The following is a 56597-nucleotide window of genomic DNA, read 5'->3' on the forward strand; positions in this document are numbered from 1 at the left end:
CGGCGGCGCCACCGTGTGCACGGACAGGCCGCTCAAGGACGAGAACTCCGGACTCGACATCGGCGCCGGCCGCCACCTCGCCGACGGGAACGGAGCACTGCGCTACGTCCGGGCCCGGCACGTCAACCTCCGGCCCGGCGACCTCGGCCGGGTCCGCCGCCAGCAGCGCGTGGTCGACGACCTGCTGGCCCGGCTCACCGCGGAGGGCGCCCTGGCCGGCCCCATCAGCACGGCGCGGACCGTACGCACCCTGCTGAAGACCGTACGCACCGGCGAAGGGACGGGCCTGGACGACCTGGTGCGCATCGGCTGGGCGCTCGGTCACCTCCGGTCGGACCGGACGGAGTTCGCGACCGTTCCCATCCGCCTCTTCGACCACCGCGTACCCGGAGTGGGTTCCACCCTGGTGTGGGACGAGGCCCGCTCCGCCGCTCTGTGGGAGGCGCTCGGCGCGGACCGCCCGATCACGGGCGACACCCGGATCCAGCCCGTCGCCGAGAATCCGGCCCCGACCGACCCGGCCCGGATCGCCGTACGCGTGGACGACGCCGAGGTCGCCGCCGCCCTGCGCGGCAACGGGTTCCTCGTCACCGACACCTCGGCGACCGCACCGGCGGTACGCCCGTCCGGGCCCCCGGTCATCCGGTACGCCACCGGCCAGGAGGACGACGCGGCGACCCTCGCCGCCGCCCTGCCCGGCTCACACCGGCAGGCGGACCCGGATCTCGACGCGGTCGTCGAGGTCACCGTCGGCGCACGGCCCGTCCAGGTCAGGAGCGTGACCTACGACCGCAACGTGGCCGAGGGCGCCCCCGTGACCGCCGACCGCCTCCGCTGCGCCGAAGCCCCGGCGCAGGCCGGGGCCGCGCAGCCGGGGAGCGCCGTGGAGCCATCCGGGCGACGATGAGAGATGTGGACCACGCACAGTCGCAGGGTGCACCAGGTGAGTGGCCGCAGGAGCGGACCGTGGCGCGGCCGCGGCGCCGGGCCGGCGGTGGCGCACGCCGCCCCGGTGGGGCCGCCGCAGCGCGAGGCCGGGGCCGCCCCGGAGGAGCGGGTGCAGGATGCATGAGGAGATGCCGCTCGACGACCTGATCAGCAGCGCCGCCCAGGATGCCGGAGGATGGCTGGGTGCCCTGCCGGTCGCGCTCGTGGCCACCAGCAGCGACGGGATGATCGTGCGCTGGAACCACGGCGCGCAGCAGCTCCTCGGCTACGCCCCGCCCGAGGTGCTGGGGCGGCACATCTCCGATCTCCTGCATCCGGGGGCCGATCGCAGTCTGGGCCGGTCCTTGTGGGAGACGGCCGCCACCGGGCGCGGGGTCATGGGTACGGTCACCGCCTGGCACAGCAAGGGTCACCCGCTGGAGCTGGAGATCTGGGCCTGTCCGGTCCCGGACCGCCACCACGGTGCCTCGGCCGTGCTGGTCTTCGCGGCGGACGCCCACGCGGCCCGCCGGATCCGCGGGTCCTCGGCCGTCTGGGACGGGCTGTTCGCCCGCTCGCCGGTCGGGATCGGGGTCCTCGACACGGAGCTGCGGTTCCTCCAGGTCAACCCGGCCCTGGAAGCGATGAACGGCCTCGCGGAGTCCGCCCATGTGGGGCGGCGGCTGGCCGAGTTGCTGCCCGAGGTGAACGCCGACCAAATGGAGGAGGCGATGCGCGAGGTCCTGGCCACGGGTGAGCCGGTCCTCGACCGGCGCCGTACCGGCCGGACCCCGGCCGACCCGGACCACGACCATGTGTGGTCGTGCTCGTACGTGCGCGTCGAGGATCCCGGCGGCCGGCCGATCGGCGTGATCGCCTCGCTCCTCGACATCACCCTGCAGCAGCGTGACCACAGCGAGGTCGAGGCGGGCCGCCGCCGCCTTGCCCTGCTCAGCGAGGCGAGCTCCCGTATCGGCGCCAGCCTCGACCTGGAGCGGACGGCGCAGGAGCTCGCCGACCTCGCCGTCCCGCATCTCGCGAGCGCCGTCACGGTCGATGTCCTGGATTCCCTCGCCCGCGGTATCGAGCCCGGCACGGGACTGGCCGGGGGCGTCGCCCTGCGCCGGCTGGGCAAGGCGCCGCTGACCGGTTCGCCCGTCACGCAGACGCTGGCGCCCCTGGGCCGGACCCTCATCTTCCCCGCGACCGCCCCCTACACCCAGGCCCTCGCGGCCCGTCAGTCGTTCCTGATCGCCCAGCTCGACGACCGGACCGTCGCCACCGCGGCCCGGCACTCCCCCAAGCCGGCCCAACTCCTGGAGCTGGGCGTGCACTCGTTCATGATGACGCCGCTCATCGCCCGCGACATGGTCCTCGGCGTCGCCACCTTCTACCGCACCGGGCACACCGGCCCCTTCGGGTCCGACGACGTCACCCTTGCCGGTGAACTGGCGGCCCGTGCCGCCATCAGCATCGACAACGCGCGCCTCTACCACCACGAGCACGAGACCGCGGTCGTCCTCCAGCGCAGCATGCTCCCCCAGCACATCACCCCGCCGGCCGGTATCGAGATCGCCCACCGCTATCTGCCGGCCAGCGACGTCAACGAGGTCGGCGGTGACTGGTACGACGTCCTGCCCCTCAGCGGGGGCCGGGCCGCGCTCCTCATCGGCGACGTCATGGGCCACGGCATCGCGGCCGCCGCCGTGATGGGGCGGCTCTCCGCGACCGTCCGCGCCCTCGGCCGCCTCGACATGCCTCCCACAGCCCTGCTGCACCAGCTCGAAGCCACCCTCGCCGACCTGTCCGACCCGATGCTCGCGACCTTCCTCTACGTGGTCTGCGACCCCGCCACCGGCCAGTGCACGGTCACGCGCGCCGGACATCCGCCCCCGGCCGTGGTCCAGCCCGACGGCGCCGTCTACCTCGTCAAGACCCCGCCGGGCGTCCCGCTGGGCGTCGGCGGCATCTCCTTCACCACCACCGACATCGCCCTTCCGCCCGGCAGCACTCTGGTCCTGTACACGGACGGCCTGATCGAGGCGCGCAGCCGTGACATCGACGAACGGCTGGACGAGCTCACCGGTCTGCTCGCCGCGCCCGAGCAGTCGCTCGACCACCTCTGCGACTCCCTCATCGCCCACCTGGTGCCCGCCTCCGCCGACGACGACATCGCACTCCTCGCGGCCCGTATCGGCGTGCCCGCCCACCGACCACCCGTGTGAATCGGGCCATCGGCCCTCCGGCGCTGTCACCGCACACGTCTGTCCCCGTACAGTCCGTGATGCCGACGTACCCTCGGGCACCGTCCCGACAGCCGGACAGGAGAAGAGCCGTGGCCATCGACGCCGGGAGCGGGCCGCCCGCCGCGCAGCGGTCCGGGACGGGGCGACCGCTCCCCGAAGCAGACGCCGACTGTGTGGAACGGTGGCGCACCCACCAGGGTGAACTGGTCGACCTGTTGGCACAGGTGCGGGACCGGCTCGGCGGTGTCGCCTCGTTCCGTCTGGGGCCGCAGCCCACCGTCCTGGTCACCGCGCCCGAGGCGGTGCAGCACGTGCTCGCCCTGCACCCCGACCGGTACGTCAAGCGCTCCCACCGTGCCCGCCTGCTCATCGGCGACGGGGTGCTCGCCGCGACCGGCGAGGCCTGGAAGCGCCAACGGAAGCTGTTGCAGTCGCAGTTCACCGGGAAGGGGATGCGCCGCTACGAGGAGCGGATCGCCGGGGCGGCCCGGACCGCGGCCGGACGGTGGGCCGGCCACGCGCGCACCGGGGTGACCTTCGACCTCGGCGAGGAGATGCGCCGCTTCGCCCTCGACACCATCTGGCGGGCGCTCACCGGGCACCCGCTCGACGACATCACGGCGCACGAACTGACCGCCGTGGCCACCGTGGTGGCCGCGCTGCCGAGCCTGCCCGCCGACCAGGTGGACGCCCGGGACGCCGTCGCAGGCGACCTGGCCAGGATCGACGAGGTCGCCCGGCGTGCGGTGGCCGCGGCCCGGGACGGTGCCCCGGGACCCGACGGGCCGGGGCTGCTCCAGGTGCTGGTCGACGCCTCGGCCGAGCGCCCCGAGTACACCGACCGGCTGGTGCGGGACGAGCTCGTGACCCTGCTGGTGGCCGGCCACGAGACCACCGCGACCACGCTGACCTGGCTGTACCTGCTCCTCGACCGCCACCCGGCGGCCCGCGGGCAGGCTCTCGCGGCCGGCCCCGAGGGCTCGGCGGAGCGGCGCGAGGCCATCCAGGCGCTGGTCGGCGAGACGCTCCGGCTCTACCCGTCCGCGTGGATCCTGCCCCGGCACGCCGCCGAGGACGACGTCCTGGCGGGCTACCGCGTCGAGGCGGGCACGGATCTGCTGGTCTGTCCCTACCTCACCCACCGGGATCCCGAACTGTGGCCGGATCCCAAGCACTTCGACCCCCGGCGCTTCACGGTTCCCGGCGGCCGTCCCACCCGGCCCGGCGCCTACCTGCCGTTCGGCATCGGCCCCCGTGCCTGCCTGGGCCAGCAGTTCGCCCTGCGGGAGTCGGTCGCCCTGCTCGAACTCCTGCTGCCCGCCCACGTCCCGGACTTCCAGGCCGTCCCCACCGGGGCGGCGTACAGCATCACCGTCCGCCCCGACGGCCCGACGCCCGTCACCGTCACCGTCACCGGCGGCGGCGGCGGCGGGACCGAACGGCGTGTCATCCAAGATCCGCACGGATAAGGGTGAGGGCGGCTCCTGCCCTGGCCGGCAGGGCGGTTGGACGTACTGCTGCTACAGCGGCCTGGCGGGGGCGATGCTGCGGGACGGCTACCTGGCCACCATGGCCGACCTCGGTATGGGCCCGGGCCTCACCGGCAAGGAGCTCCTGGACGCCATGGCCCGCCGGCACCGGAGCGATCCCGGGGCGGTGGCCGTGCTCGGCGCGATCGAGGCGACCGCCGAGGGTGGCCTGGTCCTGCTCGGCGAGCGGCCGTGGCCGGTCCCGCAGCGCCCGACCTGGCGGCCCGACATCCGGGCCGCCGTCGCCGCGAAGGCCCGGGTCAACATGCACCGCAAGATGCTCACGTCGGCGCAGCGGACCGGGCTGTTCCCGCTGGCGGTCTTCGGCGACTGCGTCGTGTACGCCTCGGACGGCCCGTCGCCGCTGGACCTCCTCCCCGGCACGCCTGAGGGCGAACCGCTCCTCGGGGGCTTCCGGCTGGGCGTCTCGCCGGGGATGGTCACGTACGCGGGTGCACGCGCCACGAGGTGGTTCGAGGACATGCGCACGGAGCACGGCCCGGACTTCAACGTCGCACAGGACATCGCGACCGGCGGCGGCGAGCAGCCTTGACGTGTCCTCATGTGCCGTCGGATGCGCGGCGGATCGCGTCCAGGGTGCGTGCGACGTCCTCGTCGGTCGTCGACCAGTTGCTCACCGAAATGCGCATGACGCGGCGGCCGTGCCAGGTGGAACCGCTGATCCATGCCTCGCCCTCGTCGAGGAGGCGGGCCAGTACCCGGTCGGTGCGTTCGTCGTCGCCGAACTCGGCGCAGACCTGGGTGAAGACCACGTCGTTGAGGACGGTCGCGCCGTCGATGGCGCCGATGCCGGTGGCGAAGGCGCGGGCGTGCCGGCACAGCCGGTCGACGAGGTCGGTCACGCCCTGGCGGCCGAGGGACCTGAGGGCGGCCCACACGGTGAAGGCGCGTCCGCGGCGGGAGAGTTCGGGGACCTTGTCGACGGGGTCGCCGTGTTCGTGCTGGATGAGGTAGTCGCCCCGCTGACCCATCGCCGACCTGAGGGCGGAGGGGTCGCGGACGATGGCGAGGCCGCAGTCGTAGGGGACGTTCAGGGTCTTGTGGGCGTCCGTGGCCCAGGAGTCCGCCTGGGCGCAGCCGTCGGTGAGGTGTGCGTGGGCCGGGGAGGCGGCCGCCCACAGGCCGAAGGCGCCGTCCACGTGCACCCACGCATCGGCCTCGCGGGCGGCACGGACCGCCTCCTCGAAGGGGTCGAAGGCGCCGGAGTGGATGTCGCCGGCCTGGAGGATCACGAGGGTGGGGCCGGGACCGCGGGCCGCCAGGGTGCGGCGCAGGGCCTCGGGGTCGATCCGTCCTTGCTCGTCCGCGTCGACGAGCTCGGGCCGGCCGAGCCCGAGGTAGCGCAGGGCCAGGTCGATGGCCATGTGGCGGTCCCGGCCCGCGACCACGCGTACGGGCGGCCCGCCGGCGAGTCCGTCGTGGGCCACGTTCCAGCCGGTGCGCCGCAGCACCGCGTCGCGCCCCGCGGCGAGGCAGGTGAAGTTCGCCATGGTGGCGCCCGTGGTGAAACCGACGGCGCTGTCGGGCGGGAGGCCGAGCAGGTCGAGCAGCCAGTCGCCGGCGATCTCCTCCGCCGCCGAGTAGGCGGGCGAGACCGCGCGCATCACGCAGTTCTGGTCCCAGGCGCTGACCAGCCAGTCCGCCGCGAGTGCGGCCGGCTCGGTGCCGCCGACCACGAAGCCGTAGAAGCGGCCGCTGGGGAAGGCGGTGAGCCCCGGTTCACAGGCCGTGGCCAGCAGGTCGACGACGTCGGCGGGCGTGCTCGGCGCGTCGGGCAGCTCGGCGCCGAGCGCGCGCACGATCTCGTCGACCGAGGCGCGTGCGGGAACCGGGCGGTCGGACAGGCCTGCCAGCCAGCGGACGGCATGGCCGTGCGCCTGTCGGAGCGCCGCCTCGCGCTCGTCCATACCTCGGACTATGGGGCAGGCCCCGCCCGCCCGCAAGCGGCGGGCCGGGGGGCAGGAAGGCAGGAGGGCGCGGGGTCAGTGGATGACGCTGAAGCTGCGCCAGGGCAGGCTCACGGGGGCCGTGACGTTCGAGAGGGTGGTGGCCACGTAGATCCCGTCGGCCTTGTCGGTCTTCTGGCAGTCCGGCGTCCGGTACAGGACGATGTCGACGAGGGTGTTGTTCTCGACGTGCGTGGCCCCTCTCGGGATGCCGATCTTGTGGCAGCCGACGACCAGCGTGTTGGAGTAGCTCAGCTCGACCGGCGAGTCGTGTCCGCGGAAGGTCAGCATGCCGACGGTGCTCCGGCCCAGGCCCGAGCAGGCGCTGGCCGTCAGCAGCAGTGCTGCGACGCCCACGATGGTGCTGATACGTCGGCTGTGGGACATGGGCTCGGTCCTCGTCTGTGCGGTGGTGACGGTCCTTGTCCACAGCCTGACCCGGCGGGGCGCCACCGGCCTGCGCTGCTCGGCCGACCGGATGAACGCGGACGTGCCGGGACCGTCACCCCGGACCCGGGGGGGTCTACAGACTCAGCGCGTCCTCCGCGTTGTTCATCCAGGCGGTCACGGAGTTCTTGTCGGGCGAGACGTACAGGCCGGGGGTCGACGCCTTCAGCGGTGTCTGCTTCAGGTCGGACTCGGTGTTCATGGTCAGCGCGATCGAGTTGACGGTCTTGCCCTTGCCGTCGTTGGCGCCGCCCATGAGTCCGGCGTAGGCCGACTGGCCCGGTTCCAGCCGGAGCGCGTCCTCGATGCCTGGGGCCGCACCCCGCTCCGTGGCCTGGCCGTCCAGGTCGCCGAAGGTGACGATCGGGTGCCCGAGCGCCCTGCACGCCTTGGTGCCCTTGTTGGTGATCTTCAGCAGGTAGCTGCTGGTCGTGGGCTCGGCCAGGGTCGCGGTGAACGTCACGTCGAACGTGCTGCACGGGAACACGTCGAAGTCGGGGTCGGCCCCGCCCGGCTTCGACGGCTTCGACGGGGTCGCGGTCTTCTTCGGCGCCGCGGACTTCGACGGAGTCGCGCTCGGGCCGGCGGTCGCGCTCCCGCCGGGGCTCGCGGTCGGGCTCGCGGTCGGCGTCCCGGACCCGCCCGCCGCGCCGTCCTCGGTGGGTCCACAGGCCGTCAGGGCCATTGCGGATACGGCGGCGAGGGCGATGGCGGCCTTGCGTACGGTGCTCATGATGGTGGTCCCCCCTGGGGAATGCGCGGAACGCGCCGGGCTGGGCCGTGCTGGGAGCACCAGCGTCCCGTAGAAGCTTCACAGCTTGGTGACGGTGTGTCGTCGGATCGACCACGGTTGCCGTCCCCTCGAAGACGGCGGGGCCGGTCCGCGCAGCGCTTAGCATCTGGCTCCATGGGGATATCGGAGGAGAACGGCCGGGCCGGGGCGTGGCGGGTCACGGTGCGGGCGCGGGGGCGCAAGGCCGGTCTGCCGCCGGGCGGTCCGTCGCGTCCCGCGGGCCGGCCGCTCGCCCGGCGGCAGGATCTGCGGATCCACGGCACCGCCGGGAAGATCAGCTGCGTGGACGACTCGGGCCGCACCCGCTGGACCGCGCTCTGTTCCGGCATCCCCAACGCCGCCCACATCTCCGGCGGCCGGGTCCTGGTCACGACGGACTCCCTCGCGTACACGCCGTGGGGCAACCTCGGCCCGGCCGTGCTGCTGGACCTGGCGGACGGCAGCCGGATCGCCGAACTGCGCGGCGCACGCGGCGCGGCCCTGGGCGGCGGACGGTTCGTACTCGGCCTGGAGGGCTACGACGCCTTCGACACCTGGGCGTACGACCGTGACGGCACCCTGTACGACTCCTGGCGCAGCTACGGCCACTACGTCGTCGGGACCGGTATCCGCGTCGTCGAGACCGACCGGAACATCCCCACCGGCAGCCGGGTGGTCCGGCTGCTGCCCGGTGGCACCGTCGAACGCGGACCGTCGCTCACCGACCCGCAGGCCCCGGAGCCGCTCGTCCTCGCGGACGGCACCCTCCTGGTGCTCGACGCCGGAGTGCTGCGCGCCGTCGGCCGCCGGCTGGAGGACACGGTCCTCGCCGAGCTGCAGGCCATCGACCCCGGGGAAGAATGGCGTCACCACGGCGCGCTCCACCGCACCGGCGACGAGATCACCGTGACCATCACCGAACAACACCCCGACCGGCCCGGCAAGCACAGCCACCGGACCTGGACGCTCACCCTCCACCAGGGCGGATGAGCGTGCGCGGACCCGGGTGCCGCGGGGCCGGGCAGGCCGGGCAGGCAGGGCAGGCCGTCAGTTCGCCACGACGGTCAGGACGGCCGAGACGACCGTGACCGCGGAGGCGGCCACCATCCAGTTCCGGGCCCGGCCCGACAGCACTGGGATCCCGTCGGCGTCGGCGTCGGCGTCGGCCTCGTCGTCGCCGTCGGCCTCGTCGTCGCCGTCGGCCTCCTCCGATTCCTCTCCCGGCCCCCGCAGCCGCGGACACGACCGGCAGGCCGGATCGTGGACCAGTGTGTCGAGCCAGACGACACCGTCGAGCGGCGCCCGAGCGAACAGCATCCCGTCAGTTTCCATAACCGGACAACGCCATGATCCGCATCAGGCCACTGCCGGCGGCCGGACCGAGGCCCAACCGTTGCCGACCAGCCGATCACACAATGAGGTCAACGCACCGGACGGCCGCGGTGCGTGCCCGGGTCAGCGGCCGCGGCGGTTGTCGTAGATGGTGAGGCAGAGCGCCTTCATCGCGGTCTCCGCGCGCCCCGGGTCCGCGCCGTGGTCGATGGCTTCGAGGGCGGCGGCCGCCGAGGTCCGTACCGGGTACGGCAGGCCCTCGTAGGCGGAGATGCGATAGGCCATCGTGCGGCGGGCCTCGCGCTCGGCCTCGCTCACCCCGTCGGGGGTGAGCGGGAAGACGGCGGCCTGATAGGTCGCGATGCAGACGAGCGCGGCATCGGCGAGGCCCTCGGCGTAGCCGTCCGCCGGGACGGCCTCGTGGTCGGGCTCGAAGAGGGCGAGGACCGGCGGGAGAAGAACGAGCCCAGCCCGGCGCCGAGTCCGGCCACGGCCGCGAAGACCACGGCCATCAGCCGGCCGGACAGGAGCAGGCCGAGGCAGCCTCCGGCGACCGCACCACAGGTCACCAGGACGAAGGTGATCATCAGGTGGATGCGCGCGCCGGGCGGGGACTTCATGGCAGCAGTATGCACAGTGCCGTTGGCGCCGGGGGAATCCGGCGGGCCGCCCCCGCGCCGGTGGTGTCAGGCACGGCGGTCGGCGGCGTCGAAGCGCGCCAGGGTCAGGGCTCCGGCGTGCAGGCATTCCTCCAGTGCGCGGTACGTCGTCCCGTCCAGGCCGCCCAGCGCCTGCGCCACCTCCTCGGTGGCGTCCCGGGCGATCTCGGTGGCCAGGTCCGCCGGCGGGGTGCGGGGTCCCAGCTTGCTCACGGCCGACGCGGCCCGGGCCGGGGTGGGGTGCACCGGACGATGGTAGCGAGGGCGTCGTTGAAGGTCCCGGATTTGTTTTCCGCCTGCCCGGCATGATCGGCAAGACATCCCCTAAGGTGGCCATGAAGATCCACATCCTGATGCGGGAGGAATCCGGTCGTGTTCGCCGTGATCTACCGGTGGCGGCTCCGGCCGGGCATGGAGCAGCAGTTCACCGACGGCTGGCACCGGGTGACGGCCGCCATCCACACGCAGTGCGGCAGCTACGGGTCCCGCCTGCACCGGGCGGACGACGGTACGTGGGTGGCGTATGCCCGCTGGCCCGACGAGGAGGCGCGGGAACGCTGTGCGGGGGCCGACCCGCAGGGGGTCGCGATGATGGTGGAGGCGATCGCGGAGCGGCTGCCGGAGACTCGGATGCAGATCGTCGACGACATGCTCGCGGAACCCGCCGGCGGCCCCGTCCCGGCGCCCGGACCGCGCGCCGACTGAGGCGAAACCCTTTGGCCGCCGGGGTGTTGGCGCTCTAGGATGACGCCTCATGCCTATGAACGAAGAGATCGTCGAACGTGCTCTGGACCGGATCGGTGCGGGCTACGTCTTCCCCGACAAGGCCGTTGTCATCGAGGCCGCGATACGGGTCCGTCTCGCGGCGGGTGCGTACGAGGGCCTGGACGGCCCGGCGCTCTGCGAGGCGGTGACGGCAGACCTCCAGGAGGCCTGCCCGGACAAGCACCTGCGCCTGCTGTGGACGGACGAGCCGCAGTCGCTGGACCCGGTGGACGAGGACGGCGGGGAGGCCGCGTTCCTGGCGCTGCTCCGGGCGGAGAACCAGGGGATCCAGCGCGTCGAGCGGCTGGAGGGGAACATCGGGCTCATCGAGATCCGGTGGATCGCGAGCGCCGTCGAGGGCGCGAGCGCGATCGGCGCGGCCATGCAGCTGGTCGCGCACAGCTCCGCCCTCGTGCTGGACCTTCGCGGCTGTCGCGGTGGGGCTCCGGAGGGTGCGGCGATGTGGTGCAGCTACTTCTTCCCCGACGACCAGGTGCACCTGAACGACATCTACGACCGGACCTCGGACACGACCCGCCAGTACTGGACGGTCGGGCATCTTCCGGCTCCGCGCTATCTGGACCGGCCGGTCCACGTCCTCACGAGCGAGTTCACCTTCTCCGGCGGCGAGGACGTGGCGTACACCCTGCAGGCGCATGAGCGGGCCGTTCTGGTCGGTGCCACGACCCGGGGCGGCGCCCATCCGACGGCCCGGCACGCGGTCGCCGAGCATGTGCTCGTGACGGTGCCGACGGCGCGCACGATCAACACCGTCACGGGCGGCAACTGGGAGGGCGTGGGAGTCGTTCCCGACGTCCGGGTCCCGGCGGAGCAGGCGCTCGAGACGGCACTGAAGGCCCTTCGGCCGGCCGTCTGACCCCGGCCGTCCCCAGCGGGGCCCGTCAGATCGGGTCCGCGTCCAGGAAGGCCGCGAGGGCGGCCTCCGTGGCGCCCGCGGCGCCGGGCAGGGCCAGCTCCGCCCAGATGACCTTGCCCTCGGGCGTGTACCGGGTGCCCCAGTGCTCGCTGAGCTGCGCGACCAGGAACAGGCCGCGTCCGCCCTCGTCCGTGGTGGCGGCGTAGCGCAGGTGCGGGGCGGTGCTGCTGCCGTCCCACACCTCGCAGGTCAGGTTGTGGTCGTGCAGCAGGCGCACCCGTACGGGCCCGCTGCCGTGCCGCAGGGCGTTGGTGATCAGCTCGCTCAGGATGAGTTCCGTGGCGAAGCCGAGGTCCGTCAGGCCCCACTCGTCGAGCTTCTTCGCCGCGGCGTTGCGCATGGCGCCCACCGCGCTCGGCTGGAACGGTACGTCCCACTGGGCGACCCGGTCCGGGCCGAGCGTCCGGGTCCGGGCGATGAGCAGGGCCACGTCGTCGGTGGGCCGGGGCGGCAGCAGCATGTCGAGCACGGCCCGGCAGCTCTCGTGCGGGTCCCGGTCGGGGTGGCTGAGGGCCGCGCGCAGCAGTTCCAGCCCCTCGCTGATGTCCCGGGTCCGCTCCTCGATCAGCCCGTCCGTGTAGAGGACGAGCTGGCTGCCTTCCGCGAGGTCCAGCTCCGCCGTCTCGAAGGGCATGCCGCCCAGCCCCAGCGGGGGTCCGGCCGGCAGCTCCACGATCTCGGTCGTGCCGTCGGGGGCGACCACCAGGGGTGGCAGGTGACCGGCCCGCGCCATCGTGCAGCGCTGGGACACGGGGTCGTAGACGGCGTACAGGCAGGTCGCGCCCAGTACGCCGCCGTTCACGTCGTCGCCTTCCCCGTCGTGGTCGATGCGCTGTACGAGATCGTCCAGGCGGGCCAGGATCTCGTCGGGCGGCAGGTCGAGGGAGGAGAAGTTGTGCACGGCCGTACGCAGGCGCCCCATGGTGGCGGCGGCGTGCAGACCGTGCCCGACGACGTCTCCGACGACCAGCGCGACGCGGCAGCCCGCCAGCGGGATCACGTCGAACCAGTCCCCGCCGACCCCGGACTGCGCGGGCAGGTAGAAGTGCGCCACGTCCATGGCGCTCTGCTCGGGCAGGGCGCGCGGCAGCAGGCTGCGCTGGAGGGTCACGGCGAGGGCGTGTTCACGGGTGTAGCGGCGGGCGTTGTCCATGCTGACCGCCGCGCGGGCGACGAGTTCCTCGGCCAGGGACAGCTCGTCCTCGTCGAAGGGCTCCTGCTTCTCCGACCGCCAGAAGTTGACCACGCCGAGTACGACGCCCCGGGCCATGAGCGGGGCCGCGATGAGCGAGTGGATGCCGTAGTCCACGATGGCCTCGGCGCGCGGCGGGTCCTGGGCCTTCCAGCCCGGCGCGTCGGCCAGGCTGGGCACCAGCTCGGCCCGGCCGGTGCCGTAGCCGCGCGCCTGGGGGGTGGAGGGCAGGAAGTCGATCAGCCGGCCGACGGGATAGAGCGGATGGTCGGAGCGGATGCCGCTGACCGCGGTGCGCCGCATGTCGGAGCCCGCGCGGGGCTCCTCGCCGTCGATGACCTGGTCCGCCAGGTCGACGGTGACGAAGTCCGCGAAGCGGGGGACGGCCACGGCGGCGAGCTCCTCGGCCGTCCGCACCACGTCGAGGCTGGTACCGATGTCGCCGCCCGCGTCGTACAGCAGTTTGAGCCGTCTGCGGGCCGTCTCGGCCCGGCTGGTCAGGACCTGCATCTCGGTGGAGTCGCGGATGGTGATGGCGGCGCCTTCCGGCCGGCCGCGGGGGTGGGTGGGCCGCTGGTTGACCACCAGCAGCCGGTCCCCGCTCTCCAGGACCTCGTCGGTGGCCTCGCGGCCGGAGAGCAGCAGGTCCGCCATCCGGCGGTCCAGGCCCGGCACGTCGGCGATGTGGCGTCCGTCGGCGTCCTCCGGCAGCCCGAGCAGGCGTTTGGCCTCGTCGTTCGCCAGCAGGAGCCGGCCTTCGCCGTCGGTGATCAGCACCCCTTCGCGGACGGCGTGGAGCACCGCGTCGTGGTGCTCGTACATGCGGGTCATCTCCTGCGTGCCGAGCCCGTGGGTCTGGCGGCGCAGGCGTCTGCTGATGAGCGCGGTCCCCACGGTGGCCAGGGCGAGGCCGGTGGCGATGGCCAGGAGGATGACCGGGAGCTGGCGGTCGACGACGCCGGTGACGTTCTTGACGGTGAGGCCTGCCGAGACCAGCGCGTTGACCTTGCCGTCGGGCCCGGTGACCGGCACGACCGCCTGGATCTCCTTGCCGAGCGGGCCGTCCACGCTCTCGGTGTGGACCTGGCCCTTCAGTGAGGGCTCGATGTTGCCGACGAAGCGTTTTCCGATGCGGTCCGGCTGGGGGTGGCTGTACCGGATGCCGTTGGTGTCCATCACCACGATGAAGTCCACCCCGGCGGCCTTGCGCGTGGTCTCGGCGAGGGGCTGGAGCGTCTTGGACGGGTCGGACGTCTTGAGGGTGTCCTGGAGGCCCAGGGAGTGGGCGAAGGTCTGGGCCACGGACACCGACCGGTTGCGTGCCTCGCGTTCGGTGTCGTGCTTCGACTGGAGGACCAGGGCCAGCAGCGCCCCGGCTGCGAGCAACACCACGATCGCCACCTGGAGGACGAATACCTGTCCGGCGACGCTCTTGTTCCGCCTGCCTAGAGGTGACCGCACCGACGTGCCCGGCACGGGTGGCGAGGAATGGTCACGAACCCAGTTGTAGCACTTCCGGGCGTCCACGGCGCCCGACATGCACGATGAGCGTCCGGATTGTCACACCTGGTCCTCAGATGACGTCAGCCGGCGTGGCGCTGGGCCGCGGTCCGGACGACGTTCGCTGCGGTGCCGGACGGGGTCTGCGAGGGCCCTGGGGCTGCGGGGGTGGCTCCGGGCGTGGCTCCGGGGGTGGCTCCGGGGGTGGCTCCGGGGGTGGCTCCCGGAGAGGCCTCCGGCGCGCCCTCGGGGGTGCAGGTGACCTCGTCGCGCGGCGTGTAGTGGGTCTTGAAGTCCTCGTGCTTGACTTCCTTGCCGCCCTGGACGAAGGTCCGGCCGACGGTGACGTCGAAGCCTTCCAGAGGCGTCTGAACCTCACAGGTCTCGCCGCTGCCGGTGCGCTTCCCGGGCGGCGTGATGTTGGTGCGCGGCCCCTTGGTCGCACGTATCTCGTCGTACTTCTTCGTCCCGAGGAGGGAGATCGTCAGCGACGTGTCGGTGGACCGGGCCTGGATGTACAGCGGGTGGCCGGAGTCGTTGATCCAGCGCAGGTCGAGGGTGCCCCAGGCGACGGTGGCCTCCCGGCCCTCGGGGTAGCGCTCGATGTAGAAGGAGTGCGCGCCGTGCTCGACGGGCTTGACGCCCGCGAAGAACGCGGCGTTGTACATGGTGGTGGCGACCGCCGAGACACCGCCGCCCGGCGATTTCACGTACTGGCCGTCGTTGATCATGATCCCGTCGACGAAGCCGTTCTCGGGGGTGCGCTCACCGACCGTGCGGTTGAAGCTCCACTCCTGCCCCGGCATGACGACGGAGCCGTTGATGAGCTCCACGGCGCGGCCGATGTTGGTGGTGCGGTACGGGGCGGCGGGGAATTCCACGGTGAAGGAGGAGACCTTCTCCTTGATGCCGAGCCGCCGCGCCTCGTCGGCGGTGAGCTCCGGCTGGACCGCGACGGTGGCGACCTCGCCGCTGCGGGCTGCGCCCGAGCGGGTCAGCAGCGGCAGCACGGCCCGGCCGAGCGCCTCCTGGGTGACCTGTCGTCCCGCACGGCCCTGGTCGGCTATCACCACGCGGCCGTCGGCGGCGAGGCCCGGCGCGGCGCTGCGCGGCGTACGGGTGGCCGCGTCGATCGTGGGCGCGACGGCGGGGTCCGCGAGTAGGCTCTTGGAGTCGAGGGCGGGCACGAGGCGGCCCTGTCCGTCGGCCCGCATCTTCAGGTGCTCGCCGAGGACGGCGGGGGCTATGGACATGCGCCGGCCGGCGACGGTGAGCGTGACGGGTCCGGACATCGCGGGCTCGGCGAACTGCCGCATGGCCCGTCCGGTCTCCTCGGCGCCGACGCGGGGCTCGGTGCGCGTGACCGGCAGGACGACGGGGCCGGTCGCCGGCCGCAGGTAGGCGTCGCGGAGGGTGTCGAGGGCCTTGTCCTCGACGAGGGAGACACCGGGGAGCGGGGCGACGGCCTTCGCCGTGCCCTGCTCGAACGCGATCGCCCCGTCGCGGACGTGCTGCTCGGCGGTCTCACCGAGGCGGTCCACCGCGGCCCGGGCGGTCTCCTCGTTCATGCTGATCACGGGCGCCACATCGTGGCTGCCCGAGGCGAAGAGGCTACCGACGACGGCGACCGGACCGGCGCCGTTCCGGGCGGCGCGGTCGACGGTCGCGTCGGTGTCCAGGGAGAGCCCCAGCGCGGCGGGATCGGTCTTCTCCACCCGGTCGCCGATCTTCACCGCGATCGGCGCCGCGGCGGCGGGCCCGAGCTCCCGGGTCAGCGCCTGGCGCGCTTCGGCCCGGCTCATGCCGCCGAGGTCCACCCCCAGGACCCGGGTGCCCTGGTCGATGTCGCCTCCGACCGCGAGGGCGGTTCCGTAGAGGCCGCCCAGTCCGAGGACGACGGCTCCTGCCGCTGCCACCGGCAGAGCGATCCGTCGATTGACCGTCCAGCTGCGCACGCGTCCCATATCTCTCCCGTGGCGCCGACCGGTCCCTCAGGTGGCGCGGGCCGCAATGGCAGCCATATACGACAATTACGGGAAATAATGATCCCCGCTGAGCGCTGGATTTGGGGATGAATGTAATTGTTGTCACGATTCTCGCCTGGCCGGGTCTCCTGAGGAGCGGGGGCTCTCAGACCTCCGTCACGGGTGTTCCGTCCGCAGCGTCCGTACCGTCCGGCCGACCGACCGCCGAGCAGCGAAGGCGGGGTTCCCGGGGGCGAAATCAGGATCAACTCGGCGTTCAGAGGCCCGCATTGCCGTCTCGGGATCATCAGGGTTAGATTCCTGGAAACTTCTCCAATTCGAGCGGGGCTGACGTGTTAGAGCTGACGGGCAGCGGGGCCGAACCGCTGGAGGCGGGGGATCCGCGCCGGATCGGGTCGATCCCGCTGGCGGGCCGGCTCGGGGCCGGCGGCATGGGGCGCGTCTACCTCGGCATCCGCGAGGGCCGGTACGTCGCCGTCAAGCAGCTCCTGTCCTCCGTCGTCGGCGAGGACCAGGACTTCCTGCGCCGTTTCGGGCATGAGTTGGACAACCTCGCCCGGCTGCCCGCGGACGCCACCGCGCCGCTGCTCGACAGCGACCGCACCGCCACTCCTCCGTGGTTCGCCACCGCGTACATCCCCGGGCTGACCCTGAGGGAGGCCATCGCGCTGCACGGCGGCCCGCTGCCCGCGCGGGCGCTGTGGCTGCTGCTGCGGGAAGCCGCGGCGGGGCTGGCGGCGGTGCACGGGCTGGACATGGTGCACCGGGACCTCAAGCCGTCCAACGTCATGCTGACCCTCGACGGTCTCACCCTCATCGACTTCGGCGTGGCCCGGGCCGCCGAGCAGAGCCAGCTGACCCGGACCGGCATGGTCGTGGGTACGCCCGCCTACATGGCACCCGAACAGGCTTCGGGCCGACGGCGGTTGAGCGGCGCCACCGATGTGTTCGCGCTGGGCTCCGTACTCGCGTACGCGGCCTGCGGTCAGCCGCCGTTCGGCGACGAGTCGGGGCACGGGGTGCTGTACCGCATCGTCCACGAGGAGCCCGACCTGGAGCCGCTGCGGGAGCTGGAGCCTGAACTCGCCGAGCTCGTCGCGGCCTGCCTCGACAAGGACCCCGAGGGACGTCCCACCGCCGCCGAACTCCTCGAACGCGCCGCCGGGCACGGCCCGTTCACCGCCCCGCTGTGGCCGGAAGCCGTCACCGGGCGCCTGACCGAGCGGGCCGCCTTCGCCGCGAACGTGCAGGAGGCCGACGTACCGACGGTCCCGCTCACCGGCGAGCAGCCGGAACCGGAGCCGGAGCCGGGGCGTGAGCCGGAGAAGGACCCGGCCCCGGTGGCACGCGCCGCTCCCCCGGTCACGGCCCGTCCGGAACGGGCCGCGCGCCGCCGCCGCACCCGCGTCCTGCTCGCCGTCGTGCCCGTCGTCGTGGTCGCGGGCGGTACGACGCTCGCCATCCAGCACCTGCCGTACGTCTCCGCGCCGCAGGCCGGGGCCGGGAACTCCCCGTCTTCCGCCCCGGTCACGGCGCCGGCCGACCCGACGGCGTCGGCGGCCGCACCGGGTACGGCGGATCCGGCGGGCGGCACCCCGTCGGGTACGGCATCACCCGCGCAGGACCCGGGACAGGCCGCGGTCGCCGGGGGCGTGGGCGGAACCGGCCCCGGCCCCGGCACCGGCGCCCTCCCCGGCGGCGGTGCACAGCCCGGATCGGGCAGCGCCGCGAACTCCGGGAACCCCGCGAACGCGGGCGGCTCCGGCAGTACGCGCCCCTCCAACGGCGGGACGTCCACCGCGCCCACGACCCCGGTACCCCCGGCACCTCCCGCCGCGGGCACCTACCGCTTCCGCAACGGCAACAACGGCAAGTGCATCACGCAGGTCTTCGGGGCTTCGGACTACGGCGACTGCGCGGACGCGAGCGCCCGGTGGACCGTCCAGAGCGGGCCGGACGGCAGCTTCAAGCTCGTCAGCCAGCAGGGCGGCGGCTGCCTGTACGCCAACATGCTCGGCCAGGCGGTCTTCGTCGGCGACTGCTCCCAGAGCACCGCCCGGCTGTGGCGCACGGGGTCGGGCGGCAGCCTCCGCAACGACTTCAGCGGGGGCTGCCTCGACCTGGGCATGAGCAGCGGCCTGGTGACCAAGACGTGCGGCGGGGAGGCGTCGCAGCGCTGGACGAAGCAGAGCTAGTGCTGTGACCGGCAAGGTTGGCCGGTCACAGCACTAGGGGGTGGCGGACGGGGCGGTACTCGGGCAGGCTGGGGCGCATGGTTTCGGTGGTGCAGAATGTGGCGATCGACTGTTCGGACGCGTATGAACTGGCTCGGTTCTGGAGTGAAGTGACCGGTAGTCCGCTGTATGCGGATGCCGAACGCGGCGACCAGGAGATCCCGGTGATGCTTCCGGAGGGCCCGCTCCTGTACTTCAACCAGGTGCCGGAACCGAAGACGGTCAAGAACCGGATCCACCTGTGCCTGCGTCCGACGACCTCGCGCGAGGAGGAGGTCGAGCGGCTGTTGCGTCTCGGAGCCACCCTGGTCGCCGATCGCCGGCAGCCTGACGGTACGGGCTGGGCGGTCCTCGCCGATCCTGAAGGCAATGAATTCTGCGTCCTGCGCGGCGAGTACGATCACGCCGCGTCGCCTTCCTGAGGCTCGGGCGCCCAGGCCGAGGGCGTCCGCGCAGTGTCATCGTTCGTCCGTGCCCAGCCGTTCCGCGAGGGTGTCGTGCAGGCGCTCGACCTGGGCCCGGTCGAGGATCACGGTCGCCCGACCGGGCCGGCCGCCTGGATCGGTCCCGGCGGGCTGGGCGACCGACATGCGCAGGTACTCCACCGGCAGACCCTCCGCCGTCACCGGGGCGTCAGCGGGCAAGTCCTGGTTCCGGGCCCCGGGATGACAGTGATTCGGTATCGCGGCGATCTCCAGCCGGCCCGCTCGCGGGTGGCTGTCCGCAGGGTTCACATGCGATCCCTGGTAGACCAGCGGTGCGGCCGCGTCGCCGTCCTCGGCGAGCAACAGCCAGGTGGCAAAGATCGACATCGGACTTCCCTCAGCAGGTCTCGGTTCGCAACCGTCGCAGGCTATGTCAATCCCAGCCACCGGCCTCGTGGGTGCCGAGGAACCGGTCGGGTGGATGATCTAATCTGCGCGCTATGTGGTCTCCTCTCCTCCGCTTCCTCGCCGTTTCCGGCAGGGCGGCGGTCCTGCTGCGGTCCCTCGCAGCCTGTGTGCTCGCGGCCGCGGCCTGGGTGGACGTACGGGCCGGGACGTTCGCCGGACCGGCGTCGCAGGCCCGGCTCGCGGTGTCGGCCGCCGTCGTGGGCGCCGTCCTCGTCGCCCTGCCCCTGCTCAAGGAGGCCCGGTCGTACGCCTACGCCGGGGGCGCCGCCGCCACCGCCTCGCTGGTCTGCTCCGTGGCCCTGCTCCTGAGCCATCCCGCCGCCGGCGCCTCGTCCGCGTACGGGGCGTTCGAGCCGGTCGCCCTCCTGATGGTGCTGGCCTTTGTCACACGGCGCGCGCCGGCGGCCCCCACCGCGCCGATCGCCCTCCTGCTGGCGGCGGCCGTCGTCCTGCGCCCGCTGTCCATCGGCGTGCAGGAGGGAAGCCTGACCGTCGCGTTCGGCCTCACTCTGGTCACCGTCCTGGTTGCAGGGTCGAGTGTGACCGCGCGGATCGTGGAGTCGGACCGGCGGCAGCACGCACACCGCATCCGGCTGGAACAGCGGATCGAGCTGGCGAGGGACCTGCACGACCACCTCGCCCACCACGTGACCGGCATCGTCGTGCAGGCGCAGGGCGCCCGGGCGGTCGCCGCCAGGCGGCCCGACCTGGTCCTGCCGGCCCTGCAGCGCATCGAGGAGACCGGAGCCGAGGCGCTCACGTCCATGCGGCAGATGGTCGCCGGGCTCAGGGCCGGCGAGAGCGACGCACCGCCGGCCGCGCCCGCCGGCATGGACGACCTGCGGGCCCTGGTGCGGGGGTTCGCCCTGAACGGGGTACCGGCGTACCTCACCGAGGAGGGCCCGACGGACACCGTTCCGCCCGAGGTGGCCGCCACCCTGCACCGGGTGACGATGGAGTCCCTCGCCAACATCCGCAAACACGCCCGCCACTGCCGCCACGTCAGCGTCCACGTGCGCGTCCGTCCCCACGAGGCCGCCGTGCGGATAACCAACGACGGGACGGCCCTCCCGGCCTCCCGCCCGGGCTACGGGCTGAAGGGCCTGCGCGAACGCGTCACCCTGGCCGGCGGCACCTTCCGGGCCGAAGCCACCGCCGAGGGCGACTGGCAGGTGCGGGCCCGGATGCCGCTCACCACCGACCGGAATTAGGCGGAGGCCTTGCCCCGGCCGCCCTTGGGCCCGCGCCCGCCGTTCGTCGGCGGGTATCCGGGCTTCGCCGGTATCAGGGGCCGGGCCGGGGCCGGCAGTGGCGGGAGGGCCGGCTCGTGCAGCCACGCGGTGAACAGGTCGTCCAGCGGCTCGGCCGCGTAGCGGGCCACGTGGTGGGTGAGGGCAACGGTGGACACCACCCCGTGGCGGTGCACCGTGGCCCAGTCCCGCAGCATGCGGAAGAACGCGCTGTCGCCCAGCGCGCAGCGGATCGCGTGCAGGGTGAGGCCACCGCGCTGGTACAGGCGGTCGTCGAACATCAGCTTGCGGCCGGGGTCGGACAGCCGCAGGTCCCGTGGCTGCGAGGCCAGCAGCCGGTGTGCGGCGGTCGCCAGCTCGTGCGCGGTGCGGCCGCCGGAGCGTTCCGACCAGAGCCATTCGGCGTACTTCGCGAATCCCTCGTTCAGCCAGATGTGCCGCCAGTCGGCGATGGTCACGCTGTTGCCGAACCACTGGTGCGCGAGCTCGTGGGCGATGAGGCGTTCCGAGCCGCGGACGCCGTCCACGTGGTTGGCGCCGAAGGTGGACAGGCCCTGTGCCTCCACGGGGACGTCCAGTTCCTCGTCGGCGACGACCACCACGTACTCGCCGAAGGGGTAGGGCCCGAAGAGTTCCTCGAACAAGCCCATCATGGCGGGCTGCCGGGCGAAATCGCGCGAGAACCGCGGCAGCAGGTGCGCCGGCACGTGGGCGCTCTGCGGTACGCCGCCGAGTCCGGGGTCGCCGAGGAGCACCGTCTGGTACATGCCGATGGACAGGCTGACCAGGTAGCTGGAGGTCGGCGCCGACTGCTCGTAGACCCAGGTGGTCGTGCTGGCCTTCGTCGTGCGCGTGAGCAGCCGCCCGCCGGCCACGACCGTGTAGGGGGACGGCGTGTTGACCGAGATGTGGTACGAGGCCTTGTCCGCGGGCCGGTCGTTGCACGGGTACCAGGAGGGCGCACCGACGGGCTGGCTGGCCACCAGCGCGCCGTCGGTCAGTTCCTCCCAGCCGATGCCGCCCCAAGGGCTGCGCACCGGCTTGGGGTTGCCCGCCCAGTGCACCTCCACGGTGAAGGCGGATCCGGCGGGCAGGGGCTTGGCCGGTCGGATGCGGAGTTTGCCGCCGCGGTGGGTGTAGTGCGGCGCCCGGCCGTTCACCAGGACGCGGCCTATTCTGAATTCGGCCAGGTTCAGATGGAACTCGGTGAGCGGCGCCCGCCCGGCGATCGCGCTCAGCCGGGCCGTGCCGGCGAGCCGGTTGGGACCGGGACGGTACTCCAGAGCGAGTTCGTACCGGTGCACTCGGTAACGGGAGTCGCCGTTGGCCGGGAAGTACGGGTCCGATGGCTCTGTTCTCTGGCCGCTCACTGCCGCTTCCGCTCCCTGCGCTGTGCTCGTACGACGTGCTGGTGTGCCGGTGTACCGGGGTGCCGGTGCCGCCCTGCTGCCTGCCGCGGCGCGGACGGCCCGGTCAGGACCGCCACGCCTCGATCGGATTGCCCAGCCAGCGGGTGTCGGCGGGGACGGATTCCCCGGCCATCACGAGGGATGCGGGGCCCAGTGTGCTGCGGGCCCCTACCGTGCTCCCGGGCAGGACGATTCCGCCCGGGCCCAGGGTGGCGCCCTCACGGAGCACCACAGTATCCGTCCTCAAGATCCGGTCGTGGAAGAGGTGTGTCTGCAACACACAGCCGCGGTTCACGCTGACCCCGTCGCCCAGCACGACCAGGTCCGTCTCGGGCAGCCAGTAGCTCTCGCACCACACGCCCCGGCCGATCCGGCCGCCGAGCGCGCGCAGCCACAGGGCCAGTACCGGCGTGCCGGGCACCGATCCGGCCAGCCACGGCACGGCCAGTACCTCCACGAAGGTGTCGGCCAGCTCGTTGCGCCACACGAAGCCGCTCCACAGCGGGTGCTCCCCCGTCCGGTGCCGGCCCACCAGCAGCCATTTGGCGGTCACCGCGACCGCGCAGGCGGCCACTCCGGCGGTGAGCAGGACCGCTCCGGACAGGAGCGCGGCTCCCCAGATCCCCGGACCGCTCCGGGTGATCAGCGCGCAGAGCGCCGACGCGGTCAGCACGGCCAGGGCGGCCGAGCAGAACACCGGGACGAGTCGGCACAGTTCCACCAGGCCGCGCGCCCACAGCAGCCGCGCGGGCGGCTCGTACGTCCGGCTCTGGTCGGCGTCGGCGGTGGACCGGGGCAGCCGGACGGGCGGGAGGCCCAGGTAGGAGCTGCCCTTCTTGGCCTTCTTCGGGGTGGCGGACAGTACGCCGACCAGCCCGTCGTCCGGCACGCTGCGGCCCGGGGCGGTCATGCCGGAGTTCCCGAGGAAGGCGCGGCGGCCGATCTCGGAGTGTCCGATGCGCATCCAGCCGCCGCCGAGTTCGTAGGGGGCGGTCAGGGTGTCGTCGGCGAGGAAGGCGCCTTCACCGACGGTGGTGAGGCTGGGCAGCGCGAGCACGGTGGACACCTCGGCGCCCCGGCCGATCTTCATGCCGAGCAGCCGCAGCCATACCGGTGTGATCAGCCCGGCGTACAGCGGGAAGAGCGTCTCGCGGGACAGGTCCATCAGCTGGGTGACCGTCCAGGCCTGCCAGCCGACCCTGCTGTGCGTCGGGTGGGTTCCGGTCCGCAGGCCGAGGCTGAGCAGGCGTACGGAGACCAGCAGCAGGGCCGCGTAGGCGAACCCGAAGGCGAGTGCCCCGGGCACCACGGCGAGCAGCGCTCCGCGCAGTGCTTCGGTGAGCCCTGCGTCGGCGGGCACGAAGCGGCCGGCCACGAGCAGGGCGGGCAGGGCGGCGAGCACGGGCAGGGCCGTGAGGCCGAAGCCGGCCGCCCCGTAGGCGGCCCGCCAGGGGAGTCCGCGCGGCGGGCGTTCCCCCGGCCAGTTGTGCTTGGCCTTGCCGAGCTTTCCGGCGGGTGCGCCGGCCCAGCGCTGGCCGGTCGGGATCTGTCCGACGACGGCGGAGCCGGGGGCCACCTCGGCGCGCTTTCCGACCCGCGCGCCGGGGAAGAGGATGCTGCGGGTGCCGACCACGGCGCCCGCGCCGACCTTGATCGCGCCGATCTCCAGGTGGTCCCCGTCCAGCCAGTGGCCGCAGAGGTCCACCTCGGACTCCACGGCGCAGCCGCGGCCGAGTTTGAGCATGCCCGTGACCGGGGGCAGGGAGTGCAGGTCCACCTCGGGGCCGATCTTGGCGCCGAGGGCCCGGCCGTAGCGTTCCAGCCAGGAACCGGTGAGGGACGTGGCGCCGGCGCACTCGGCCAGCCGCTCGGCCGTCCACAGCCGCAGGTGCACGCTGCCGCCGCGCGGGTGGCGTCCGGCCTGTACGCCGCGCAGCAGGAGGCGGGCGCCGCCTGCCGCGATCGCGAGGCGGCCCGGCGGGCTGTACAGCAGCAGCGCGCCGGCGGCGACGAGCCACCAGGAGGCGGTCGGCGCCCACGGGAAGGTCCCCAGGCCGTGCAGGACGTTGCCCAGGGCCAGCAGGGCGACCGTCCAGCGCAGGCCCACCAGGGTGAACAGCGGGAGCAGCAGGAGCGACTGCGCCACCTGGGAGCGCAGCGGGACCGGTGCGACGGTGCGGGCCGCTCCGTCGCCCTGGGCGGACTTCTCCAGGTGCCGGGCCAGCTTGCGCAGGGTGGGCTGCTGATAGATGTCGAGGACGGCCGCGCTCGGGTAGCGGGTGCGCAGCCGGGTGGTGAGCTGGGCGGCGGCGAGGCTGCTGCCGCCGATGGCGAAGAAGTCGTCGGCGGCGCCGGTGACGGTCACGCCGAGGGTCTCGCTCCACTGTTCGGCGAGCCAGGCCTCGGTCCCGTAGAGCTGCTCGGTGGGGCCGGCGGTCTCCAGGTCGGGCAGCGGCCAGGGCAGCGCGTCGCGGTCGACCTTGCCGGAGGTGCGGGTGGGCAGCTCGGCGACGGGCGCGAGGAGCGGTACGAGGGCGGCGGGCAGCTCGGCGCGCAGCCGGGTGACGGCCGCCGCGTGGTCCCAGCCGTCCTGGGTGACGAGGTAGCCGACGAGCAGCTGGTTGCCGCTGCGGGCGGTGCGGACGGCGGCGGCCGCGCCCGCGACGCCGGGCAGGGCCTGGAGCGCGGCATCCACCTCGCCGAGCTCGATCCGGCGGCCGCCGAGCTTGATCTGTTCGTCGGCGCGGCCGAGGAACACCAGGCCTTCCGGTTCGGCGCGTACGAGGTCGCCGCTGCGGTAGGCGCGCTGCCAGCCGAGGGATTCGAGCGGGGCGTACTTCTCGGCGTCCTTGTCGGGGTCGAGGTAGCGGGCGAGGCCGACGCCGCCGATCACGAGCTGGCCGCTGCCGCCCATGGGTACGGGTTCACCGGACTCGTCGACGACGGCCAGTTCCCAGCCGTTCAGCGGGAGGCCGATACGGATCGGCTCCTCGCCGGTCAGGAGGGCGGCGCAGGCGACGACGGTGGCCTCGGTGGGGCCGTAGGTGTTCCAGACCTCGCGGCCTTCGGTGACCAGGCGCTGGGTGAGCTCGGGCGGGCAGGCCTCGCCGCCGAAGATCAGCAGCCGGACCTCGTTGAGCGCCTCGGGCTCCCACAGCGCGGCCAGTGTCGGCACGGTGGAGACCACGGTGATCTCCTGGTCCACGAGCCAGGGGCCGAGGTCGGCGCCGCTGCGCACCTGGGAGCGGGGTACGGGCACGAGGCAGGCGCCGTAGCGCCAGGCCAGCCACATCTCCTCGCAGGAGGCGTCGAAGGCGACGGACAGTCCGGCCATGACCCGGTCGCCGGGGCCGATCGGCTCCTCGGCGAGGAACAGCGCGGCCTCGGCGTCCACGAAGGCGGCGGCGCTGCGGTGGCTGACGGCGACGCCCTTGGGCTTGCCGGTGGAGCCGGAGGTGAAGATGATCCACGCGTCGTGCTCGGGGCCGGGACGGGAGGCGGCGGCGCGGGGGCCGGGCTCCGCGGGCCGGCCGGAATGGATGCGCTGTCCGCCGCCGAGCACCGCCCGGACCCCGGCCTCGCCGAAGACCAGGTCGGCGCGCTCGTCCGGGTCCTCGGCGTCGACGGGTACGTAGGCGGCGCCTGCGGCGAGGACGGCGAGGACGGCCACGTACAGCTCGTTGGTCCCGGACGGTACGCGGACGCCGACCCGGTCTCCGAGTCCCACTCCGGCGGCCGCGAGGGCCCGGCGCCGGCGCTCGACCTCGATGGCGAGCGCCCGGTAGGTCAGTCGGGTGGTTCCGTCGTCGAGGGCGAGCTCGTCGGGGTACGTCCGTACGGTGGCCTCGAAGACGTCGACGAGGGTGCGGGTGGGGGCGGCGGGCCCGGCGGTGAAGCGGGCGGACTTGCCGTACTCCTCCAGCGTCTCCCCGTCGTCGAGCAGAGTGAGTTCACCGCGCTCAGGTGTGACTGCCATCGGCCCTCGCGTCTCGTTCCCGGCATCATCCGGGTCGCGGGCGGAGCCCGGGTCTGCCCAGGTTGTTCCGGCCCAGCGCCAAACAACCCACCAGTCTAGTGCGGTATCAAGGATTTTCTTGTTGAAGCCTTGTGCGTGGCCGGTAAGAGACGGTATTGCGCCTGCGGAATGTGAGGGGCTCGTGCACGCCTAAGGGCTGTCCCGTAATCCCCGGTGGATCAGCGCACGGCGTCAGATGCGGTGCATCGCAAGACGGAGGGGCGTCCTCATACTGGGCGTATTCGGGCGTTCCGACAACGCGGCGAGGTGCCGTAGCTGACGTCGTGCGCCCGCCGGGGATTGCCGGACAGCCCTTAGGCCCTGTCGGCGCAGTCCGGGCACAGGCCGCGGTAGGTGACCTCGACCCCGGACACCGTGAAGCCGAAGCGCTCGTCCGCCGGGAGACCGGCCAGGGGGTCGTCCGTCGGGTGGACGTCGCGGATGAGGCCGCAGGCGGAGCACACCAGGTGCTGGTGCGGGTGGTGCGCGTTGGGGTCGTAGCGCTTCGCCCGGCCGTCGGTGGTGACCTCCACGATCTCGCCGAGGGCGACCAGCTCACCCAGGGCGTTGTAGACCGTCGCCCGGGAGATCTCCGGCAACCGCCGGGCCGCACGCGCGTGAACCTCGTCCGCCGTGAGGTGCACGTGGTCGCCGTCGAGGACCTCCGCGACCACGCGCCGCTGGGACGTCATCCGCCAGCCACGCCCGCGCAAACGCTCCAGCAGGTCACTCATATCGGCCCACCTATTCAGGTTCGACGGGGTGCCCCGAAGTTTATCGGCGGACATCCGGGATCCGATCGAATGTGGACCTGGTGTCCTTCTTGACTTGGATTCCGTCCATCGTAGGATCGGTTTCGTAGATGGCCAAGAGACAGGAAGACTCCAGAGCGGCAGGTGACAAAGACGTGACGGATCACCGCCGAGGAGCTCCCCGGGCCCGGTGCCGACACGTGTGCACCGGCCGCCGGCGTCCCACTGCGCGCAACCGTCCGGGACGGTGACCCCTCGGCGTCGAGGCGATCGACGAGCTCCGAGCCCATTCATCTTGGGGCCCTGCGCCCCGGCTGTTCCATCGCATTCAGTCGCATTCAGTTCCTGAACACCGTGATCCGCCTGGTACGGAAGGATTCCCATGTCTGAGAACCATGATGCAATCGTCACAGATGCCAAGCCGGAGGGTGGGGACGGCTGTCCGGTGGCCCACGGGCGAGCCCCGCACCCGACCCAGGGCGGCGGAAACCGCCAGTGGTGGCCTGAACGGCTCAATCTGAAGATCCTCGCCAAGAACCCCGCCGTGGCGAACCCCCTCGGTGAGGAGTTCGACTACGCCGCGGCCTTCAAGACCCTCGACCTTCCCGCCGTGAAGCGGGACATCGCGGATGTGCTGACCACCTCCCAGGACTGGTGGCCCGCCGACTTCGGCCACTACGGCCCGTTCATGATCCGTATGGCCTGGCACAGTGCGGGCACCTACCGGATCAGCGACGGCCGCGGCGGCGCCGGGGCCGGCCAGCAGCGTTTCGCCCCCCTCAACAGCTGGCCGGACAACGGCAACCTCGACAAGGCCCGCCGTCTGCTGTGGCCCGTCAAGCAGAAGTACGGCCAGAGCCTCTCGTGGGCCGACCTCATGATCCTCACCGGCAACGTGGCCCTGGAGTCGATGGGCTTCGAGACCTTCGGCTTCGGCGGCGGCCGCCCCGACGTCTGGGAGCCCGACGAGGACGTCTACTGGGGCCCCGAGACCACCTGGCTCGACGACGAGCGCTACACCGGCGACCGCGAGCTGGAGAACCCCCTCGGCGCGGTCCAGATGGGCCTCATCTACGTCAACCCGGAGGGCCCGAACGGCAACCCCGACCCGATCGCCGCGGCGCGTGACATCCGTGAGACCTTCCGCCGGATGGCGATGAACGACGAGGAGACGGTGGCCCTGATCGCGGGCGGCCACACCTTCGGCAAGACCCACGGCGCGGGCCCGGCGGAGAGTGTCGGCGCCGACCCCGAGGCCGCCCCGATGGAGGCGCAGGGGCTGGGCTGGAGCAATTCCTTCGGCACCGGCAAGGGTGGCGACGCGATCACCAGCGGTCTCGAGGGCATCTGGACCAACACCCCGGTCACCTGGGACAACACCTTCTTCGAGATCCTGTTCGGCTATGAGTGGGAGCTGTTCAAGAGCCCCGCCGGGGCGCACCAGTGGCGGCCGAAGGACGGCGCCGGGGCGGGCACCGTGCCCGATGCCCACGACCCGTCCAAGACCCACGCCCCGACGATGCTGACGACCGACCTGTCGCTGCGGGTCGACCCGGCCTACGAGCAGATCTCGCGGCGCTTCCTCGCGAACCCCGCCGAGTTCGCCGACGCGTTCGCGCGCGCGTGGTTCAAGCTGACCCACCGCGACATGGGCCCGGTCGTCCGCTACCTCGGCCCGGAGGTCCCGGCCGAGACCCTGCTGTGGCAGGACCCGATCCCCGCGGTGACCCACGAGCTCGTCGACGCCGCCGATGCCGCCGTGCTCAAGCGGCAGGTCCTCGCCTCGGACCTGTCGGTGTCCCAGCTCGTCTCCGTCGCGTGGGCCTCGGCCTCGTCCTTCCGCGGCAGCGACAAGCGCGGCGGCGCCAACGGCGGCCGGATCCGCCTCCAGCCGCAGAGCGGGTGGGAGGTCAACGACCCGGACCAGCTGGCCGGGGTGCTGCGTACCCTGACCGGGATCCAGGAGTCCTTCAACTCCGCCCAGAGCGGCGACAAGCGGATCTCGCTCGCGGACCTGATCGTGCTGGCCGGTGGGGCCGCCGTCGAACAGGCCGCCCAGGACGGCGGATTCGCCGTCCAGGTCCCCTTCACCCCGGGCCGCGCGGACGCCACGCAGGAGCAGACGGACGTGGAGTCGTTCGCCGCGATGGAGCCGGTCGCCGACGGGTTCCGCAACTACCTCGGGAAGGGCAACCGGCTGCCGGCCGAGTACCTGCTGCTCGACCGGGCGAACCTGCTGACCCTCAGCGCTCCCGAGATGACGGTCCTGGTCGGTGGTCTGCGCGTGCTCGGTGCGAACCACCAGCAGGCGCCGCACGGTGTCTTCACCACGACGCCCGGGTCCCTCACCAACGACTTCTTCGTCAACCTGCTCGACCTGGGCACCACGTGGTCGGCGACGTCCGAGGACGCGAACACGTTCGAGGGCCGCGACGTGGCCACGGGCCGGGTCAAGTGGACCGGCACCCGCGCCGACCTCGTCTTCGGGTCGAACTCGGAGCTGCGCGCCCTCGCGGAGGTCTACGCGAGCGACGACGCGAGGGCGAAGTTCGTGAAGGACTTCGTCGCAGCGTGGAACAAGGTGATGAACCTCGACCGGTTCGACCTCGCCTGATCCTGACGTCCGGGCCGGCCCCACCGGCCGGCCCGGACGCCCAGCACCCGGTGGCCGGTGCCGGTGGCCGGTGGCCGGTCTACCGCTCCGCGTGGACGCGGCCCACGACGAGCCGGACGGCGCTGATCGTCAGGTCGGGATCGTGCACCTGTACGTAGTGATCGCTCCCGGTGGCCAGGAAGTGCGGGGTCTGGGACCCCAGCTCCACCAGCTTCTGCTGGACCTGGGGCCAGGCCCGCTCAAGGGTGTCCAGCAGGTCCTTCGGGGCCCCGGGCGGGGCGGCGAACGGTTCCGTCTTGCTGAGGACGGCCATGGGAACCGCGGGCAGCGGGTGCGCGGCGGTGACGGAATCGATCGATCCGTCGATGTCCACCCTCTCGAATGCGGGTTGCGCGTCGAAGGGCGTCCCGGGCCGGTCGAGCAGCGTGCGGTACGCGGCCCACCGCGCGCCGAAGAGGGCGCGGATGTCCGTGCCGAAGGCGTCGACGAAGACCAGGCCTGCCGTCTTCCCGGGGTGCCGCTGGGCGTACAGCCGGGTGATCATCCCGCCGAAGGAGTGGCCGACCAGCACGTAGGGGCCCGGCAGGCGTGCGGACGTCAGCAGCTTGTCGAGATCGTCGGCCATCGCGCCGAGGGAGCGGGTGCCGTCGACCGGCGTGCTCCGGGTGGTGAGCGCCGGCGGGTCGGCGTACCGGACGGTGCCGGGCCGGTCGTAGACGCAGACCCGGGTGAACTCCGCGACGCCGGGAAACACCGCCGGGGATTTCGGTACGGGCGGCCGGGTGTCGGTGAAGGTCCACGTGTCGGAGGAGTCGTGGAGCCCGGATTCCAGCAGGACGATGGGGCTGCCGCCGCCCTTGCAGCTCAGATGGATCTTCCGGCCGCCGCCCACCTCGACCTGGCCGGAGAAGTCGCCGGTGGACGGTACGGAGGAGACCGAGGGCGGTGAGCCGCGCAGCGCCGAGGGGCTACCGCACCCCGCGACGGCGGCCAGTACCGCTACGGCCACCACGGCGGGCAGGAGCGGAATTCGGTGTCGCATCGGCTCTCCGGGTCCCTCGTCGGTGCCCCTCCCCGGTCTCTCCCCCGCCCCCGATCATCCGGCACGAGGGGCCGCGCGCCCGGCATTGCCGGACGGGGAGTCGCGGCCCCTCGCTCCCGGCCGCTACGCTCCGGCGCCGGAGGCCACCAGGGACATCTCCCGTTCCACGGCGCCGAGTTCCTCCTTCCGGTCCATGAGCACCAGCTGCTCCCGGTAGCGGTCCAGCGCCTTGATGAGCAGGAGATCCCTGGCCGGCTCCATGGCATACATGCGGCGCGCGGCGGCAACGGCCTCGGCCCGCAGGGCCAGTGCGGTCTCGGGCAGATGCGCGAAGTCCTGGCGGCTGTACTCGTACAACGCCTCGGCGAGCAGCGGCAGATACGCCGGCGGACTCACCTGGACGAGCACGCGGTAGGCGGCGACCTCCTGCCGGGCCGGCAGGGTCTGTGATCCCAGGAGGGCAACTCGGGCTCGGAGTACCGCGTCGTGACTGGCGTGCGCTGAGTAAGTCATGACGGTGATTCTGAAAGCCGCACAGGGGTCCGAACAAGGGCAATCCGCTGTGCCCTTGGTCCTACGAAAACGGCCTCTGACCTGTCATGATTGATACGTGTTCACCCCTGTGACCCGCAGGGCGGGTCAGCAGCCGAAGAAGGACAGGCGGACCTGACGCCGGGGGTTGTCCCGGTTGGTGTCCACGAGGGTGACGGACTGCCAGGTTCCGAGCTCCAGCAATCCGTCGATCACGGGCAGCGTCGCGTGGGGCGGGACGATCGCGGGCAGTACGTGGTCCCGGCCGTGGCCGGGGGAACCGTGGCGGTGCCGCCAGCGGTCATCGGCCGGCAGCAGGGAGGCCAGGGCCTTCAGGAGGTCGTCGTCGCTGCCCGCTCCCGTCTCGATGACGGCGAGTCCGGCGGTCGCGTGCGGCGTGAAGATGTTGAGCAGTCCGCTCCGGCCGCGCGCCACCTCCCCGAGGAAGGACGCGCAGGCGTCGGTCAGGTCATGGACGGCCTCCCGGTCGCCGGTCGTCACGTCGATGGTGCGTGAGGCAAAGATGTCGGCCATGACTGCATCCTTGCGCCCGGCCTCCCCGCCGGCCCGCAACCTCGGCCGGTGTCGGCCGACCGGCCGGGCTTACGATGATCACAGGGGGCGCGATCCGTCCCCGCTCACGCTCCGGGGGGATTCGTGACCGAGGTGACCGACCGGCCCGTACGCCGTCCACCGCTCGTCGAGGCCTAGGAATGACGGAGGGGGAGATCAGGGCCTTGGCACAGGAGCTCGTCGCGCTCGACGTGGCGGCCGGGGCGCGGTGGGCGGTGGGTACGGCGCTGGGTGCCGTACGCAGGGTCGGCCGGAGTCGGCCGCTGCCGCAGGACGGCACGGAGCGGGCCGCGCGTGCCGAGCTGTACCAGGTCGCCGCGTGGATCGCCTTCGACGCCGAACGGCACGGCGTCTCGCGGCGGCTCCACCTGCGGGCCCTGGAGCTGGCCCGGAGCGGCCGGGCGGAACGACCGGACGCCGCCGTGGAGCCGCTGATCCTCGCGGTGCTGGCGATGCAGGAGGAGCACCTGGGGCGGCCCGGGAGCTCCTTGCGGATCGCCTCGTCCGTGCTGGCCCGCGAGGCGCTTCCCGGCCGGGTCGCGGCGATCTTCCACGTACGGGCGGCGCGCGCGCTGGCCCGCATGGGGAACGGGCCGCGAGCCCGGCGGGCCCTGGGGACCGCCGCCGAGCTCCTCGCCGACCCGCCCACGGACCGGGACCCGGCCTGGGCCTGGTGGTTCGACCGGCACGAACTGGACGGCCACCACGGCCTGGCGCGGGCCGCGCTCGGGGATCTGGACGGGGCTGCCGCCCTCCTCCACGACGCGGCGCACGCCGGCGGTGACGGCGGCCCCGCATACCGGGTGCTGTTCGCCGCGGAGCTCGCCCGGGTGCAGGCCCTGGCGGGTGACTGGCGCGAGGCCGACACGGCCATGGCCGCCCTCATGGAGGGGGTGCCCGCCGTCGGGTCCGTGCGCGCGCTGCGGGTCATGGGCCGGGCCGCCCGGCTCGTCGAGGACGGCCGCCGCGTCCCGCGCCGTACCCGCGACACGGCCCGCCACTTCGCCCTGGCCCTGCGCGACACCGGAACCGGCGCCGGATGAGCAGGTCAGTCGACGCCCAGCAGTCGTCGGCGGTCGCCCGGACTCGATGCGAACTCGGCGCAGGCCGCACGGTGGACGATGCTCCCCTTCTGCATGACGGCGACGTGCTCGGCGACGGAGAGGGCGAGCCCCAGGTTCTGTTCGACCAGGACGACCGTCATGCCCTCGGCGCTCACCTCCCGGATCACCTCCCCCACCTGGGCGACGATCGCGGGCGCCAGGCCGTCGGACGGTTCGTCGAGGAGCAGCAGGCGCGGATTGCCCAGCAGGGCCCGGGCGATCGCGAGCATCTGCTGCTCGCCTCCGGAGAGTTCGTCGCCCCGGTGCCCGAGCCGCTCCCCCAGTCGCGGCAGCAGGCCGAGGATCCGCGCCCGGGTCCACGGCCCGCGCGCGGGACGGCGCCGTGCGGCGATCGCGAGGTGCTCCGCCACGGTCAGCGGGGCGAACACCCGGCGCCCCTGGGGTACGACGCCCACTCCGGCCCGGGCGATGACGTCGACGCGGGCCCCGGCGATCTCCCGGCCGTCGAGGGTGACGCTGCCTTCGTAGGGCCGGACGAATCCCATGACGGTCGAGATGAGGGTGGTCTTCCCGACCCCGTTGCGCCCGAGGACGGCGATGATCCCGCCCTCCTCGGCATCGAGGTCGACGCCGCCGAGGACCACTCCGCCGGCGTAGCCGGAACGCAGGCCGCGTACGCGGAGGAACGGCTTCACGAGGTGACCTCCGTCGTGCCCAGGTAGGCCCGCTGGACCTCGGCGGAGGCCCGCACGTGATCCGGTGTGCCGGTGGTGAGGTGCCGGCCGAGGTGCATGACGGTGACGGTGTCGGCGAGCTCGAAGACCATGTCGAGGTCGTGTTCGATGAGCAGGACGGTCACCTCTTCGGGCAGGGCGGCGATCAGCTCGGTGAGCCGCTCCGTCTCCGCCGGCGACATGCCGGCGGCGGGTTCGTCCAGGAGCAGCAGCCGGGGTTCGGTGGCCAGGGCGACGGCGACCTCCAGTTGCCGCCGTTCGCCGTGCGAGAGGGCGCCCACCGCGAGGTCGTGCCGGTCGGGCAGGCCCACTCGTTCCAGCAGCGTGCGCGCCCGGGCGAGCTCCGTGGCCCTGGCACTCACCCTGCGCCATCCGCCGAGCCCTGTCCCGGTGCGGAGCAGTGCGGCGAGCAGGACGTTCTCCAGCACGGTCTCCCGCATGAAGAGGCTGGAGTGCTGGAAGGTCGCGGCCGTGCCGAGTCCGACCCTGCGGTGCACGGGCAGCCGGGTCACGTCCCGCCCGTCCAGGAGGATGGTTCCGGTGCCGGCCGCCAGGGTTCCGGAGATGAGGCCGAACAGGGTCGACTTTCCGGCGCCGTTGGGTCCGATGATCGCGTGCCGCGCACCGGGGCGCACGGTGAGGGACACCTCGTCGACGGCGGTGAAGGACCCGAAGTGCTTGGACACTCCGCGAAGTTCCAGTAGGTCGAGATCGTTCACGCCGTCCTCTTCCGGCTCGGCTGGTGCGGGAGCCGTACGCCGGCCAGTCCGCGGGGCAGGGTGTACACGGCTGCGACGAAGAGCAGGCCGAGCAGCAAGGGGCCGCGTCCGGCGACGGCTTCGAGGTTGCCGAGGTAGTCGCGGGTGAGCCAGATGAGCGCGGCCGCGGCGCAGGTCCCCCGGATCGAGCCCGCACCGCCGATGACCACGGCCAGCAGTGCGAGGGCGGCGATCTCGAAGCCGGCGTCGCCGGGCGAGACGAAGCGCTGCACCGAGACCCACAGCGAGCCGGCCGCGCCGGCGAGCGCCGCGGCGCCGCAGTAGACAGCGAGGGCGTACCGCCGCGTGGGGTAGCCGATCGCCTTCATGCGGGGCTCGTTGTCGCGGATTCCGCGCAGGGCGAGGGCGAAGGGGGTCGAGCCCAGGCGGGTGACGGCCGCAAACAGGAGCAGGAAGACGGCCAGTACGTAGAAGTAGACCAGCCCGTCGAGCTCCAGCGCGGGGGTGCCGGGCAGTGGCACCACGGGCGGGACACCGGATATCCCGTCGGTGCCGCCCGTCACCGGCTTCCAGTTGACGGCGGCGCTGTAGACGATCTCGCCGATGGCCAGCGTCAGCATGAGGAACACCACGCCGCGGGCCCGGACGGCGAGCCACCCGGTGGGCACGGCCACCAGCGCGGAAGCCGCGGCGGCGATGAGGAGTTGGAGCGGTCCGACGTCGGTGAGGCTCTTGGCGGTGATCGCCGCGGCGTAGGCGCCGACGCCGAAGTAGGCGGACTGGCCGAGGGTCGGCAGCCCGGTCAGCCCGGTGAGCAGGTTCACGCTCAGCGCGAGCAGGGTGAACACCAGGATCCGCGACAGGGTGGCGACGGCGTACGGGCCGAGCAGGAAGGGGGCCAGGGTGAGGCCGAGGAGCACGGCGGTGCCGATCGCCCGGGATGCCATGGGTGTGCTCATGTGCGTACCGCCGACGCGACCAGGCCGTGCGGGCGGACCACGAGCACCGCCAGCATGGTGCCGAAGAGGAGGAAGGGCGCGTACTGCGGGAGCAGTGCCACCCCGAGCGTCTGGACCTGGCCGATGAGCAGTGCCCCGGCGAGGGCGCCGCGCACCGATCCGAGGCCGCCGACGACCACGACGACGAGCGAGAGGACGAGCACGCTCTCGTCGACGCCCGGCCCGGGGCCCAGGATCGGCGCACCGAGGACACCGCCGACCGCTGCCAGGCCGGCGCCGAGCGCGAAGACCCCGTAGAGCACCTTGCGGATGTCGACGCCCTGGGCGCGGACCATGTCGCGGTCGGCGACGGTGGCCCGGACGAGGGCTCCGAGCGAGCTGCGCTCGAAGACCAGGTGGACGAGGACGGCGAGGCAGGCCGCGACGGCGATGAACACCAGCCGGTACACCGGATAGGTGTGGCCGAGCAGGTCCACCGTCCCGCGCAGCGGTGCCGGCGGGTCCGTGGGCAGCACCTCCCCGCCGAAGGCGGCCGCGAGGAGGTCGGCGACGATGAAGGTGATGCCCAGGGTGAGCACGGCCTGGTCCAGGTGCCCGCGCCGGGCCAGCGGCTGGGTGAGCCAGGTCAGTGCCACTCCCCCGAGGGCGCCCACCAGCGCGCCGGCCACAAGGGCGAGGAGCAGGCCCGGAAGGGTTCCGTCGGAGAGTGCGTAGGCGGTGTAGGCCCCGCCGAGGTAGAGCGTGCCGTGCGCCAGGTTGAGGACGTCCATCATGCCGAAGACCAGGGAGAGGCCGACCGCGATCGTGAACAGCAGCAGTCCGAACGCGATCCCGTCGACGACGCTGACGAGGTTGCCGTCCAGCCATCCGGCCATGTCAGCCGCCCAGCCGGCCGAGGTCGCCGGCGACGGTGTTGGCGCCCAGCTTCACCTCGCGCAGGTACCAGGGCTGGATCGGTGTGCCGCCGCTGTTGAACCGCCAGGTGCCCCGCGGGCTGTCGATGTCCCCCACCGTGGAGATGGCGGTGTTGACGGTCTCCGGGGTCACGTTTCCACCGGCTGCCTCGATCGCCTTGTCGAGCACCTGCGCCGCGTCCCATGAGGCCATCGCGTAGGTGGTCGGGTCCGTGCCGTGGGCGGCCCGGTAGGCCGGCGCGAACTGCCGGTTGGCGGCGTTGTCCAGGTCGGCGCTGTAGTTGAGGGCTGTGAGGACGCCTTCGGCCGCGTCCCCCTGTCCCTTGAGCACGCCGCCCTCGGTGAGGAAGCCGGGTGCGTAGAGCGGGATCTTTCCGGCCAGTCCGAAGTCGCGGTACTGCTTCACGAAGTCGACGGCCGCGCCGCCGGCGTAGAAGCAGAAGACCGCCTTCGCCCCGGAGTTCTCGATCTGGGAGAGGTAGGGCTGGAAGTTCTTGGTGCCCGGGAACGGCGTGTACACCTCCTCCCCCGCGATCTTGCCGCCGGCGGGCAGGAAGGTGGACTTGAAGCCCTCGATCTCGTCCTTGCCGGCCTGGTAGCCCGCGGCGACGAGGAAGACCGGGCCCCCGGCCCGCTCGGCGACGTGTTTGCCGAGCGCCTTGCCCGGCTCGTCGTTGACGTACGAGGTGCGCCAGATGTATTTGGTGCCGGTCAGTGTCGTGGGCGAGGCGTTCGAGCCGACGAGCGGGATCCGGCTGGTCTCGAACAGGTCCTTGACCCCGTTGACGGTGGCCGAGCTCACCACTCCGCTGACCGCCAGGACCCGGTCCTGCTTGACGAGCTTCTCCGCCGCCGCCTTGCCCGAGTCGGCCGTCTCCCCCTCGTCCGCGATCACTATCTGCACCTCGCGGCCGCCGAGCCTGCCGCCGTGCTGCCGGAGGTAGAGCTCGAAGCCCTGCTTCATGTCGTCGCCGAGTGCCTTGTAGGTCCCGGACTGCGGGACGAGGAGCCCGATCTTCACGGGCCCGGTCTGCTTGTTGTCGTCACCCGTGCCCAGGCTCGCACCGCCGCATCCGGTGGCCAGCAAGAGGCCTGTGGTGACGGTGATCAGAACCAGGGGGCGAAACCGACCTGCCATGGAGACTCCGTACGTTGTCAACCGGTCTTCGCGGACCGGATGGTGCTCCTGAGGTGACACGTGTCTATCGCGTCATTACGACGCTCGTCAAGACTTCGCAAGATAGACGCCCGAGAGTCGCCGCGCCCCTTGACCCGCGCCTCACGTATGCCGTAGCACTAGCCATCGTCAATTTCGCGCCATATCACTTCGGTGGGCGAATCCACGATCCGTCAGGGAGTGAAGCACCATGACCGACGATCCATCACGGCGCAGAATCCTCCGGAACACCGGGGTGCTGACCGGCGCCGCACTGCTCACCGGAATCCCCGGCGGACCGGCCGGCACGGCGCAGGCCGCACCGCCAGCGGGCGGGTCCTCGCCCGTCGTCGAACTGCCCGCGGGCCGGCTGCGCGGAGCCGTCGAGGGCGGGCTCACCGTGTTCAAGGGCGTGCCCTACGCGGCGCCCCCCGTCGGAGCCCTGCGGTGGCGCCCCGCCCAGCCCCATCCCGGCTGGGCGGGAACGCGTGACGCGACCGCCTTCGGGCCGAGCGCCCCGCAGCTCTACCGGGAGGGCGGCGACGCGGTGCTCGGCACCCACGGCACTCCCCCCTTCAGCGAGGACTGCCTGACGCTCAACGTATGGACGCCCGGAGCCGATGACGCCCGGCGGCCGGTGATGGTCTGGATCCACGGCGGTGGCTTCATCTCCGGATCGGGCTCCCTGCCCAACTACTCCGGCGAGACCTTCGCCCGCAACGGCGACCTCGTCGTCGTGACCCTCAACTACCGTCTCGGCCCGCTGGGATACCTCTACTTCGGTGAGGACGGCGCCGGCGGGAACTTCTGGTTCACCGACCAGCTCGCCGCACTGCGCTGGGTACGGGACAACATCGCCGCGTTCGGCGGCGACCCGGACGACATCACCCTCGCCGGACAGTCCGGGGGAGCGCTGTCCGTGGCGGCGCTCGCCGGGGCCCGGCCCGCCGGCCGCCCGCTGTTCCGGCGCGCCATCCTGCAGAGCCCGCCGCTCGGCCTGCAGATCCCCACCCGCGCGGAGTCACTGCAGCGCAGCGCCGTCTACCTCGACATCCTCGGCGCCAAGAACGTGGCGGAACTGCGGACGCTCCCCTGGCCCCAGCTGGTCGGTGCCACGATCGAGATGTTCCGGAGGACCGGACGCTGGGGGTACTGGTCGACGCCGTTCCTGCCGGTGCTCGACGAGGTGACGCTGACCCGCGGCCCGGCCGATCTGCTGCTCAGCGGGCCCGGGGCGGACATCGACCTCCTGATCGGGTGGACCAGGGAAGAGGCCGCCTTCGCGTTCGCGCTGAGCGAGCCGTACGCCGCCGCCACCAAGGAGCAGGTGCTCGGCAGAGTGCGGGACACCTTCGGGGCCCGGGCGGCGGAGGCCTACACCGCGTACGAGGAGGCCCGGCCGGGGGCCCGCCCGGTCGACGTGCTCATGGACCTGATCGGCGACGATCTGTTCCGCATGCCCGGCATCGACCTGGCCGAGCGGCGGGCGGCCCGCGGCCGGCCGGTCTGGGCGTACCAGTTCGACCTCCCGACGCCCGCGCACGGCGGCCAACTGGGCGCGGCGCACTGCCTGGAGCTGCCGTTCGTGTTCGACAACTTCGACAAGTGGTCGCAGGCGCCGTTCCTGGCGGGGCTGAATCCCCGGATCCGCGACGGACTCGCCGGGGCCGTGCACGCGTCGTGGATCTCCTTCATCCGGACCGGCGATCCCAACCACCGCCCGATGCCGAACTGGCCACGCTACGAACGCGGTTCCCGGACGACGATGAGCCTGGACTCGGTCACCGGCACCCTCGACGACCTCGCCGGCTACTGGCGGCGCCTGCACCGTCCGACGGCACGGTAGTCCGTCCCTTCCGGTCAGGCCTCGGCCAGGCCGGTGATCTCCTGCACGTGGCGCAGGCTGGGCGGGGCGAGTACCTCGTTCAGCTGCTGGAAGATCTGCCGCGCGGCCACCGCGTTCCAGTCCGCGGGGAGCAGCTCGGCGGGCAGCCCGGGGTCGAGGTAGGGCAGGCGGCGCCACTGGGTGAGCATCGGGACGTAGTGGCGGAAGGCCTCGGCGCCGTCGATGGCGGTCCGCTCGGCCAGTCCCGCGGCGACGGGGCCGTAGGCCTCGGTGAATCCGGCGTACTGCTCCTCGATCGCCGGGAAGTCCCACCACGAGCTGACCGTCCCGGGCAGGTCGCTGAAAGCCGCGTATTCGGCGGCGAACAGGTGCACGTACTCGCTGAGCCCGAGCCGGACGAGCATGTCGCGGGCGTCGCCGAGGAGGCGGCCGGGCGCCAGCCACACGCCCGGGGCGATGTTCCCGAAGCCCAGCCAGGTCAGCCGGGTGCGCAGCTGGTAGCGGTAGGAGCGCTCCGACTCCGGTACGGAGAAGACGGCCATGGCCCAGCCGTCGCTCAGCTTCGCCGGTTCCAGGCTGCCGAAGATGCGCCGGTCGCCCTCGTCGAACACGGGCTGCGCGCCCGGGCTGAGCCGGTACCCGGTGGCGCCCCGGCGTTCCGGTTCGAGGACGCCCTTCTTCTTGAGCCGGGAGATCGCCGAGCGCGCCGCCGGGCCGTCCACGTCCAGCTCGGACATCAGGGTGATCAGGTCGGCGACGGAGATCCAGCCGCCGAGGCGTCGCAGGAACGCCCCGTAGACCGTGTTGATCAACGAGCTGGGCCTGAGGGGACTGTCCGCCATGATCGCCTTCCGTCGTATGCGGTGGTGATCCTATCGACCTGGGCGAACGCGGCACCGCCCAGGTCACGGTCCCCGGCGGCGGGGTCAGAGGCGGGCGGGGTCAGAGGCGGGCGGCCCGCTTCAGCCGGCCCAGGTCCACGAACTTGAAGTCGGTGTCCGTACGGGCCTCCCCGTCGGGTCCCGTGGTGGCGGGGGCGTTGTGGCCGTCCTGGACGACCAGCAGGCCGTTCGGGAACCTCTTGCCCAGCGGTGCGCTGGTGACGGCGGCGCCGTCGCACTCCTGCGAACCGTCCGGCGAGCCGGGCGCCGCACCGTCACCGATGCGGAAGCCGCGGACGTACGCGTTGCCGTGCTCGCGGTCGAAGACGGCGAAGGTGTCGTCACCCTGGCTGGACGCGAGCAGGTAGCCGCCGTGGCCGGGGCGCTTCGGGTCGCGCCAGATGGTCAGGCCCTCCACGTCGGCGGAGACGTGCCGGCCGCCGAAGCCGGGGTCCGCGCCCGCGTCGCACTCCTCCGTCCCGGGGTTCCAGGTGCCGGGCACGCCGAAGGAGCGGACCTTTTCGATGAGGCGGGCGGGCGAGCGCAGGTCGGCGTCGAGCTTCCAGATGCCGACGTCCTCCTGACCCGCGTAGAGGTCACCGGTGTCGGGATCGACGACCATGCCCTCGACCTGGGGCCGCTCGCCCGGTTCGCCGCACGGCGTCCAGCTCTTCCCGTTCGGCAGGGTGAAGGAGGCGGGCAGCGAGGTGGTGCGGACGGTGCGGTAGCCGACCTTGCCCTGGGCGTTCGGCAGCAGTTCGGCCAGTGCGAGGTCGGTGGCGTGGCGCCGGCTGGTGACCGCGTACGAGCGGCCGCTGCGGCGGTCGGTGTAGGCGGCCAGGCCGTAGGCGGTCCGCTGATCGTTGACCTCGTCCTGGCCGCTGGAGAAGACCTGCGGGGCGGCGGCCTCGTCGGTGACGTCGACCAGCGGGGCGGCGGGCCGCTTCGGGTCGATCCGGTAGACGCGCAGCTGGTCGCGGCCGCGGTCGGAGACGACGGCCACGTCGTGGCGGCCGTCCGGGAAGCGGAGTCCGGTGATCAGGTCGACGTTGTTGAAGCGTCCGGGCTTGTCGCCGTCCCTCGGCGGCGCGGGCGCGGGCAGGGCCTGCACCTGGCGTCCGTCCAGGTCGTAGACGCGCAGACCGCCCTCCTTGGCGGTGGCGATGACCAGACTGGCGTCAGGGTTCTTGGCATTGCGCCAGATCGCCGGGTCGTCGGCGTTCGCGTTGCCGCCGGCCTCGTCGTCGAAGAGGGAGGGCGTCTCGACGGAGGCCGCCACCCGGGGCAGCGACGGCGAGGTGCCGCCGTGGGCCGCCTCGGCGTGCGCCGGTCCGGCGATCACGCCCAGGGCCGCCATGGCCGCCGCGGCCACGGCCGGGGTCCGCCTGCTCGGGATCACGCGCATCTTGCCTCCTGTTGGGGGGTACGGGGTGGGGCCGGCCGCGTGGTGGCCGGGGTCTTCCGGCGTTCCGCGGCGGGCCGCCCCCACCGTGAGCCACGTGCGGGTGACGACCATGGAGCAGGTATGACGTGCGCATGACTGAACGGTGAAATCCGGCGGCCCGGGGCGGCCCCGGGGCTTTCCCGGGAGCTTTCTTAGCGGAACGTTAGATCTGCGTGGCGGACCTTGTCCGGGTACGGCGGCCGCCGCATGCTCTGGACACTCCCCCAGCGCCGGGGCAGTTCTACCGTCCCCCATCAGGGAACTTCCGTCTGGAGCCGCCATGTCCCCGTCCGTCGTCATGCCCGCGTCGCCGCCCGGGGACGAGCGCAGGAAGCGCCGTCTCGCCCTGGTCGGCGGCTCGCTCGGCAATCTCGTCGAGTGGTACGACTGGTTCGTCTACGCGAGCTTCGCGATCTACTTCGCCGATTCCTTCTTCCCCGGCGACAACCCGACCACCCAGCTGATGAACACGGCGGGGATCTTCGCCGTCGGCTTCCTGATGCGTCCCGTCGGCGGGTGGATCCTGGGCCGCGCCGCCGACCGGCACGGGCGCAAGAGCGCGCTCACCCTGACCGTCACCATGATGTCGGTGGCCGCCCTGCTGATCGCCGTCGCCCCGACCTACGGCCAGGCCGGGTACTTCGGCGCCCTGGTGCTGCTGCTCGCCCGGCTGCTCCAGGGGATGAGCATCGGCGGCGAGTACGCGGCCAGCGCCACCTACCTGACGGAGGCGTCGGCCCGCAACCGGCGCGGGCTGGGCTCGTCCTTCCAGTACGTGTCGATGACCTGCGGCCAGCTGCTCGGACTGGGCATCCTGATCACCCTTCAGCACACCCTGACAACAGCACAGTTGGAGAGCTGGGGCTGGCGGATCCCGTTCCTCGTCGGGGCGTTGTTCGCGGTGGTCGTCTTCTGGCTGCGGCGCCGGCTGCAGGAGACCGACGCCTTCAAGGAGGAAACGGCGTCGGCACCGGGCGAGGACGCCCACGACGACAGCACGCGCGGCACGCTGAAGGCCCTGTGGCAGTACCGGCGGCAGGCGGGGCTGGTCATGGCGCTCACCCTCGGCGGCACGGTGGCCTACTACACCTACACCACCTACCTGACCAAGTACCTGGTCGGCAGCGCGGGCATGGAGAAGACCACCGCCACGCTCGTCAGCTTCACCGCGCTGACCCTCTTCGCCGTGCTGCAGCCCTTCGCCGGCATGCTGTCCGACCGGATCGGCCGCCGGCCCCTGCTGATCACCTTCGCGGTGGGCTGCACCGTCGGCACGTACCCGATCATGACCGCGCTCGGATCGGCGTCCTCGTACTGGTCCGCGCTCGGGCTGTCCCTGCTGGCCCTGGTCATCATCACCGGCTACACGTCCATCAACGCGGCGGTCAAGGCCGAGCTGTTCCCGACCCGGGTGCGCGCGCTGGGCGTGGCGCTGCCGTACGCGATCGCCAACGCGCTGTTCGGCGGCACGGCGGAGTACGTGGCCCTGTGGTTCAAGAACAGCGGGCACGAGAAGATGTTCTTCTGGTACGTCTCCGGGTGCGCGCTGATCTCGCTCGTCACCTATGTGCTCATGCCCGACACCCGCAACGCCGCGCTGAGCCGCGCCGAGGCCGAGGCCGACGGCGGGACCGAGCAGGAGCGGCCGGCGGCGGCTCCCGCCGAGGCGGCCCGCTGATCCGACCCGGTGAACCGGCGCGCCGGCTCCCGTAAGCTGCTGCGCCGGGTCACGGGGATCCGGACACGGAGGCTCCGGTCATGGGGCCTCCGTCATCGGGGCTCCGGTCACAGGTCGCGAGGGACTGTCTATGCACGCGCTTCTCGTCGAGGACGACGATCGCATGGCCCAGGCCCTCGGCACGGCCCTCGCCCAGCGCGGGCACACCGTCCGCCGGGTGGGGCGCGCCCTGGACGCCCTGCGGCACGTCCGCGAAGCCGAGTTCGTCCTGCTCGACCTGGGCCTTCCCGACCTCGACGGGCTGGAGCTGCTGCGGCGGCTGCGTACCGTCTGCGACGCGCCGCTGATCGTGGTGACCGCGCGCTGCGAGGAGCGCGACATCGTCCAGGGGCTGCGGGCGGGGGCCGACGACTACGTGGTCAAGCCGTTCCGGATGGCCGAGCTCATGGCCCGGATCGACTCCGTACGGCGCCGGACGGACCCGCACCCGGGCCGTGCGGACCCCGCCCCGAGCGGATCGCGGCCCGTGCGCGCCGGCGATGTCGAGGTGGACCTCGCGGGCCGCACCGTCACGGTGGCGGGCGTCGGTGTGCGCCTCACCCGACGCGAGTTCGACGTGCTCGCCTTCCTGGCCGCCCGCCCGGACGAGGTGCATTCCCGCGAGGTGATCCTGGACCGGATCTGGGGTGACGCCTTCCTCGCCGCCTCCCGCTCCCTGGACGTCCATGTGGCGGGCATCCGCGCCAAGACCGGCCGCTCCGGCCTCGTGCGTACGGTCCGGGGGTTCGGCTACCAGCTCGGCTTCCCGGCCCCCGCCCCGGAACCGGGTCCGGACCCGGCCGCCTACCCCGCCCCGGACGTGCGGGGCGGCGAGCGGTGAGGCGCAGGCTGCTGGCGGTGCTGATGGTGCTCATGGGGGCGGCGGCGCTGCTGCTCTGCATCCCCCTGGCCGATGCCTACGCACGCGGGCGCACCGAGCACCTGCTCCTTCAACGGCGCTCGGAGGCCGTACGGTTCGCCGACCTCGCCGACCGGATGCGTACCGCCGCCGACCGGGCGGAGCTCTCGGCCGAGATCGGCCGCTACGCCCAGCTGTACGGAGCCGGGGTGGCCGTGGTCGACTCCGCGGGGGCGACGGTGGCCCGGGCCGGGACCGGACCGGCGGCGGAGGCTGCCACGGACGCGGCCACCGACGCCGGTTCCGCCGCGGGCGGCCCCTCCGAAGGAGCGGAAGCCCGTCGCCGTGCCCTCACCGGCCGCTCGACCGACCGGCTGCCCACCCTTCGGCCCTGGGGACCGCGCACCGTCGTGCTGGCCGAACCGGTGGGCCGCGACGAGCGGGTGAGCGGGGCCGTCCTGATGGCCGTGCCCACCGAGGCCGCCCGCCGGGACGTGACCGTCCGCTGGTCGCTCATCGCCGCCGGGGCGTTCGGCGCCTTCGCGGCAGCCGCCCTGGTCGCGGCCGGGATCACGCGCTGGCTCATGCGCCCGCTGCTGGACCTCGACCGGGCCGTCGGGCGACTGACCGCCGGCAGCCTGCAGGCCCGGGCCGTGTCCGACACCGGTCCGCCGGAAGTGCGCCGTCTGCGGCAGCACTTCAACACCATGGCGGAGGCGATGGCCGACTCCATCGGCCGCCAGCGCGACTTCGTCGCCGATGCCTCCCACCAGCTGCGCAATCCGCTGGCCACGCTGGTGCTGCAGCTGGAGAACGTCGAACCGCACATCGCACCCGGGCCGGGCCTGGCCGAGCACGGCCGCGCGCTGGACGAGGCGGAGCGCCTGGAGGAGCTGCTCGACGGCCTCCTGGCACTGGCCCGTGTGGAGTCCGGCACGGCGGAGCTGGGCGACGAGGACGTGTCGCGGGCGGTACGGGACCGGGTGACGGCCTGGACCCCGGTCTTCCGGGCAGCAGGAGTGGAACTCGTGGCCACCGGCCTCGCGCAGGGCCTGCGGGCGCGCGCCCTGCCCGACGCGGCGGGCCGGATCCTCGACGCGCTCCTCGACAACGCCGTGAAGTTCGTCCCGCGCGGCGGCCGCGTCGAGGTGCGCGCCACGCACGCGGCGGACGTGAGCGCCGTCGCCGTCGTACGGGTCGCGGACGACGGCCCGGGCGTACCGGAGGAGCAGCTGCCTCTGCTGCTGCGCCGTTTCGCGCGCTCCCCGGAGCACCAGAACGTGCCCGGCAGCGGCCTGGGGCTGGCCATCGCCGACGAGATCGCCCGGATCAGCGGCGGCCGGCTCGACGTCCGCGGCAATGAGCCGCACGGCCTGGTGGTGGAGCTTCGGCTGCCGTCCCCTCCTCCCGAGTGAGGTCTCAGCCGTACACCGACCGGTAGTGGGCGACCGCGCCCGGGTGGAGCGGCACCCCGCCGGTCGAGATGGCGAAGCGGGGCTCCAGCCGGGCCCCCGCCGTCACCTCCCGCAGCAGGTCGCGCCACCGCTCGAACACCACCTGCAGCAGGTCGCGTACCGCGCCCTGCGGTACGTCGGCCCGGGCCAGGAGGTAGTTGCCGACCCCGACGGTTCCCACCGGCTCCGTCAGCCCGTACACCCCGGCCGGCAGCGTGACCGCCGTGTAGACGGGGCCGTAGTGCTCCCGCAGCGCGCCGACGTGGGCGTCGAGCGGCAGGAAACGCAGCGGCAGCTCGCGCGCCAGGTCCGCCAGCGCCGGGGTGGGCACCCCTCCGGACCAGAACAGCGCGTCGACCGAGCCCTCGCGCAGGGCGCTCACCGAGGCGGCGAGTCCCAGCTGCCGCTCGTCCGCCGCCGACGGCGGTGCGGGTGCGGGAGCGGGTGCGGGTGCGGGTGCTGGTGCCGGTACGGGTGCGCCGCTCAGCCCGGCGGCCCGCAGTACCCGTTCCGCCACCACCTGTACCCCCGAGCCCGCCGCGCCCGCCGCGACCGGACGCCCCGCGAGATCCCGCGCCGAGCGCACCGGCCCGTCCGCCGGGACGACCAGGTGCGTGTAGTTCACGTAGACCCTGGCCAGGGCCGTCGCGGCGGCGGTCGGCCGGGGGAACGGATCCCGCCCCAGCACCGCGTCCTCGGCCACGTCCGCCATGGCCAGGGCCAGCTCGACGGAGCCGTCGTCCAGCTTCCGCAGGTTGTCCACGCTGGCCGCGGTGCTCACCGGGACGATCTCGATCCGGCGGCCGCTCGCGGCCACGGCCTGCGCGAGGGCCTGCCCGAACGCGTTGTACGGCCCGCCCTCGGGGCCCGTGGCGAGCCGTAGCCGCCGTACCGGTCCGGAATCCCCCGAGCAGCCGGCCGGCACCCCCGCCAGGACCCCGAGGCCGAAACCCATCACCCGCCGTCTGGTCACTTCTGCGCTGGTCACGGCGGAATCCTAGGCCCGGATGTCAAGCCCCGGGATGTCGGGGCGTGACGTGCTCTTTCCTGCCCATTTCCCTGGAAGGGGGAATGGGCAGGAAAGAACGGGAGAAACTTATGCGCATCGCGACGATCATTACTGTCGCCGCCATCGCGGCATTCGCCAGTATCGTCTACATCCGGCAGCTATCGAAAATCGGCTGCCGAGACAGGTACATGCTCCCGACATTCCTCAACCACGGAATCGTTCCATTCTGGATCGAAATGACCTACGGGTTCGTGTTGGGCGTGAGCCTGGTCGTGCTCAACAATGTGCTGCCGCTCTGGGCGGGTATCGCCGTCTTCTTGGCAGCGGTATTGACCTCCACGGAACTGGCACGTCGGCGCCACAACCGCCGTGTCGAAAACCCCACCACCTCGGACCGCCGCGATTCCGACGCCCCCTAGACCCGGCCCCGGCCCGGTGTCGGCACGCCACGAGAAGGGCTGAAGCCGGGACACCGTGATCGATGCGTTAGCGTCGGGACGTCCCGGGGAGCGGGTTCTCCGGACGGTTCTGGGGAGGGACCGATGACGGTGACGGCATTCGACACGTCCGAGCGTCGCGGGTGGGCCGCGCAGGCCGATGCCTATGCGCGCAGCTTCGGCAAGCTCTGCGCATATCCGGTGCCCCACTTGCTCGACGCCGCCGGGATCGAGGCGGGTACGCGTGTGCTCGACGTGGGGACCGGTACGGGGACCGCCGCCGCGGCCGCGTGCGGGCGGGGAGCGAAGGTGGCGGCGGTGGACGCCGAACCGAGCATGGTCGCCGTGGCCACCCGGAATGCGCCGACGGCCGATGTGCGCCTTGCCGTTCTGCCGGAACTGCCCTTTTCCGACGACGAGTTCGACGCGGTGATCGGCAACTTCGTCCTGAACCACGTCGGACAACCCCGCTCAGCCCTGGAGGAGTTGCGCCGGGTGACACGGCCGGGCGGCCGCATAGCCGTCACCATCTGGGCAGCCCCTGCGGCCGCCGGACAGACCTTGCTGGGGCGAGCGGTCCAGGCGGCGGGTGTCGGCCGCCCCGCCCACCTGCCCTCGCTGGCTCCCGGCGATGATTTTTCTCGCGACGAGCAGGGCTTCGCCGCGCTGCTGGCCGGAGCCGGCTTGCGGGATACCGGCTGCGAGACCCTGGTGTGGGACCACCGGACGACTCCCGAGGAGTGGTGGGGCGGCCCCGCCGCCGGCATCGCGACGATCGGGCAGATCGTGCGGAGCCGGCCGCCCGAGGTCATCGAGGCCATCAAGGCGCACTTCGAAGCGATGTGCGCGGAGTTCACCGACCGTGACGGTGTGCTCGTGCTGCCGCACGCCGCCCTGCTGGCGCACGGCCGCGCGTAGAGCGGGACGGCCCGCTCCGACCGTCACCCCGGCTGCGGCCCGATAAGATGTTCGACGTTCCTGGCGGTGCTCATGTGCCCCATGGGGCGTACGGAGCACACGCGTTACCGGGGGAGCGACAACAAGTGAGCGGGACCAGAGCGGTGTTCGGGAGCCGGACGGATTCCGGCGGCGCAGTGAAGGCGTTCTTCCGGTCCTGGACCGTGGAATTCGAATACTCCCCCATGGCCGAGCACGTGGAGGACAGGCTCATCACCTGGACGCAGCGCGGGCGGACCGCCCTCGGCCTCGTGGCCGCCCTCTGGCTGGTCGTGGCGTATCCCCTGAGCAGCGGCGGCGAAGAATTCGTCCTCGGCAAGCTCGTCGAACTCGCCCTCGCCTGCGGCGTCCTGGCGGTCGGAAGCCTCATCGGCATCACCGCCTTCCTCGTCGCGAGCACCCCCGCCAGGCGCCGTGACTTCGCCGAGCGTCTGCGCAGGCCGCTGAGCGCGGCCCTGCTGCTCGTCAGTGGCCCTCTCGTGATGTGGCTGTCCTTCACGACCCTCAAGGGCGACCTGATCAGCGGTGGGGACCTGAAGGGCTTCTTCTCGGCGATCACGGGCCCCGGATTCATCTCCTCCGCCCTGGCCTTCATCGTCCTGGCCGTCGGCTGGATCGCCGCCATCATCGTGCTGGTCTGCTCCATCCCCTACACGCTCGTCTCCTGCTACGCCTGCGTCTTCACCTGCCTCCGGGTCGCCGACGTGCACCAGCTGCTGCCGTCGCTGCTCTCGCCGCTGCTGGTCTGGTCGCTCTTCGCCTTCCAGGTCTTCAACGGCCCCGACGTCGCCGCGCCCCCGGAGGTGCTCTACACCTTCACGCTCGGCGGCCCGCTGTCGGTGACCGCGCTCTCGGTCTGGGAGGTACGGCGCCTGCGCAGCCACCACGGGATCACCCTGCGCTCCGCGCTGGGCCGGTGACCGCCCCGTACGGACACGGCCGGCCGGGCGGCCCCCGGTAGCGTCGCCCCCATGCGCTACCACCACGTCGACGTCTTCACCGACCGCCCCTACAGCGGCAACAGCCTCGCGGTGTTCCCCGACGCCGATCCGCTGACCGGCGCCCAGATGCGGACGATCACCCGGGAACTGCGGCACTTCGAGTCCGTCTTCCTCATGCGCGACGGCTCACCCGGGCGGCCGCGCACCTGGCGGGCGCGCGTCTTCGACCTCGCGGGGGAGCTGGACTTCGCCGGGCACCCCCTCATCGGCGCGGCCGCGGTGCTGCACGCCCTCCACGGCGCGGCGGACCACGAGGCCTGGACCCTGCGCCTGCCCGAACGCCCGGTGGAGGTCACCACCGAACGCCGGGGCCCCGGCCGGTACGCGAGCCTCCTCGACCAGGGCGCGGCCGCCTTCCTCGGCCGTCCCGGCCCCGAAGGCCTGGCCGCCCTCTTCGGCCTCGACCCCGGTGACCTGGACCCCGGCCTGCCCCCGGAGGTGGTCTCCACAGGCCTGCGCTACCTGGTGCTCCCCGTACGCGGCGACGCGCTCGCCCGCGCCCGCATCACCGAACCGCTCGACGCGCCCCTGGCCCGTCTCGGCGCCGAGTTCGCCTACCTGCTGGACGCCGCGGCCATGGAGGGGAGGCACTGGAACAACGACGGGATCCTGGAGGACGTCGCCACCGGCAGCGGTGCGGGGTGCGCCGCCGCCTATCTGCGCAGCCACGGCCGGGTCGGCACCGGACAGCGTTGCCTGCTGCGCCAGGGCCGCTTCACCGGGCGCCCCAGCGCGATGACCGTCAGCGCCGACGGCCACGGCCGGGACATCCGCTCGGTGCGCGTCGGCGGCGGTGTCGCCCTCGTCGGGGAGGGACGCCTGCGCGAGCTCCCGCCGCCCTGAGGCTCCCCGGCGGCGGACGGCTCACCTCGCGACCGGGGGCACGGGGACCTAGCCTGATGGTGTTGCCCGGGGCCCTCGGACGGCAGGAGACCATGCCGTGAAGCCAACCCATCTCCGGCTGCGCCGGGCCTGCGCGGCCGCCGCCGCGACAGGAGTGCTCATCGCCCCGGCCGCCGCGGGCTCCGCATCCGGGGCGTCCGTTCCCGGGCGGTCCACTCCCGCCTCCACGGCCGCCGCCACCCCCACCGCCCCCACCCCCACCTCGCCCCCTTCCCCTTCCCCGGACGCCGACACGGGCTTCACGCCCCTCACACCGGCCGTCGCGGCGCAACTGGACGCGGCCGTGCGCCGGGTCATGCGCGAGGCGCAGGTGCCGGGCGTGACGGTCGGGCTGTGGGCCCCCGGCAAGGGGAGCTACGTACGGTCCTTCGGTGTGGCGGACAAGGCGACCGGCGCGCCGATGGCTCCCGACCTCCACGTGCGCATCGGCAGTGAGACCAAGACGTTCACCGTCACCGCCCTCCTCCAGCTGGTCGACCAGGGGAAGGTGGGCCTGGACGACCACATCGGCGCCTACGTCACAGGGGTTCCGAACGGTGACCGCATCACCCTGCGGGAACTGGCGGGCATGCGCAGCGGACTCTTCAACTACAGCATGGACGGGGACTTCATCGCGCAGCTTGAGGCCGATCCGGAAAAGTACGTCTCACCACGGCAGTTGCTCGACTACTCCTTCAAGCACCCCGTGCAGTTCGAGCCGGGCGCGGAGTTCGACTACAGCAACACCAACCTGATCCTGCTCGGGCTGGTGGTGGAGAAGATCACCGGCCGGCCGCTCCACGAGGTCATCACCAAGGACGTCCTGGGACCGGCCGGGCTCCGCAGCACGGTCTTCCCGACGAGCCCGGCCCTGCCCGTGCCCTACGCGCACGGCTACACCGACCAGACGGCCTCGGGCAAGGTCGTGGACTCGACCCGCTGGAATCCCTCCTGGGCCTGGGCCGCCGGCGAGATGGTCTCCGACCTCCAGGACCTCCGCAGCTGGGCCCGCACTCTCGCCACCGGCACGCTGCTGAAGCCGGCGACCCAGGCCGAGCGCCTGAAGACCACCCCGATGGACATTCCGGGTGCCGGCTACGGACTGGGCATCTTCGACGTCCAGGGCTGGATCGGCCACAACGGCTCGATCCCCGGATACGAGGTCCTGCCCGTCTACCTGCCGTCGGCGCAGGCGACCATGGTCATCCTCTTGAACACCGACAGCCAGTACAAGGGCCAGGAGCCCAGCACGCTCTTCGGCGAGGCGGTCACGACCATCGTCACCCCCGATCACGTGTATCCCGGCCACAAACCGGTCGCGCCCAAGGCCGGCTGACGGCCGCCGCCGCCAACGGCCTGCGGAGACCCGACGACGGACGACGGCCCGGCGACGACCGGCGACGGCCGGCGACGGCCGGCGACGGCCGGCGACGGCCGGCGACGGCCGGCGACGGCCGGCGACGGCCGGCGACGGCCGGCGACGGCCGGCGACGACCTGAGGACAGGAGCAGCCGTGAGCGTGGTCATCGGTACGTGGAACCTGGAGAACCTCTGCCGCCCCCTGCCCCCGGGCGGCCCGCCCTCGAACCGCTGCGCCGCCCAGGACGGGGCGACCTACCAGGCGAAGCTGGAGGGTCTCGCGGCCACCATCGACCATCTCGCTCCCGATCTCCTCGGCGTCCAGGAGGTGGGCAGCCACGAAGCCCTGACCGATCTGGTCGACCGGCTCGGCGGCGACTGGCACATCGCCCTGTCGACGCACCCCGACCGCCGCGGCATCCGGGCGGGCTTCCTCAGCCGCCGGCCGCTCACCGTGGTCGAGGACCGCACGGCCTTCCCGGACCACCTCCCGCCCGTCCGGGTCGAGGACGACGGGACCATGGTCAAGAGGATGGGCCGCGGCGGCCTGGTCGTGCGCTGGAGTCCCGTGCCCGGCCACACCGTCGGGGTGGCCGTGTGCCACCTCAAGTCGAAACTGCTGACCTTCCCCGGCAACCTTCACAGCACGGACGACGAGCAACTGCGCGCCCGCTACGCCGCGTACGCCCTGTACCGCCGGGCCGCCGAGGCCGTCACCATGCGCTTCGTGGCCGACCGGCTCCTGCAGGGCGACGGCCGCACGCACGAGGTGATCGTGATGGGCGACCTCAACGACGAGTTCAGGCGGCCACCACGCAGATCCTGTACGGCCCGCCGGGCTCGCAGATCGGTACCGGCGGCTTCCAGGACACCGACCTCGGCGACCCGCGGCGGCTCTGGAACCTCGCCCCGCGCATCCTCGAACAGGGCGGTTCTCCCGCGTCTTCGAGGGCCAGAAGGAGCTCATCGACCACATCCTGGTGAGCCAGGCGCTGCTGCCCCGGCTGGAGCGGGTCTTCACCGGCCCGGAGAAGCTGCCGACGGTGGACGGCGCGCACCCGGCCGCGCCGCACGACAGCCCCTCCGACCATGCGCCGGTCCTCGCCGTACTCGACTACTGAACCGGGCTCCCTTTTCCCCGCGGCCCGCCCGAAAAGCCCGTATCCCAAGCCGAGCTTGATGGCCCATCACCGTCGAATCTCGGCCAGAATGGACCGGGAGGAATTCCGGTCGGCCGACCGATTTCTCACCGGTGGCCGTCCCGGAAACACCCGGTAAAGCACGGCCGACAGACCGGAACCAGGGCCGGATCGGCCGCGTTCGAAAGGTGCCCGGGTCAACTGTGTTGTCCGACAGATGAGTTACTACCCAGAAGACATGGAAGGTCGCTCACAGTTCGGGTAGCTTTCCATCACGTCGCCGCCACACCCGGGGCACAGGGCCCCATGGGACTAGCGGCACAAAGGACCCGACCCCTGTTGACGACAGCAACCGAAGTCTTCACAGTCCGGCCGTACACCCCGCATTGCCAGGTGATCAGCACCGAAGGCGATCATGCCGTCATAGGTATTTCCCCGGGGAACAGTTACTTCTCGGCCCAACGTGTCAATGACCTTGCCCACTGGGGCCTGCGCAACTTCGAGCAGGTCGACCTCATCTACACCGACATGCACGTGGCCGAGATGTACGAGGCTCTCGGCTACGGCGAGGACGAAGCGCGCCGGAAGGCGGTGAAGAACCTGCGCGGCGTCCGCGCCAAGGTGAACAACGCCGCCGCGGAGGCCGACCCCACCGGCAGCCGCCTCCGCGCCCGCCCGATGTCCTCCCTCACCGACATCCCGGCCTACCGGTCGCTCCACAGTCACCTGACCACCCTGCTGGACACCGACCCGGAGTTCCGCAAGACCAGCAACTCACTGGTCGACGCGTTCCTCTCGTCCAAGGTCCTGAACGGGAAGGCCGCCACCACGCGGCAGCGGGACGTGTGCCTGGAGTACGTCTGCGCCGAAATGCCGCTCTTCCTCGACACGCCGGCCATCCTCGGCGTGCCGTCCTCCCTCAATTGCTACCACCAGCTCCTGCCCATGGCGGAACTGCTCTACTCACGCGGCTCGGGCCTGCGCGCCTCGCGCAACCAGGGTCACGCCATCATCACCCCCGCCGAAGGAGCTCCCGATGCCCACTGACACCCTTCTCGACTTCCCCTTCTCCGCGCGCGGCGACCAGCTCCCGCCCGAGATCGAGGAGCTGCGCGCCGAACCGGTGAAGCGGGTCCGCACGATAGCCGGGGACGAAGCCTGGCTCGTCTCCTCCTATCCGCTGGCCAAGCAGGTCCTCGAGGATCCCCGGTTCAGCCTGAAGGACACCTCGGCCCCCGGTGTGCCCCGCCAGTACTCGCTGACGATCCCGCCCGAGGTCGTCAACAACATGGGCAACATCACCGGCGCGGGACTGCGCAAGGCCGTCCTCAAGGCGATCAACCCGAAGACCGACGGGCTCACCGACTGGATGCGCGCCCAGGCCACCAGCCTGGTCGACAGCCTCCTGAGCCACGGGGCGCCGGTCGACCTGCGCGGCCAGTTCACCAACCCGTACGCCGAGAACCTGCACTGCCGCATCCTCGGCATTCCCGAGTCCGACGCACCGCGCCTGGCGGCCAGCCTCGACATCGCGTTCATGAACTCGGCCTGCCCGGTCACCGGCGCCAAGCTCAACTGGGACCGCGACATCGCCTACATGGTGGAGCGCCTCGACGACCCCACCACCACCGGCCTGATCGCCGAGCTCGCCGCGCTGCGCAACGACCCCGACTACGACCACCTGACGGACGAGATGCTCGCCACCGTGGGCGTCACGCTGTTCGGCGCGGGGGTCATCTCCACCATGGGCTTCCTGACCATGGCGATCTTCTCCCTCCTCCAGAACCCCGAGATGTGGGAGCGGCTGCGCAAGGAGCCGGAGAAGATCCCGGCCGCGGTGGACGAACTCCTGCGCATCAACCTGTCGATCGCCGACGGCCTGCCCCGGCTCGCGCTGGAGGACGTCACCCTCGGCGACGTCGAGGTGAAGAAGGGCGAGCTGATGCTCGTCCTGGTCGAGGCCGCCAACACCGACCCGGACGTGTACCCCGACCCGCACGTCGCGGACATCGACCGGCCGAACGCCGGTACGCACCTCTCCTTCGGCGGCGGACAGCACTACTGCCCGGCCACCGCGCTGGGCAAGCGGCACACGGAGATCGCCGTCGAGGTGCTCCTGGAGAAGATGCCCCACCTCGCTCTCGCGGTGCCGGTCGACCAGCTCGTGTGGCGTACCCGCTTCATGAAGCGCATCCCGGAGCGCCTGCCCGTGCTCTGGTGATCGCGCAGGCGCGCGGGACGACGCGCCTGCCCTGTGGTGGCCCCGGACGGGGGGAATCCGGCCGGGGCCATCGCCCTGCCCGCACCGCCCCGCGCCCGGGCGCGGGCTCGCACCCGGGTGCCGTAGGGCTCGCTACGCCAGGAACGCCGTGACGGTCGCCACGAACCGGTCGGCGTCGTCGAGCCAGGGATAGTGGCCCGCGCCCCGCTGTACGACGGACGTGGCGCCCGGGATCAGCTCGGCGAACTCGGCCACCGACCGAGGGGGGCTGTTCAGGTCGAACTCCCCCGCGAGCAACAGCACGGGGCTCGTCCAGGTGGCGAGCGCGGCGCGCGTGGCCCGCGGGTCGAAGGCGCCGTCGGCCGCGAAGTGGGTGACGGCTTCCGTGTTGTCCGGGCGGGCCGCCGCCTGGTGCTGCCGGGCCGCGGCATCCCACCGGCCGTGGAAGAAGGGGCTGATGGCATCCCAGTCGCTGCCGGTGCCCTCGGTGATCGGCTCCAGCGCCGCGAACGCCGCGGGGAACCACGGCTCGTCCTTCCGCAGCCGCGCGAGCTCCCGCCGGCTCTCCCCGGTGATGACCACGCCGACGGCCCGCGTGCCGGGGGTGATCAGGGCGAGCCTGCGGATGCGGTCCGGGTACCGGGCCGCGTACTGCGTGGCGGGGTTCGCGCCGGCCGAGTGGGCGAGCAGGTCGGTCCGGGCGAGGCCGAGGTGCTCGCGCAGGGCCTCGATGTCCCCGACGAGGCGGTCGCAGCGATAGGACGAGGTGTCCTCGGGGACCGCGGAGCGGCCGGTGCCGCGCAGGTCCAGGACGATCAGCCGGCGATGCGCGGACAGACCCCCGAGGTCGCCGAGGTAGCCGGAGTCCGCGGGGCCTCCGGGGACGCAGACGACCGGGTCGCCGCTCCCCAGGATGCGGTAGGCGAGCCTGGTTCCGTCAGGTGCGGTGAAAGTGGGCATGCTGCGGATCCTGACAGTCATAACCTGGTTGTACAACCTGGTTATGACGAATGATGCGCCGCAGTGTATAACCGAGTTGTGGCAGACCGAGAGAGTGCGCAGCGGACGTCCGGCACGCTGACCGAGGAACAGGCCGTGCGGATGCTCGCCGGTATGAACGAGGTCATCCGCGCGGGCGAGGAGATGCGGAAGCTGCGCGCCGAGATGATCAAGCTGTTCGCCGGCTTCGGCTGGACCCAGGACACGATCGCCCGGATCACCGACATGAGTCAGCCCGCCGTGTCCAAGCAGGTGGCGAAGTACGCGTTCGACGCCGCCGCGCCACCGATGGGGTTCGCCCTCGACCAGTACGACACCCCGTGGCTCGAAGGACGCCTGTGGGGGCTGGCGGAGGCGGTCGCCGAGACCCTCGACGCCGCGCGCTGCACCCGCTGCGTCGACGCACTCGCCCGGGGCCGGAAACGCTTCACGCCCCGGACCGTCGACGAGCTGCGGCGCCTCCTCGAAGACGACCTGACGCACCACCGCGCGGAGCTGCCCGTGGGCTTCCGGGCCGCCTACGACGAGATCAGCCGCGGTCTCGACGTCCCGCCGAAGGCGACGAGCGGCACCCCCGCGCCGGTGTCGGCCTCGCCCTCGCCCTCGGTCCGCCGTACCCTCGCCCACCGGTTGCAGCGCGACCGGCTCCAGGACGCGTACTGATCCCGCGACCGCGACCCGCGCCGCTGGAACGAACCGCACCGCTCGGCCGCGGCCCGGCCTCGCCCGTGCTCCTGTTCTTCTTCGGCCTGATACGGGGCTGATTCCGGCCCTTCCGGAATCCGATGCGGAAGGGCTCCACCGCGAGCTGCTGAAGTGGGTGTCGCCAGCACGCCGATCCTGACAAGGGGAAGATCCTCATGCGCAGTCGAGTCCGCGGCACCCTCGCCACCAGCTTCGTCGGCACCACGGCGGCCCTCGTCGCCCTGCTCGTTCCCGGCACCGCCCACGCCGCCCCGGCGAAGCTCAGCCACGCGTCGGCCGTGAGCCAACTGAACGCGACGGGCGGCATCGGCCTGTCCTCCAGCGGTGGTTGCAGCAACCGGAACAATGCCACCTGCACCTCGCTGGAGCAGGTCAACGCCGCCACCATCAGCGACGTCCGCACTCTGCGCAACGCGAGCCACTGTGCCCTCACCATCACGGGCGGCACCGAGGTGGGACACGCCTCGGGCACCTACAGCCACTGGAACGGCTACAAGATCGACTTCAGTCCGACCAGCTGCGTCAGCAACTACGTCACCGGCAGCTTCACCCGGATCGCCGACCGCGGCG

51 protein-coding genes and 1 pseudogene (2 of these 52 cut by a window edge) are annotated in these 56597 nt (G+C 72.5%); 27 read left to right on the plus strand and 25 right to left on the minus strand.

The annotated features are described in order from the left end of the window. From ACZ4YL_RS32685 to ACZ4YL_RS32700, 4 genes are all read left to right on the plus strand, one after another. A protein-coding gene (locus ACZ4YL_RS32685; RefSeq protein ID WP_468121419.1) for an LCP family protein crosses the window boundary here: on the plus strand, positions 1–907 show its 3' portion. It extends 464 nt beyond the left edge of the window; only the last 907 of its 1371 coding nucleotides appear in the window; its start codon lies beyond the left edge, outside the window; its stop codon occupies positions 905–907. A 157-nt stretch (positions 908–1064) separates the two neighbouring features. Next, positions 1065–3152, plus strand: coding sequence for a SpoIIE family protein phosphatase (locus ACZ4YL_RS32690; RefSeq protein WP_468121420.1), 2088 nt, complete (start codon positions 1065–1067; stop codon positions 3150–3152). 110 nt (positions 3153–3262) lie between these two features. Next, positions 3263–4642, plus strand: coding sequence for a cytochrome P450 (locus ACZ4YL_RS32695; protein WP_468121421.1), 1380 nt, complete (start codon positions 3263–3265; stop codon positions 4640–4642). After that, a complete protein-coding gene (locus tag ACZ4YL_RS32700; RefSeq protein ID WP_468121422.1) occupies positions 4617–5255 on the plus strand; it encodes a hypothetical protein in 639 nt (212 codons plus the stop codon). Before ACZ4YL_RS32695 ends, ACZ4YL_RS32700 begins: the two co-directional genes overlap by 26 nt. Before the next feature lie 7 nt (positions 5256–5262). On the opposite strand, the gene ACZ4YL_RS32705 is transcribed toward ACZ4YL_RS32700, so the two are convergent. The 3 genes from ACZ4YL_RS32705 to ACZ4YL_RS32715 form a co-directional block, all read right to left on the minus strand. Beyond that, positions 5263–6630: a pyridoxal phosphate-dependent decarboxylase family protein gene (locus ACZ4YL_RS32705; protein ID WP_468121423.1), complete on the minus strand. Its 1368-nt coding sequence runs from the start codon at positions 6628–6630 to the stop codon at positions 5263–5265. Between the two features lie 75 nt (positions 6631–6705). Further along, a complete protein-coding gene (locus tag ACZ4YL_RS32710; RefSeq protein WP_468121424.1) occupies positions 6706–7056 on the minus strand; it encodes a hypothetical protein in 351 nt (116 codons plus the stop codon). A gap of 136 nt (positions 7057–7192) precedes the next feature. Further along, entirely contained in the window at positions 7193–7849 is a 657-nt protein-coding gene (locus ACZ4YL_RS32715) for a DUF4232 domain-containing protein (RefSeq protein WP_468121425.1), read from the minus strand. Between the two features lie 174 nt (positions 7850–8023). On the opposite strand from ACZ4YL_RS32715, the gene ACZ4YL_RS32720 reads away from it, so the two are divergent. Next, the gene (locus tag ACZ4YL_RS32720) at positions 8024–8878 is read left to right on the plus strand and encodes a hypothetical protein (RefSeq protein WP_468121426.1); all 855 of its coding nucleotides are present in this window, start codon (positions 8024–8026) and stop codon (positions 8876–8878) included. A 57-nt stretch (positions 8879–8935) separates the two neighbouring features. Here ACZ4YL_RS32720 and ACZ4YL_RS32725 read toward each other — a convergent pair whose 3' ends face one another. The 4 genes from ACZ4YL_RS32725 to ACZ4YL_RS32740 form a co-directional block, all read right to left on the minus strand. Further along, positions 8936–9205: a hypothetical protein gene (locus tag ACZ4YL_RS32725; protein WP_468121427.1), complete on the minus strand. Its 270-nt coding sequence runs from the start codon at positions 9203–9205 to the stop codon at positions 8936–8938. Positions 9206–9343: 138 nt separating this feature from the next. Next, on the minus strand, positions 9344–9538 hold the full coding sequence (locus ACZ4YL_RS32730) for a hypothetical protein (RefSeq protein WP_468121428.1): 195 nt from the start codon (positions 9536–9538) through the stop codon (positions 9344–9346). Next, on the minus strand, positions 9535–9840 hold the full coding sequence (locus ACZ4YL_RS32735) for a hypothetical protein (RefSeq protein WP_468121429.1): 306 nt from the start codon (positions 9838–9840) through the stop codon (positions 9535–9537). The genes ACZ4YL_RS32730 and ACZ4YL_RS32735 overlap by 4 nt, the downstream gene beginning before the upstream one ends. A gap of 66 nt (positions 9841–9906) precedes the next feature. Further along, positions 9907–10125, minus strand: coding sequence for a hypothetical protein (locus ACZ4YL_RS32740; protein ID WP_468121430.1), 219 nt, complete (start codon positions 10123–10125; stop codon positions 9907–9909). Between the two features lie 126 nt (positions 10126–10251). On the opposite strand from ACZ4YL_RS32740, the gene ACZ4YL_RS32745 reads away from it, so the two are divergent. Both ACZ4YL_RS32745 and ACZ4YL_RS32750 read left to right on the plus strand, forming a co-directional pair. Next, positions 10252–10584 (plus strand): antibiotic biosynthesis monooxygenase family protein, encoded by a 333-nt coding sequence (locus ACZ4YL_RS32745; RefSeq protein WP_468121431.1) that lies wholly within the window; start codon positions 10252–10254, stop codon positions 10582–10584. Between the two features lie 49 nt (positions 10585–10633). Then, a complete protein-coding gene (locus ACZ4YL_RS32750; protein ID WP_468121432.1) occupies positions 10634–11521 on the plus strand; it encodes a S41 family peptidase in 888 nt (295 codons plus the stop codon). Positions 11522–11546: 25 nt separating this feature from the next. Here ACZ4YL_RS32750 and ACZ4YL_RS32755 read toward each other — a convergent pair whose 3' ends face one another. Both ACZ4YL_RS32755 and ACZ4YL_RS32760 read right to left on the minus strand, forming a co-directional pair. After that, positions 11547–14234, minus strand: a complete 2688-nt coding sequence (locus tag ACZ4YL_RS32755; RefSeq protein WP_468121433.1) for a SpoIIE family protein phosphatase — start codon at positions 14232–14234, stop codon at positions 11547–11549. A 122-nt stretch (positions 14235–14356) separates the two neighbouring features. After that, positions 14357–16237 carry a VanW family protein gene (locus tag ACZ4YL_RS32760; RefSeq protein WP_468121434.1) on the minus strand — a complete coding sequence of 627 codons (1881 nt, stop codon included), beginning with the start codon at positions 16235–16237 and terminating at the stop codon, positions 14357–14359. A gap of 353 nt (positions 16238–16590) precedes the next feature. Here ACZ4YL_RS32760 and ACZ4YL_RS32765 point away from each other — a divergent pair, with 353 nt between their 5' ends. After that, entirely contained in the window at positions 16591–18453 is a 1863-nt protein-coding gene (locus ACZ4YL_RS32765; protein WP_468121435.1) for a serine/threonine-protein kinase, read from the plus strand. 77 nt (positions 18454–18530) lie between these two features. After that, positions 18531–18914 (plus strand): VOC family protein, encoded by a 384-nt coding sequence (locus ACZ4YL_RS32770; protein WP_468121436.1) that lies wholly within the window; start codon positions 18531–18533, stop codon positions 18912–18914. Between the two features lie 36 nt (positions 18915–18950). Here the strand turns inward: ACZ4YL_RS32770 and ACZ4YL_RS32775 are convergent, their stop codons facing one another. After that, positions 18951–19304, minus strand: a complete 354-nt coding sequence (locus ACZ4YL_RS32775; RefSeq protein ID WP_468121437.1) for a hypothetical protein — start codon at positions 19302–19304, stop codon at positions 18951–18953. Between the two features lie 113 nt (positions 19305–19417). Here ACZ4YL_RS32775 and ACZ4YL_RS32780 point away from each other — a divergent pair, with 113 nt between their 5' ends. Next, positions 19418–20596, plus strand: coding sequence for a sensor histidine kinase (locus ACZ4YL_RS32780; protein ID WP_468121438.1), 1179 nt, complete (start codon positions 19418–19420; stop codon positions 20594–20596). Here ACZ4YL_RS32780 and ACZ4YL_RS32785 read toward each other — a convergent pair. The 3 genes from ACZ4YL_RS32785 to ACZ4YL_RS32795 all read right to left on the minus strand — a co-directional run bounded on the left by ACZ4YL_RS32785 (position 20593) and on the right by ACZ4YL_RS32795 (position 26793). Beyond that, on the minus strand, positions 20593–22005 hold the full coding sequence (locus ACZ4YL_RS32785) for a M1 family metallopeptidase (RefSeq protein WP_468121439.1): 1413 nt from the start codon (positions 22003–22005) through the stop codon (positions 20593–20595). The two genes, ACZ4YL_RS32780 and ACZ4YL_RS32785, sit on opposite strands and share 4 nt — an antisense overlap. A 103-nt stretch (positions 22006–22108) precedes the next feature. Further along, positions 22109–26020 (minus strand): Pls/PosA family non-ribosomal peptide synthetase, encoded by a 3912-nt coding sequence (locus ACZ4YL_RS32790; RefSeq protein WP_468121440.1) that lies wholly within the window; start codon positions 26018–26020, stop codon positions 22109–22111. A 353-nt stretch (positions 26021–26373) separates the two neighbouring features. Further along, positions 26374–26793 (minus strand): Fur family transcriptional regulator, encoded by a 420-nt coding sequence (locus ACZ4YL_RS32795; RefSeq protein WP_468121441.1) that lies wholly within the window; start codon positions 26791–26793, stop codon positions 26374–26376. Between the two features lie 400 nt (positions 26794–27193). Between ACZ4YL_RS32795 and katG the strand changes: the two genes are divergently transcribed. After that, complete coding sequence (gene katG, locus ACZ4YL_RS32800) at positions 27194–29425, plus strand: catalase/peroxidase HPI (RefSeq protein WP_468121442.1); 2232 nt, start codon at positions 27194–27196, stop codon at positions 29423–29425. Positions 29426–29504: 79 nt separating this feature from the next. Here katG and ACZ4YL_RS32805 read toward each other — a convergent pair whose 3' ends face one another. The 3 genes from ACZ4YL_RS32805 to ACZ4YL_RS32815 form a co-directional block, all read right to left on the minus strand. After that, complete coding sequence (locus ACZ4YL_RS32805) at positions 29505–30467, minus strand: alpha/beta fold hydrolase (RefSeq protein WP_468121443.1); 963 nt, start codon at positions 30465–30467, stop codon at positions 29505–29507. Positions 30468–30590: 123 nt separating this feature from the next. Continuing rightward, entirely contained in the window at positions 30591–30980 is a 390-nt protein-coding gene (locus ACZ4YL_RS32810) for a hypothetical protein (protein ID WP_468121444.1), read from the minus strand. A 126-nt stretch (positions 30981–31106) separates the two neighbouring features. After that, the gene (locus ACZ4YL_RS32815) at positions 31107–31532 is read right to left on the minus strand and encodes a secondary thiamine-phosphate synthase enzyme YjbQ (RefSeq protein WP_468121445.1); all 426 of its coding nucleotides are present in this window, start codon (positions 31530–31532) and stop codon (positions 31107–31109) included. 203 nt (positions 31533–31735) lie between these two features. Between ACZ4YL_RS32815 and ACZ4YL_RS32820 the strand changes: the two genes are divergently transcribed. Then, positions 31736–32614 (plus strand): hypothetical protein, encoded by an 879-nt coding sequence (locus ACZ4YL_RS32820; protein ID WP_468121446.1) that lies wholly within the window; start codon positions 31736–31738, stop codon positions 32612–32614. A gap of 5 nt (positions 32615–32619) precedes the next feature. Here ACZ4YL_RS32820 and ACZ4YL_RS32825 read toward each other — a convergent pair whose 3' ends face one another. From ACZ4YL_RS32825 to ACZ4YL_RS32845, 5 genes are read right to left on the minus strand one after another with little or no spacing between them, the layout of a single operon-like run. Beyond that, entirely contained in the window at positions 32620–33330 is a 711-nt protein-coding gene (locus ACZ4YL_RS32825) for an ABC transporter ATP-binding protein (RefSeq protein WP_468121447.1), read from the minus strand. Continuing rightward, on the minus strand, positions 33327–34088 hold the full coding sequence (locus ACZ4YL_RS32830) for an ABC transporter ATP-binding protein (protein WP_468121448.1): 762 nt from the start codon (positions 34086–34088) through the stop codon (positions 33327–33329). Before ACZ4YL_RS32830 ends, ACZ4YL_RS32825 begins: the two co-directional genes overlap by 4 nt. Then, positions 34085–35035, minus strand: a complete 951-nt coding sequence (locus ACZ4YL_RS32835) for a branched-chain amino acid ABC transporter permease (RefSeq protein WP_468121449.1) — start codon at positions 35033–35035, stop codon at positions 34085–34087. The genes ACZ4YL_RS32830 and ACZ4YL_RS32835 overlap by 4 nt, the downstream gene beginning before the upstream one ends. Before the next feature lie 8 nt (positions 35036–35043). Continuing rightward, positions 35044–35922: a branched-chain amino acid ABC transporter permease gene (locus ACZ4YL_RS32840; RefSeq protein ID WP_468121450.1), complete on the minus strand. Its 879-nt coding sequence runs from the start codon at positions 35920–35922 to the stop codon at positions 35044–35046. Between the two features lies 1 nt (position 35923). Next, entirely contained in the window at positions 35924–37099 is a 1176-nt protein-coding gene (locus tag ACZ4YL_RS32845; protein ID WP_468121451.1) for an ABC transporter substrate-binding protein, read from the minus strand. A gap of 229 nt (positions 37100–37328) precedes the next feature. Between ACZ4YL_RS32845 and ACZ4YL_RS32850 the strand changes: the two genes are divergently transcribed. Beyond that, the gene (locus ACZ4YL_RS32850) at positions 37329–38963 is read left to right on the plus strand and encodes a carboxylesterase/lipase family protein (protein ID WP_468121452.1); all 1635 of its coding nucleotides are present in this window, start codon (positions 37329–37331) and stop codon (positions 38961–38963) included. 14 nt (positions 38964–38977) lie between these two features. Here ACZ4YL_RS32850 and ACZ4YL_RS32855 read toward each other — a convergent pair whose 3' ends face one another. Next, complete coding sequence (locus ACZ4YL_RS32855) at positions 38978–39805, minus strand: PaaX family transcriptional regulator (RefSeq protein WP_468121453.1); 828 nt, start codon at positions 39803–39805, stop codon at positions 38978–38980. 100 nt (positions 39806–39905) lie between these two features. Continuing rightward, positions 39906–41249 (minus strand): phytase, encoded by a 1344-nt coding sequence (locus ACZ4YL_RS32860; RefSeq protein ID WP_468121454.1) that lies wholly within the window; start codon positions 41247–41249, stop codon positions 39906–39908. 337 nt (positions 41250–41586) lie between these two features. On the opposite strand from ACZ4YL_RS32860, the gene ACZ4YL_RS32865 reads away from it, so the two are divergent. The 3 genes from ACZ4YL_RS32865 to ACZ4YL_RS32875 all read left to right on the plus strand — a co-directional run bounded on the left by ACZ4YL_RS32865 (position 41587) and on the right by ACZ4YL_RS32875 (position 45279). Next, positions 41587–42966: an MFS transporter gene (locus ACZ4YL_RS32865; RefSeq protein WP_468121485.1), complete on the plus strand. Its 1380-nt coding sequence runs from the start codon at positions 41587–41589 to the stop codon at positions 42964–42966. 130 nt (positions 42967–43096) lie between these two features. Next, entirely contained in the window at positions 43097–43846 is a 750-nt protein-coding gene (locus tag ACZ4YL_RS32870; RefSeq protein WP_468121455.1) for a response regulator transcription factor, read from the plus strand. Beyond that, positions 43843–45279 carry a sensor histidine kinase gene (locus tag ACZ4YL_RS32875; protein ID WP_468121456.1) on the plus strand — a complete coding sequence of 479 codons (1437 nt, stop codon included), beginning with the start codon at positions 43843–43845 and terminating at the stop codon, positions 45277–45279. The genes ACZ4YL_RS32870 and ACZ4YL_RS32875 overlap by 4 nt, the downstream gene beginning before the upstream one ends. Before the next feature lie 4 nt (positions 45280–45283). Here the strand turns inward: ACZ4YL_RS32875 and ACZ4YL_RS32880 are convergent, their stop codons facing one another. Next, complete coding sequence (locus tag ACZ4YL_RS32880) at positions 45284–46306, minus strand: TAXI family TRAP transporter solute-binding subunit (protein WP_468121457.1); 1023 nt, start codon at positions 46304–46306, stop codon at positions 45284–45286. 110 nt (positions 46307–46416) lie between these two features. Here ACZ4YL_RS32880 and ACZ4YL_RS32885 point away from each other — a divergent pair, with 110 nt between their 5' ends. The 9 genes and pseudogenes from ACZ4YL_RS32885 to ACZ4YL_RS32925 all read left to right on the plus strand — a co-directional run bounded on the left by ACZ4YL_RS32885 (position 46417) and on the right by ACZ4YL_RS32925 (position 54323). Further along, positions 46417–46746, plus strand: a complete 330-nt coding sequence (locus ACZ4YL_RS32885; RefSeq protein WP_468121458.1) for a hypothetical protein — start codon at positions 46417–46419, stop codon at positions 46744–46746. 129 nt (positions 46747–46875) lie between these two features. Next, positions 46876–47682, plus strand: a complete 807-nt coding sequence (locus ACZ4YL_RS32890) for a class I SAM-dependent methyltransferase (protein WP_468121486.1) — start codon at positions 46876–46878, stop codon at positions 47680–47682. Positions 47683–47807: 125 nt separating this feature from the next. After that, on the plus strand, positions 47808–48641 hold the full coding sequence (locus tag ACZ4YL_RS32895) for a hypothetical protein (RefSeq protein WP_468121459.1): 834 nt from the start codon (positions 47808–47810) through the stop codon (positions 48639–48641). Between the two features lie 51 nt (positions 48642–48692). After that, complete coding sequence (locus ACZ4YL_RS32900) at positions 48693–49565, plus strand: PhzF family phenazine biosynthesis protein (RefSeq protein ID WP_468121460.1); 873 nt, start codon at positions 48693–48695, stop codon at positions 49563–49565. Positions 49566–49662: 97 nt separating this feature from the next. Continuing rightward, entirely contained in the window at positions 49663–50940 is a 1278-nt protein-coding gene (locus ACZ4YL_RS32905; protein ID WP_468121461.1) for a serine hydrolase domain-containing protein, read from the plus strand. Positions 50941–51123: 183 nt separating this feature from the next. Further along, positions 51124–51798: pseudogene (locus ACZ4YL_RS32910) on the plus strand (endonuclease/exonuclease/phosphatase family protein); the annotation flags it as partial. A gap of 145 nt (positions 51799–51943) precedes the next feature. Then, entirely contained in the window at positions 51944–52084 is a 141-nt protein-coding gene (locus ACZ4YL_RS32915; RefSeq protein WP_468121491.1) for a hypothetical protein, read from the plus strand. Between the two features lie 324 nt (positions 52085–52408). Continuing rightward, a complete protein-coding gene (locus ACZ4YL_RS32920) occupies positions 52409–53149 on the plus strand; it encodes a cyclodityrosine synthase (RefSeq protein ID WP_468121462.1) in 741 nt (246 codons plus the stop codon). Next, the gene (locus ACZ4YL_RS32925; RefSeq protein ID WP_468121463.1) at positions 53139–54323 is read left to right on the plus strand and encodes a cytochrome P450; all 1185 of its coding nucleotides are present in this window, start codon (positions 53139–53141) and stop codon (positions 54321–54323) included. Before ACZ4YL_RS32920 ends, ACZ4YL_RS32925 begins: the two co-directional genes overlap by 11 nt. Before the next feature lie 132 nt (positions 54324–54455). Here ACZ4YL_RS32925 and ACZ4YL_RS32930 read toward each other — a convergent pair whose 3' ends face one another. Beyond that, positions 54456–55283 carry an alpha/beta fold hydrolase gene (locus ACZ4YL_RS32930; protein ID WP_468121464.1) on the minus strand — a complete coding sequence of 276 codons (828 nt, stop codon included), beginning with the start codon at positions 55281–55283 and terminating at the stop codon, positions 54456–54458. Between the two features lie 78 nt (positions 55284–55361). Here ACZ4YL_RS32930 and ACZ4YL_RS32935 point away from each other — a divergent pair, with 78 nt between their 5' ends. After that, complete coding sequence (locus ACZ4YL_RS32935; protein ID WP_468121465.1) at positions 55362–55985, plus strand: sigma-70 family RNA polymerase sigma factor; 624 nt, start codon at positions 55362–55364, stop codon at positions 55983–55985. Positions 55986–56176: 191 nt separating this feature from the next. Continuing rightward, positions 56177–56597: the 5' portion of a hypothetical protein gene (locus ACZ4YL_RS32940; RefSeq protein ID WP_468121487.1), read on the plus strand. Its footprint extends 116 nt past the window's final position; the window shows 421 of its 537 coding nt (coding positions 1–421); the start codon lies at positions 56177–56179; the stop codon falls past the right edge of the window.

The organism is Streptomyces sp. NPDC030021 (assembly GCF_055574035.1).

Excerpts from the sequence above, each read along its gene's own strand:
- ACZ4YL_RS32735 (WP_468121429.1), bottom strand. The coding sequence starts at position 9,840 with ATGAAGTCCCCGCCCGGCGCGCGCATCCACCTGATGATCACCTTCGTC.
- ACZ4YL_RS32715 (WP_468121425.1), bottom strand. The coding sequence starts at position 7,849 with ATGAGCACCGTACGCAAGGCCGCCATCGCCCTCGCCGCCGTATCCGCA.
- ACZ4YL_RS32920 (WP_468121462.1), top strand. The coding sequence starts at position 52,409 with ATGGGACTAGCGGCACAAAGGACCCGACCCCTGTTGACGACAGCAACC.
- ACZ4YL_RS32835 (WP_468121449.1), bottom strand. The coding sequence starts at position 35,035 with ATGGCATCCCGGGCGATCGGCACCGCCGTGCTCCTCGGCCTCACCCTG.
- ACZ4YL_RS32805 (WP_468121443.1), bottom strand. The coding sequence starts at position 30,467 with ATGCGACACCGAATTCCGCTCCTGCCCGCCGTGGTGGCCGTAGCGGTA.
- katG (WP_468121442.1), top strand. The coding sequence starts at position 27,194 with ATGTCTGAGAACCATGATGCAATCGTCACAGATGCCAAGCCGGAGGGT.
- ACZ4YL_RS32710 (WP_468121424.1), bottom strand. The coding sequence starts at position 7,056 with ATGTCCCACAGCCGACGTATCAGCACCATCGTGGGCGTCGCAGCACTG.
- ACZ4YL_RS32930 (WP_468121464.1), bottom strand. The coding sequence starts at position 55,283 with ATGCCCACTTTCACCGCACCTGACGGAACCAGGCTCGCCTACCGCATC.
- ACZ4YL_RS32690 (WP_468121420.1), top strand. The coding sequence starts at position 1,065 with ATGCATGAGGAGATGCCGCTCGACGACCTGATCAGCAGCGCCGCCCAG.
- ACZ4YL_RS32850 (WP_468121452.1), top strand. The coding sequence starts at position 37,329 with ATGACCGACGATCCATCACGGCGCAGAATCCTCCGGAACACCGGGGTG.
- ACZ4YL_RS32845 (WP_468121451.1), bottom strand. The coding sequence starts at position 37,099 with ATGGCAGGTCGGTTTCGCCCCCTGGTTCTGATCACCGTCACCACAGGC.
- ACZ4YL_RS32770 (WP_468121436.1), top strand. The coding sequence starts at position 18,531 with ATGGTTTCGGTGGTGCAGAATGTGGCGATCGACTGTTCGGACGCGTAT.
- ACZ4YL_RS32840 (WP_468121450.1), bottom strand. The coding sequence starts at position 35,922 with ATGGCCGGATGGCTGGACGGCAACCTCGTCAGCGTCGTCGACGGGATC.
- ACZ4YL_RS32720 (WP_468121426.1), top strand. The coding sequence starts at position 8,024 with ATGGGGATATCGGAGGAGAACGGCCGGGCCGGGGCGTGGCGGGTCACG.
- ACZ4YL_RS32855 (WP_468121453.1), bottom strand. The coding sequence starts at position 39,805 with ATGGCGGACAGTCCCCTCAGGCCCAGCTCGTTGATCAACACGGTCTAC.
- ACZ4YL_RS32795 (WP_468121441.1), bottom strand. The coding sequence starts at position 26,793 with ATGAGTGACCTGCTGGAGCGTTTGCGCGGGCGTGGCTGGCGGATGACG.
- ACZ4YL_RS32780 (WP_468121438.1), top strand. The coding sequence starts at position 19,418 with ATGTGGTCTCCTCTCCTCCGCTTCCTCGCCGTTTCCGGCAGGGCGGCG.
- ACZ4YL_RS32870 (WP_468121455.1), top strand. The coding sequence starts at position 43,097 with ATGCACGCGCTTCTCGTCGAGGACGACGATCGCATGGCCCAGGCCCTC.
- ACZ4YL_RS32810 (WP_468121444.1), bottom strand. The coding sequence starts at position 30,980 with ATGACTTACTCAGCGCACGCCAGTCACGACGCGGTACTCCGAGCCCGA.
- ACZ4YL_RS32725 (WP_468121427.1), bottom strand. The coding sequence starts at position 9,205 with ATGCTGTTCGCTCGGGCGCCGCTCGACGGTGTCGTCTGGCTCGACACA.
- ACZ4YL_RS32750 (WP_468121432.1), top strand. The coding sequence starts at position 10,634 with ATGCCTATGAACGAAGAGATCGTCGAACGTGCTCTGGACCGGATCGGT.
- ACZ4YL_RS32885 (WP_468121458.1), top strand. The coding sequence starts at position 46,417 with ATGCGCATCGCGACGATCATTACTGTCGCCGCCATCGCGGCATTCGCC.
- ACZ4YL_RS32925 (WP_468121463.1), top strand. The coding sequence starts at position 53,139 with ATGCCCACTGACACCCTTCTCGACTTCCCCTTCTCCGCGCGCGGCGAC.
- ACZ4YL_RS32865 (WP_468121485.1), top strand. The coding sequence starts at position 41,587 with ATGCCCGCGTCGCCGCCCGGGGACGAGCGCAGGAAGCGCCGTCTCGCC.
- ACZ4YL_RS32775 (WP_468121437.1), bottom strand. The coding sequence starts at position 19,304 with ATGTCGATCTTTGCCACCTGGCTGTTGCTCGCCGAGGACGGCGACGCG.
- ACZ4YL_RS32815 (WP_468121445.1), bottom strand. The coding sequence starts at position 31,532 with ATGGCCGACATCTTTGCCTCACGCACCATCGACGTGACGACCGGCGAC.
- ACZ4YL_RS32760 (WP_468121434.1), bottom strand. The coding sequence starts at position 16,237 with ATGGGACGCGTGCGCAGCTGGACGGTCAATCGACGGATCGCTCTGCCG.
- ACZ4YL_RS32900 (WP_468121460.1), top strand. The coding sequence starts at position 48,693 with ATGCGCTACCACCACGTCGACGTCTTCACCGACCGCCCCTACAGCGGC.
- ACZ4YL_RS32790 (WP_468121440.1), bottom strand. The coding sequence starts at position 26,020 with ATGGCAGTCACACCTGAGCGCGGTGAACTCACTCTGCTCGACGACGGG.
- ACZ4YL_RS32705 (WP_468121423.1), bottom strand. The coding sequence starts at position 6,630 with ATGGACGAGCGCGAGGCGGCGCTCCGACAGGCGCACGGCCATGCCGTC.
- ACZ4YL_RS32860 (WP_468121454.1), bottom strand. The coding sequence starts at position 41,249 with ATGCGCGTGATCCCGAGCAGGCGGACCCCGGCCGTGGCCGCGGCGGCC.